This window comes from Phaeobacter sp. CAU 1743 (assembly GCF_039839315.1).
In the GTDB taxonomy this organism is placed as follows: Bacteria; Pseudomonadota; Alphaproteobacteria; order Rhodobacterales; family Rhodobacteraceae; genus Phycobacter; species Phycobacter gallaeciensis_A.
The window spans coordinates 1-56,899 of sequence record NZ_JBDOQR010000014.1 but is presented as its reverse complement, the minus strand read 5'-3'; the positions used below and the strand labels follow the sequence as shown (position 1 = coordinate 56,899).

The following is a 56,899-nucleotide window of genomic DNA, read 5'->3' as shown; positions in this document are numbered from 1 at the left end:
CGGTTTTCAAAGGCGCGCACCTCGGCCACGACGCTTTTGCGCAAAGCGTCCGGGTCCATGTGCTGCGCGCGGTTGCGGATACGGCTGATCAGGGCAAACAGGGTCGCGGCACAGGCCGTCAACTGATTCATCCCGGTCAACGCCAGTTGCGAGGCTTTACCGGGGGATGCTTTTGGCGCAGCGGCGGCGGCCTGCGGAACGCCGTAGGACTCAGGTGCTGGTGGGGCATCCGGGTCTGCCGTCGGCTCGGCCGGTGGCACCGAGGGCTCCGGGCTTGGCATGGGCGCGGTCGCGCGCCGCCCGCCCGGATTGGGCTTGATCACCGTCTTGTCGGTATCACCCGGCTCGGCAAAGGGATCGTCATAATCACCCATATCTTTTTACCCTGTCACCCTTGTACAATTCTGCAGCCCCCCTGAGGGCACCGCATAACGATCCGGTACCGGACCGCCCTACCCGTTTCTGATCGCCCACAGCTCCATCTTGAGCCCGGGATACTGCCCCGACACATGCACGGCGATGCCACCGGATGTGGTCATCTTGCGCCAATAGGGGCTGTCGGCATCCATTTCGAAGTATACCACACCCGCATGGTAGGGGATCTGCCGCGGCGCCACCGGCAAAGGGCGCAGCGTGATCCCCGGCAACGCGGAGTTCACCAGCTGACGGATTTCCTCGACCGGGCCGATCTTGGCCTGACCGGCAAAGTGGCGACGCACATCCTCGGCCGGGATCTCCGCACTGACCGCCAGGACAAACCCGGCATTGCCCAGCAGTTTGCGGTCCGCGATGACCCCGACGGAAATACCGTATTTGCGCGGCTCCAGCTTGATTGAAATCGCGGTCTGTTCCAGCACCGAGCTGAGGTACTGCCGCAGGGTGCGGATCACCGGTGCGAAACAGCCCATCAGATTATCATGGGTATAGGCGGGGAATTCGGGCGCCTGTTTTTCCGTAGACATGAAAACCGACAACTCACCGGCCAGTCCGGTCAGCAGTGTGAACAGCCGTTCGGGGTGCAGGTTTTCGATCTGCCGCAGATGGCGCACCATCGGCAGCGTGCGGTTCACCACCGTCAGCAGCAAGAAGTCGGACACATCCGCCACGCCGCGGGCGCCGCCGGCTTCGGCCAGACGTCCGGCCAGGGCCTCCATGCGATGCGCGAGAAGCCCTTCGAGTTCCCGCAAAAAACCCGAAAGCGCCGGAGCCGCACGCACATCCAGACAGGAGGGAATGAAGGCCTGATCCAGCACGATTTCCTGATCAGGGCGCACTTCGATGATCCGGGCCACCGGGATGGCGAGCAGGTCAGCCAGATCATCGACCTCAAGCGCGAATTGCAGCCGCATCTTGCCCACATCCAAAGGCACGGGTTTACGCTCGGCGCTAGTGACATCGGTCACCTCCTGCGTGTCGGGACGCAACCGGCTGGCTGACCGTTCGGCGCCGGACAGATCCACCTCGGCAGCGCCCTGACGGCGTTGCGGCACGGTCAGGTAGACGACGCAGTCCTTGACCGTCGACGGCACCTCCATCGCGGGCGGATGCGGATCGGCCATAGGCACCCGGAACACCGTGCCATCATGGGTCAGCCCCTCGCAGGACTTCAGTGCAAACTGGCCGATTTTCAACGCTTCGTGGTCGATCTCAAGCCCGTTCACCCCCCAGGTATAGGGGCCAAGACGCCGCGCCAGCCCGCCGACAAGCGCCTCGGTATAGCGGTCGGCCTGCTGGAAATGATGAGGCTGCAGAAACAGCCCCTCGGTCCAAAGCACTTTACTGTCCCAGGACACTGGGTTCTCCTTTTAATTGGACCACGCGCGGGGCGCGGGTCAGTCTTTCAACCGGTCCAGCTGAGCCTTGTAGGCCCGCGCAAATTCGCGGCTGAACAGGTCGTGAAAATCGTTTTCCGCCTGATCTGAAATCTCGGCGTATAGTTGTTCGTAAACATCCCAATAGCGTGCCTTCTTGCCGCGCAAGATCCCGCCAAGGCCGCCCTTGTCCTCGATCTGCGCCTCCAGCGCCTTGGGATCCAGACGGCCCAGCACCCCTTTGAGCGCGGCCTCCATGCCGGTGACCATGGCGACCTCATGCGCCTTGATATCCTGCAACGCTTCTTCGGCAGCGGTTTCCGGCGACAGGTAGCCCTTGGTCGCGGGGCGGAGCATGGTCTCAATCGCCTGTTCCGGCGTAATCGAGAATTTCAACGGGTTGTTGCCGCCTGCGGAAATCATCGTCTGTTCGATCCGGAACTCGGATTTGATCGAGGTCCGTGTCATCAGGATTTCACGCAGGCCCGCGATGAGGGTGTGCATGACCCGGCCCACCCGGCGCATGGCCGTCGCCGGATCTTCGCCTTTTAAGGCGGCCTCTTCGGCGCCGAGCCCTTCAAGGAAGGCCGCCGTGATCTGATCGCCAAATGCATCCGATGCCGCGGCCGCCGCTGTCTGATCAGTCGGTGGCGCGGCAACCGGTTGCGGGGCCGGGGCTATTGGTTCCGGCGCGGTGTGTTGCGGCGGTGGCGCTGGTGCAGGATCTGGCTGCTGGTCCTCTGCAGGGGGGGCGGCTGGCGACATATCCTCGGCGGGTGGAGGCGGCGCAGCCACTGCTGGTTCCGCGGGCGGGGTCGGCGCCTCGGAAGGCCCCTCGATCCCCGAAAGGAAATCATCATCCCAATCATCCGGGATGAGCGCCGAAGATGACGTGCTGGGCGATGCAAAACTGTCCTGCGCCGAGGGGGCATGGCTGGGCAGGCTGGCGCCCTCCCCTTCGCGGCCATCGCTGGCCTTCTGGAAAAACGGATCTTCGTCTTCGCCCATCGGCGGCAGCAATTCGTCGATGGGATCTACCGGGTTCAGCTGCGAGGGGCCGGTCGGCTCCGACCCGCCCAGAAGATCATCCAGAAAATCACGCCCCGGACCGGCATCGTCCAGCAGCGCAAGCGGGTCCGGCGCGTTCTCGGCCACCCCGGGTGACATCGGTGCCGCCTCCAGTGGTGCTGCAATGCCCGCATCCGGTTCGGCCAGATCATCCCGGATTTCGATGACCAACTCGTAGTTCCCGATACAGATCACATCACCGTTGTTGAGCGGTGTCGGTGTGCGGCCAAGCGGGATTTTCGAGTAGTTGAGAAAGGTGCCGTTGGAGCTGAGATCGACGATCACGACCGAGCCGTTGTGATCCTCGATCACGCAGTGATGGCGCGACAGCATCTGATCGGGGTCCGGCAGAACCATATCATTGCTGGCGCCGCGCCCGACGGTCAGGCTGGCCCCCCGCATCGGCACCGGCGCCGCATCGCCAGGCATCGTTCCCGAGCTCTGAAATTTGAGCGTCACCGCCATAGTCGCGATTATCCTCCTACAATCACTGTCACCTGCCCCATGGTGATCATGCCACCACAGGCCGCGTTATCCAGAATGCGGGCGGCGGGCAGATTGTTGATCAGTACCGTCGCCGATCCCTTGATGATCGGATGCGGTGGGGCGGCCGTGCACATGTCGCTCATCCGGGCAGCAGGCAGGCCGCCGACCAGAACGGTCACGGCGCAGGGCGGCAGAATCGGTGTCGGCACCGGCAGCACCGGTGGCGGCGGCGTCGATGGCAGCATGCAAGCATGCAAATCGGTCACGCGGGCCTGGGGCATTCCCATGTCAAACCACCTCCTCGTTACACTTCTTCAGAGGCCGCCGACGTGGCAGCCCCCTGACCATTGCCGCCGCGCGCAATATCCAGCGCTCGGGCGACCAACACACGGCCATGTTCTTCAAACCTATCAGACAATTGGCCCAACGCTACCATATTCATGGCAAAAGCGGCCGCCTCGGAGGCCCCGGCCGGCGCGGGATACTGGCGAAGATCGCCCGGCCCCAAGGTGCCATCGGCATAAAGCACCGCCAGAGCACAATTGACCGTGTCATCATCCACATAGGCATGGTCCAGCGTGATGCGCGCCGCATCGCGGTTTTCCTCGCTCGGGTCCAGAACCCAGGCTTCGGAGGTGGTCAGTGACGGCGGATCCTTGGGCGAGCGCGGCCCGATATAATCACGCGCGGCAAGGCAGGCCCACCAGACCCGCTCCCGCGGCGGCAAAAGCACGGCAAGAAGACGCAACAGGTCCACCAGAGCGCCCTTGTCCGCCAGTTCTTTCAGCACCGCCGAGGCCGTTGCGGTCGGCGGAGACTGTAACGGGGTCTTCAGCAGAACATTCGCCCGCGCCAGCAGCTTGGCGACCGGATCGGCGGGAAGCTTTTTCAGATCATCATAGTTTTCCGACATCGTTCCCACCTAGTTGATCAGCGTCAGGCCGCCCTTAAGGGTCAGCATTGCGTCGCCTTTGACCGTGGTCATCGGCGCCTTCGCCTCGACCATGCCGGAGCCTTCGATCTTGATCATCGGGCCCTTGATGGTGACTCCCGAATTGTCGATCTTGACCGAAGATCCTCCCACCTTGAGCAGGATTTCCTGTCCCGCCGACATCTCGATCTTCCCGGCCGTCACATCCACGGTCAGATTGCCAAGCGAGACCGTTTCGGAGTGATTGCCCTTGGCAATCGTTTCGGTCAGGTTGCCGGTGTCCACATCAAGGGTCATGTTGCCCTTCTGGATGGTTTCAGACTTGTCACCCGTCTCCACCAGTTCCGTGCGATCCCCGGATTTCACGGTTTCTGTCATGTTCTGCTTGATGGTCATCGCAAAACTTTTCTCGTCCGTGCCCGGCGCATCCGGATCAGGCGCATCCAGCCCCACCGTCACTGCTGAGCGATCCTTGACCAGCATCTGGTGATCCTTCTGCGCCTGAACACGCATCAGCTCCTCGCCGGCCTTGTCCTCGAACATCAGCTCGTTATAGCCGCCGCCGCCCTTGGACGAGTTGGTCTTGATCCCCAGCTGTGTCTGATCGTCGGGATATTTGTAGGGTGGCATTGTGTCGGAATTATAGAGCATGCCGGTGCAGATCGGGCGGTCCGGATTGCCGTCCTCAAACTGGATCACCACCTCCTGACCGATACGCGGCACTGCCACCATGCCCCAGTTCTTACCAGACCAAGGCGTGACGACGCGCACGAAACAACAGGCGGTTTCGTTCTTCTTCCCCTCCCTGTCCCAGTGAAACTGAACCTTGATGCGGCCATATTCATCGGTCCAGATTTCCTCGCCGCTTTGCCCGACAACCGTCGCGGTCTGAAGGCCGGGCACCTCGGGCCAGGGCGTCACCAGCGGGGCCCGGAACTGTTCCTGCTTTTCGATCGCGGAAAAGGTCGAAGCATAGGCGTCGCCTGCGACCTCTTCGGGGAAATCCATGTTGCGGGGTTTCACGTCCCGCCGCATCTCGCCCTCTTTGGCTGCGTCGCTCTTGCGGTCTTCCCTTTCGTTGTAATCCCCTGCCACCTGCAGATAGTGGATCGTATCCACCACCAGATATTCGCCATTGGCGTCACTGTCCGGGTGGTTTTTCAGAGTAAAGGTTCCACCGGTGCCAAGGGTGCGCACGCTGGAGGCACCGCGCCAGCGTTTATGAGCTATCGCTTCGGCTTCCATCCGCACCCGGGCCAGTTTTCCGCCCAGGCCGGTGTCTTTGCGGTGGTGGCCCTGATAGTCGTAGACCTCGTAATCCTTGTGGCTGTGATTGCCGCGGGTGATCGAGTTATTGACCTTGAGATCCGCCATGGGTGAGGTGAAATCGAAATCATTCAGCGTCACCTTGCCTCGGGTCAGCGTTTCCTCGCGCGTCCATTCGGCAATGTGATCCTCGCGGCGGCGATCGCGATCATCGCGGGCATGGAATTCGATGGTCGATGAGCCGTTGATCGGGGAATGCCCGCTGATCCCGTCACACAACACAAGGCTTTCTGCAGAATTCTTGTCCTTATTGCTGTCAAAGTAGAAATAAATGCCTTCCTCTTCCATCAGGCGGCACAGAAAGGCGTAGTCCGTTTCCCGGTATTGCAGGCAATATTCCCGCTTTTCGTATGAATCGCTGAGCCGGTCGCGAAAATCGCTGAAACCATATTCGCTGAAGATCTGCTTGATGATGTCGACCGCCGACAGGTTCTGGAACACCCGGCTGTCAGAGGTGCGCGTCAACAACCAGAACCAGGGCCGGACCTCGGCCACATAGTGACCATAGCCATCCCGGAACCCCATGTTTTCAACCGAGATGCACAGGCCGGAAAACTTCTGGTCGCTTCCATCTGCCGTTGTCACATGCAGGTTCAGGGTCTGGCCGACGATCTCTTCCAGTTTGACCGCCTTGTTCTTGGACTGAAACGCGACCGTGGTTTCGGTCAGCTTGCTCAACCCTTCGCGCACGATGGCCCGTTTCAGGTGCAGGTCCCGGGCGCTGTAGCTGCCCGACATCCAGACCATATCGCTTTCATGGGCTTTGCTCTCAACCATGGCGGCTCCTTTCACGAATGAAGGCCAGAGCGGACCCAGCCCGCCTTATGTCCATCCGAAACATCATAAATCATCCAATAGCGCGGCAAGATCGGCATCCATGCCATCGTCGTCGCCGCTGTCCTCATCAATATCTTCAAAAGACGCCAGCAAATCATCGAGATCGCCGCCGTCGTCGCCACCCGTATCAAGATCAAGGTCGTCGAGCCCCAGATCATCAAGGTTCAGATCGTCATCATCGCCACCATCTGAACCGGGAACGGTGTCCTCGCCGCCTGCGGCAGATGCAGCCTTGCGCGGATCGGGCGGCGAGGGTTCTGGCGCGGGCACGCCAGTCCAGGGGCCCAGGATTTCCCCGCCTTTCACCGACTGGAAGGAGGTCAGACGCAACTCGTCCCGTCCCTTGACCGCTGCAATCGCCATAAAGCCACGCTCATTGGCCATGGCGATCTTGTCCAGATCGATGTTGCGTTCGGTACAGGGCAGCGCCACCTGATCGCCAAAACGGTCATTCACATAATGATAGGGCATGCCGCCAAGGCTCATGATGCTGCCCAGCTGCATCGCCGCACCATTGGCCTTGAAGGAGCGCGCCAGCAGGATGACCACCAGAACAACTGGATTGGCCCAGAGCATCCCGCGCAGCCCCTCGGCCTCGGTAAACTCCTCAAAATCGAACTCGTAGATCGGATCGCTTTTGGCACCATAGGGGCGGCGCAGCAGGAACCGGGGACTGACCAATCCCAAATGCCCTGCTTCGGACATGCCCTGCAGGGTGTCCCAGGCCTCTGCCACAAGTTTCGGGCGTTCCTTTTTCGGCACCGCCAGAAAGGCGGGCGACATACCGGCAAAGAAGGGCGCATCCACATGCGCAGAGACCCGCGCGATCCGGCCCAAAAGCTCCGCATGCGGCGGGGTTTCCTCGAAACCATAGAGGCCAATCAGCGCCGAATAGCCGCCACGCCCGTTTTCCTCGTCCAGTGGTTCCTCGGTCAGCAGGCGGGCAAAACCACTTTGGGTCAGATCATCCGCGGCGGCCAGATCCGCCGCCAGTTCCTCGGCCGAAACGTCATACAGCATGACCTCAAGGCTGTCGTCGACCTCGACCGAGCGCGCGATCAGATCCAGCGCGCGCCACTGCGCTTCAACTGATTGGAATTCCGGATGATGCAGCACCAGCCGCATCGCATCAGACAGCGCTTCGTCCACCGCCACCTGCATCGCCGCCACGCCCGGATCTGGCAGCGCGCGAATATGCGGACCAACGATACGGGCCAGCATTTCCTCGACCGGAGAGGCTTGCCGCAGCGCATTGCCGGTATCGCCGATCAGCTGCTGGAAGGCGCTGAGCCGCCGGTCCGCGGGTACCGAACTGCCTGCCGAGCGGGTTTTCGGCGCATGGGCACGGGTGCCGTGTTTCTCCGCCCAGGCGCGCAACGTCGCCGCCGCATGATCCGCCGTGGCGCCGCTTTGCAACTGTTTGCGCAGCCCCGCGAGTTCAGAAAACAGCGCAACATTTTCAAACAGCTCATCCGGGTGCAGATCGTCCAGCGTGCCCAGCTTGACCGCGATGCCTGCGCCATCCTTGCCGATGGGCAGCACCAGTTCGGTGGCAAAGCTTTCGATCACATCCTCGACCGTATCGGGATCCAAGAGAACCGCTTTACGCGCAGCCAGGGCATCGCCGGTTTCGACAATACCGCGCGCCGCCCGGCCCGAAAAATCCCCGAACAGCGCCATGCGGAAGCGTTTTCTCACCAATTTCTGCGGCTCAGGACGGTCTGCGGAGAGGGTTCCAAATGCGAATTCCGGGTCCTTGTCAGCCTCGGCTTCCGCGGCTGCCGGAGGGGCCACCTCTTCTTTGGCTGTCTCATCTGCCGTGAGATCCCCCAGAAGATCATCCAGATCGTCGCCGCCTGCGTCCTCATCCTCGCTGGCAAGCCCAGCCAACAGATCGTCAAGATCATCATCGTCGGCCGTATCCGCAGTTTCCTCACCAGCCAACAGGGCATCCAGATCATCACCCGGATCATCCAGATCCGTCAGAAGAGCGTCGAGGTCATCGCTATCCTCAGCTTCATCTGTGATTTCATCAGGCTCTTTTTCCTCGGAAGCTTCGTCACCCAAGCCTGCGAGCAGGCTGTCCAGATCATCCTCATCTGCATCGTCGCTGGCGTCTTCTTCGAACCCGGACAACAAATCATCCAGCTCATCGCCCGCCGCTTCCTCTGCCGCCTCTTCGGCTTCATCAGAGTCGTCCGAAGTCTCATCCGCGAGCAGAGCATCCAGATCGAAATCCGCATCACTCGGCTCTGCCTCGGACACCTCCTCATCATCGTCCGCCAGCAAAGCGGCAAGGTCATCGTCCGGAGCGTCATCCGGCTCTTGGACCTCGGTCGCATCCTGCAAGAGGGCTGCGAGATCGTCCTCCTCCTGCATCTGATCTGCCTGCCCTTCAGGCTCTTCATCTGCAGTCAAATCACCCAGAAGATCGTCCAGATCACTATCCTCGGCCGCTGTCTCCTCTGCCTCGTCGCTCAGACCCAGATCGGACAGGATGTCATCCGCATCCCCTTCGTCCGCGTCGTCGCGGCCGACCCGATCCTCTTCAGAGATACCACTCAGAATGTCATCAAGGTCGGGATCAGCTTGCTCGCTATCCCCTGTCTCGACTTCCGCCAGAGTATTCAGCGCGTCCTCCGCTGTATCGGTTTCCTCTGCCGCGTCGGTTTCCGGCTCGGCTAGCCCTTCTAACAGCGCCGCAACATCACCTTCCGGCGCTTCGGTTTCTGAAACTTCAACCGACGTAAGGCTGCTAAGGGCTGCCACTTGCGCAGTGTCTTCGCCTTCTGCCTCTTCGTCATCGTGGCTATCACTCAGGCCGAGATCCGACAGGATATCATCCGCTCCCCCTTCGTCCGTGTCGTCGCCGCCGGTCGGCTCTTCTTCGGAAATGCCGCCTAAAATGTCATCGAGATCGGAGTCGTCTTCCTCGCCCTGCCCTGTCTCGATTTCCGCCAGAGACTGCAGCGCGTCTTCCGTTGTATCGGCTTCCTCTACCGCGTCGGTTTCCGGCTCCGCTAACCCTTCCAGCAGCGCCGCGACATCGTCCTCAGGCGCTCCACTGTCTGAAACCTCGATTGAGGCAAGACTGCTGAGAGCTTCTGCCTGCGCCGTCTCCTTCTCCGCGTCGCTGGTATCCTCCGGCACGCTCCCGAGGATATCTGCCAGCGTATCTTCTGTTTCCTCCTGCTCCGGCGGTGGCGCGGCGGTGGTCAGGGTATCGAGGGCTTTCAGTGCATCCTCTTCGTCGCTGTCAGGATCCGTCTCTTCCGCCGAAGCCAGGCCGCCAAGGATATCGCCGACATCGTCCTCAGCAGTGTCCTCTGGCCCGATGGCCGTCAGGCTGTCCAGCGCGGCCAGAGCCTCATCCGGCGTGTCGCTGTCTTCGGTTTCGGGCAAACTGTCGAGCGCGGCGGACAGATCGTCCTGCGTCTCTTCCTCTTCTACCGGGGACTGCGAAAGGCCCTGCAACACCTGCGCCGCGTCGTCTTTTTCAGGTGGCGTTGCCGTGTCCGTCGCCTCAATACCTCCAAGAACATCATCGATGTCAGGCCCGTTGTCCTCTGTGGCAGGTGCATTGCTTGCGATCCCGGCCAGGACATCGGTCACCCTGTCAGACCCCGGGTCCTGAGATGGTTCTGACCCCGCCAGATCCTTCAGGACATCCGCCGTCTCGTCCTCTGCTTGTTCTGCCGCCGGTTCACCCGTCGCAAGACCTTCTAGGATACCGGAGGTCGCATCCGCCTCGTCCTTTTCCTCAGGCGCCTGCCCGCGCAGACTGTCCAGAACACCCTCGGACCCGTCCTCAGTTTTTGCCTCTACCGGGGCCTGGCCCGCCAGATCCGACAGGATATTGCTGCTCTCATCCGCGGCTTCCTCGGGCAAATCTATGCCACGCAAGGACTCAAGGGCCGTCTCTGTGTCGGCGGAGGGTTCGGAGGCCGACACTGCCGCCAGCAAGCTGGGCGTATGCAGGATCTTTTCGATCAGCGCCTCGGCCCCGGATTTGCCATCCATATAGGCCATCAGGTTTTGCAGCTGGCTGCGCGCCTCCAGCAGCGGGCGCAGCGCGTCCACCTTGGCGGCAATCGCGCCGGGTGAAAAATCCTTCATGCTTTCGAAAGTCAGATCGACCGACAGATTGCCCTCGCCGGTCAGCGTGTTGGGCACCGAAAAGGCGGCGCGGGGCGCCAGCGCCTTCATCCGCGCGTCGAAATTGTCGACATCGATCTCAAGGAATGTCCGGTCCGCCACCGACGGCTGCGGCACCTTCGATTTGCCCGTCAGATCCGCCATCGCCCCCATGACAAAGGGCAGCTGAACCTTCTTCTCCGCGCCGTAAAGCTCCACATCATATTCGATCTGAACCCGGGGCGCGCGATTGCGGGCAATGAACTTTTGTGAGCTGTCAGCCATCCCCGCCCCCTTTCAGCGCCGCCAGTTCATTGCGCAGCACTTTGATCTCCTGATGCATCTCCAGAACATGTTCGTCGATCACATCAGTCTCCCGGCGCACCAGATCGCGCAGCTGTTCGAATTCGGCTTCCGCCTCAGCCTCCACTGCGGACTGCATGGTATTGACCAGAAGACCGATGAACAGGTTCAGCACCGAAAAGGCGGTGATGACGATAAAGGGCACGAAGAACGACCAGGCAAAGGGGAAAACCTCCATCACCGGACGCACGATCCCCATCGACCAGCTTTCCAATGTCATGATCTGGAAGAGGGAATAGAGCGACCGCCCCAGCGTGCCGAACCATTCCGGGAAAGCCGCGCCATACATCAGCGTTGCCATCACCCCAAAGACGTAGAAGACGATCGAGATCATGACGATCACCGCGCCCATGCCGGGCAAGGCATCCAGAAGCGCCTGCACCACAGCCCGCATCTGCGGAATGACTGAAAGCAGACGCAGCGCCCGGATCACCCGCAACCCGCGCAGAGCCGACAGCCCCTGTTTGTCCGGCAACAGGCCGACGCTGACGACCAGCAGGTCAAAGATATTCCAGGCCGAGGCGAAGAACCGGAACCCATAGGCGAAGAGTTTCAGCGCCAGTTCAGCAACAAAGATCCCCAGCACAAGCCGGTCGATCCCATCCAGCAAACCGCCAATCTGGGCATCGACCGATTGTGAGGTGCTGAGTCCCAGCGTCACCGCGTTGAAGATGATGACACCCAGGATACCGTTGGTCACCGCAGGGCGTTCCACAAAAATGCGGGCGCGGGCGCGCAGCGTCAAACTCTCTTCGTGGTCTGCGGTACTCAACGTCTCTTCTCCTCTCGCTCTTTGGCAGGCGTCAGGCCGCCGCTTCCACCACGTTATCGACCAGGCCTTTGATGTCCTTGATCGCATCAAGGACGCCCTTGCCCTCTTCCAGGATGGTCAGCTTCTCCAGCTCCTTGATCTTCTGAATGGTGGTACGGTCGTCGATCTCCAGACCGTTGCCCTTCATCACCTCCTGAATTTCGACGAGAAACGCTTCGCGCTCGGCCAGCTTCTTGTTCATGGCAGAACCAGCTCGTTTCAGGTCCATACATTTCGCGCCGATCTTGACCCCTTCCTTCAGGGTCCTGTTGGACTTCATCGCCTTCATCAGCTTGTCGGCGCTGGCGCCCAGTTTGTCAGCGCGGTGGCGGGTCTTGGTGGTGTGTTCACGGTAGGCCACGCGGGCCTTTTCCACATCGGCAAGGTTGCTTTTGATCTTCTTCACCGAGAAATCCATGATCTTTGCGGCGATGGATTTCAGATCACGCCCCTGGGTGACTTCCTCTCCGGCATCTTTTGCGGATTTCAGCGCTCCCTTGATCGCGGCCATCGGTTTGGAATAATCGAGATTGCCCGCGATATCGCCAAGTCCCTGCCGGTCGATTGCCTGCTGTACCGAGGTTTCCCGCAGTTTCAGAAAGGCAGCGAGCCCCTTTTGCAGGTCCTTGCGCAGCTTGGCTTCGTTCTTCAGCTGCTGATTGATCTCAAGACCCAGTTTGGCCACCTCGACCACGATGGTCTTGTAGGAGGTGATCTCGGCCCCCGACGTGGCAATCAGTTTCGCCACCGAGGCGCCGATCTTGATCACACCAAGGCTGCATTTGACCGTAGTCTTGACCCGCGCCTCTTTCAGCAGCTTGTCTTTCTGCGCCTCGGCTTTCAGCGTCTTTTCAACCGCCTTCTGGGCTGCCGGTTCGGCCGAGGCCAAGGCGTTCTTGATGCTCATGTTGGAGTCAGCGATCATCTGCTGCGCCGCTGCCACGTTCTTCTTGGTCGGCTCCTGCATCAGCTCGCCGATCTTCTTGTCGAGCCGGACCGCCTCTTCCTTGATGATCTTCTCGTATTCCAGCATCACCGCCTCGGCGGCCGCTTTCAGACGGTTCATCGCCGTGCTGGGCACCTCTTTGGGCTTTGACAGCTTGCCGGTGGTTGTGACCTCGATCACCACGTCCGCGCGGTATTTGGGGATTTCCAGATAGATCAGCTTTGGTTTGCTGCGCACGATATCGATGATTGGCAGCGTTGCCTTTGTTACTGTCGTCTTTGCCATCTCAAGATCCTCACTGATAAAATTGCAGCCCCGTCGACCGCTGTTTCCTACTGACTACTTGTGCCGGTTCACCCGGCGCGCTTTGCGCCCCTATTCGAATGCGTATGAGAAGGCGTCATCCGCGATGTCGATCTCAACCTTGCTCACCTCCCGGCCCTCCATCAGGCGGCGCAGGAATTCGTTCGAGATGTCCGGCAGCATGCTGTTGGTGACGATGGCGTCGATCATCCGGCCACCGCTTTCCAGCTCCTGACAACGGTCGACGATCTTGTCGACGACCGCATCCGAATAAGAGAACGGCACGCTATGCGCTTCCTCGACACGTTTCTTGATCCGACCCAGCTGCAGCCGGGTAATCTCTGCGATCATGTCGGGGCTGAGCGGATAATAGGGGATCGTCACCAGACGCCCCAGAAGCGCCGCCGGAAAGATCTTCAGGAGCGGATCACGCAGCGCCTTGGCGATGCCTTCGGGTTCCGGCATCAGATCCGGGTCCGCGCACATATCCATGATCAGATCGCTGCCCGCGTTCGAGGTCAACAGGATCAGCGTGTTCTTGAAATCGATCACGCGGCCTTCGCCGTCCTCCATCACGCCCTTGTCAAAGACCTGAAAGAAGATCTCGTGCACGTCCGGGTGGGCCTTTTCGACCTCATCCAGCAGCACCACCGAATAGGGCTTGCGACGCACCGCCTCGGTCAGAACGCCGCCCTCACCATAGCCGACATAGCCCGGAGGCGCGCCTTTCAGCGAGCTGACCGAATGGGCCTCCTGATATTCGGACATGTTGATGGTGATGACATTCTGCTCACCACCATAAAGGACCTCGGCCAAGGCCAGCGCCGTTTCCGTCTTACCCACACCGCTGGTGCCGGCCAGCAGGAAGACACCGATGGGTTTGTTCGGGTTGTCGAGGCCGGCGCGGCTGGTCTGGATACGCTTGGCAATCATCTGCATCGCGTGATCCTGTCCGATCACCCGCTTGGCCAGATGCTCTTCGAGCGACAGGATGGTGGCGATTTCATCCTTGACCATGCGCCCCACCGGGATGCCGGTCCAGTCCCCCACGACCGAGGCCACCGCCTGATGATCGACGATGGGCAGGATCAGGGGGCGGTCGCCCTGCAACTCTTCGAGTTCCGCGTTCTTCTCCTTCAGCTCCTGCATCAGGGTGGCGCGGGTTTCCTCATCCAGCGGGCTGTCACCGGCGTCTTCAACTTCTTCGGCAGGCGCATCCACCGGCGCGGCGCCCTCGCGCAGCTTGGCGCGCAGCTCCAGGATCGCCTCAACCACGGCTTTTTCCCGGTCCCACTGGCCTTTGAGTTCCGCCAGGCGCTCTTCCTCGGCGGTCTTTGCGGCGGCCACAGCCTCGCGCCGCGCGGCAACGTCATAGCCGGCGGTTTCGTCGCGACCGATGATCTCCAGCTCGGTGGTCAGCGCCTCGATCCGGCGCTGGCTGTCGTCCACCTCGGCGGGGACGGCATGCTGACTGACCGCCACACGGGCGCAGGCCGTATCCAGCAGGCTGACGGATTTGTCCGGCAATTGCCGCGCCGGGATATAGCGCGCCGACAGGGTGACCGCCGCTTCGATCCCCTCATCCAGAACCTGCACACGGTGGTGTTTCTCCAGCATTGAGGCGATGCCGCGCATCATCAGGATCGCCTTGGGAATGTCCGGCTCATCCACCTTCACCACCTGGAAACGGCGGGTCAGCGCGGGGTCCTTTTCGATGTATTTCTTGTATTCGGCCCATGTGGTTGCGCCAATGGTGCGCAGGGTGCCACGCGCCAGGGCCGGTTTCAGCAGGTTGGCCGCATCGCCGGTGCCCGCCGCGCCCCCTGCCCCGACCAACGTGTGGGTTTCATCCACGAACATCACGATGGGGGTGGGGCTGGCCTGCACCTCGTCAATCACCTGCCGCAGACGGTTTTCAAATTCGCCCTTCATGCTGGCGCCGGCCTGCAACAAACCCACGTCCAGCACCAGCAGCCGCACATCCTGCAAGGCGGGCGGAACATCACCGCGGGCGATGCGCAGCGCGAAGCCTTCGACCACCGCGGTTTTCCCGACGCCTGCCTCCCCGGTCAGGATCGGGTTGTTCTGGCGCCGTCGCATCAGGATATCGACGATCTGGCGGATTTCCTCGTCCCGGCCGACGATCGGATCGATTTCCCCATTGCGGGCCTGTTCGGTCAGGTCGGTGCAGAATTGCTCCAGCGCCTCGCCCTTGCCCATGGCGCCGGGGGCCATCGCGTTCGAGGCTTCGCCCGGCTCGGCACCGCCGCCCACGTCGCTGCCATCCTGCGCGCCAAGGCGATCCTCGGGCGAGCCTTCCGTGGCTTCGGCAAAATTGTCGGCCAGATCATCGGCGCCGATCTTGGCCAGCTCGGGCGACATCGACGCCAGGATATTGCGCAAGGCGGGTGTTTTCAGCATTCCCAGCAGCAGATAACCGCTGCGCACCTTGGAGTCGGAATAGAGCAGCGAGCCCCAGACCCAGCCGCGTTCCATCGCATCCATCAAATGATCGCTCAGATCCGAAATCGCCGAGGCCCCGCGCGGCAGCATATCCAGCGCCCGCGTCAGTTCCGTCGCGATCTTGCCGGTGTCCAGGTCATAGTGCTGGATGATCCGGTGCAGATCGCTGTCCTGTAGCGCCAGAAGCTGATGCATCCAGTGGACCAGCTCCACATAGGGATTGCCCCGCATCTTGCAGAATACGGTTGCGCCTTCGACGGCCTGATATCCCAGTTTGTTGAGCTTGCCGAACAAGGCCACACGGCTGATCTCGGTCATTTCACATCACTCCCTCTACTCGTTCTTGGGACCCGGCGGCGACACCGGGATACAGATACAGATCACCCGCATCGGGCTGGTCCTTGTCCGGATCGGGCCGCGAGCGGATCCAGCTGGTATGGCCCAGCCGGGTGCTGCCGCCGAGACTGGCGCGCGGCACCTCGTCTCCGGCCAGCACAAGATTCACATCCCAGTCCAGCACATCCCCGACGTAGGACCGCACGATGGACCGCAGGCGCGAAAGGGCCCTCCCCCCCGGCAGCAGCCGATTATAATCCGCAAGGCTGAGCGGGCCGATCCGCAGGCGGAACTTGGCAGTTCTGCTCCAGACCTTATCACCAAGGCTGGTGCTGCGCCCCAAAGCCCCGGATCCCAGTTGCCAGCGGTCATCCGGTTCCAGCTGCAGCCAGCTGCCGACGTATTCTTCCAGATGGACAGGCACCTCCAGGAAGGCGGACAGGATCGAGACCAGCCCTTCGGGGTGCTTTGTGCCTTGCGAGAGGTGCCCCGAAAAATGCAGCTTCGCCAGATCCGGCATGGCATCGCGATCCGGTAGGCCCTTGCCGCTGTAGCCGGTAAAGGCAGCGATGCGTTTGGCCATCGGATCATCGGCGCGGTCAAAGCTGACGGCCGGCTGCCCCTGTGTCCAGGCCCGGTACAGCAGGCTCAGCATCCGGTGGGTCAGCATATCGGCAAAGGCCACCATGGTCGGATCACGGTGGTTCCGTTTGCGATCCCGGGCATATTCCGTCAGGTGCAGCGGCAGCGGACCCTGCGGGCCGAACAGACCAAAGAACCGGTTGGTCAGGCGCGCAGGCCGGTCGCCCTCTGGTGGGGTGAAGCCCGCAATGGTGGAGGGTGGAAAGGCCAGCTCGGCCTCCTGCCCCAGCCGCAGACGGTCCTCGCGCGGGCGACGGCTTTCGCCGAGGCGCGGGGCCTCGGCAAAATGAGCCTCCAGCAGCCGCAGGGCCTGAAAAACGTGATGCTCTTCAGGCGACGCGGCCAGCCGACCATATAGACTCAGATCATCCGGCCGAGGCCCTTTTCCGGTCGCCATCTGGCAATGTCTCCGCGTTTCTCGGTTCGAAGAACCGTTTCCGTGAACGAATTGATGGTGGCATATCCGCGAAAGAACCGCTCCAGCACGGCCCCCAGCGCATAGATGTTGCTGCCTTCAAAAAAGCTTTCGTCAAATCCGATTGTGATCTCGAGCCCGCGCACGGCGGTCGACAGGATCTCGTCACTCATCCGCCGCACGATGGGGCGGCTCGACACCGATACGATCCCTTCCAATTGCTTTTCGGTGACCCGGTTTCCCAATGGGGCATAAAGGCCCACCAACTCGCGCAGGGCCTCTGCCGCCTGCCCCTTGCCGCTGTCGGCAATCGACACGTAGTTGAGGCTGAGATGGGAAATCAGCCGCCAAGCGGTATCCCCCTGTGCCAGCGTCGGATGCGGCCGCGTTGGAGCGACCGGCAAGGAGATCTTCCGCACCGGCCCGCCCTCCGGCAGGTGAAACACGTCATCGTTCCCGGTTGCCAGTAGCAAGGGAAGATCCCGGTTGGTGCAAAGCGCATTGACCGCCAGCTGTTCCAGATGCGGCCCGAAGGGCGCCTGCGTCCGGTCCACCAGCGTCAGGTAGACTTCTGACCCCAGATAGGACGAGCGCACCCCGCGCAGGCGCTCCTTTTCCGACCTTTGCCGCATCCGGCGTTTGATCGTGTAATAGGCGGGATGGGTTTCCCCCGCAGCGGTGAAATCGGTAGCCGAATAAAACGGGCGGAAGATCACGTCATCTTCGCCTTCGCCGCTGATCCCGGTAACGCTCCGCAAGGCGTAGATTTCAAAATCCAGCCCCGCAGTCCGGTTCGGGATCACCTGATGTTCGGTGTCGTTCGGGGTGATCCGGACCCGGTCGCAACGTTTTTCAAACAAGTTTACCGCCGGAACCGCATTCAGCTGAAAAACCTCGGGCACGACGATGGGCTCGATACCGCGCATGCCTTCGCGCAGCAGGATGTAGATATCGACCTCATCTCCCTCGGCACGCTGCAATGCGGGCGCCAGCCCCTGAAGTTCCACAAAGCGGAACCGTTCGGGCATGGCAAAGTATTCCTGGAGCAGGCGATAGCCGTCGTAGGATTGCCGGGGCACCGGCAGCAAAGCCTCTTCGCGGGAAAACCCCTTTTGCACCACGGCGCCATCAGCCAAAGGCGCCTGCCAGTCGGCCCTGCGGTTGGTTGACCGCGCGACGACCCCCTGCACCTGGGTGCACAGAAGTTCCAGCAAGGGCCAGCTGTTGCCCGCTGCGCTGGACAGGTAGATCTGCAACCGGTCCATGCCAAGATCGCGCAGCGCCTCACCATCGTTGCGTTTCAGCCGCAGGCGAATACCGGCGCGGACATCAAAGCCGGTTGCAACCCCGGCGGCCACCAGATCCCCGCGACCGTCGATATACTGGGCCTCAGTGATCTCGATCGGCCACATGGTGATTTCCGCCGCGGTGCGAAATTCGCAAGGGGTCTGCTCCCCTTCGGTCAGGCGCGACCGCAGCACCGAGCCGCGCGGCATGACATAGCCGCTTTTGACGGCAGAGTTGCTGGTATCCGGTTCAAAGGCTGCGATCATCATCGACGGCGTCGGCGCAAGGTAATGCGGATAAATGATTTCCAGCAGGTTCGAAGTGAAATTGGGATACTGCAGCTCCAGCTCCAGCTGCACCCGGGCCGACAGGAACGCGACCCCTTCCAGCAGCCGTTCCACATAGGGGTCGAGAACCTCAACCCCCTCCATACCCAGCCGCGCCGCAATTTTCGGATAGGCCGCAGCAAATTCGCTGCCCATGTCGCGCAGGTAATTCAGCTCGTTTTCATAGTGGTCCAGCAGCCGTGTATCCATTGCTACAGCCCTCGTTCCACGTTCACTTCACCGGTGGTCAGATCAACCTTGCTGCGCAGGTACAGCTCCAACGGCATCGGTTGCGCCCACATATCCGCGCGGATCTCCAGAGCCACCGTCATGCCTGCGGCCTCTGTTTCGCCGGTCAGGCGGACATCGACAGATCCTTCGATGATCCGCGGCTCATAGCGGGACACCGCCCGCTCGATCCCGCGCCGGATCATTTCCGTTTTCTCGCTGGTCGAATACTCACCCGAAACTTCACCCAGCCCATAGTTCAGAACCGAAGCCGCCACCGCCGGATATCTGTCGACCGGAATATGGCTTTCTCCGTTCAGCGTGTTCAGCAGCCAGGACAGATCCCGCTGGATGATATCACGGAGCCGGTTCAGGTCGATCACCCGCGATTCCCGGCTTTCCTTGCGGTTGCCGGGATCATTGTCCGTCAGCCGATCCAGCAAAGAGGGCTGAAGGCGTTCGGCAAGGGTCTGATCAGCCATCCGTCAGGCCGCCCTGCGGCTCATCCGTGTCCTCGGCGCCATGCAAGCGCAGACTGCGCAGATCCATAATCGCGATGTCCTGATCGCCAATGGTGAGCAACCGCTGACCGATGCCGATATAGGTATTCGCGCCGATATCCTGCCAATCCGTTGCCCGGGCCATCATGGCCTCCGGGTCTGCCTCGGTGCTCTCGGGATATCGGGTTGGCACCAGCGCAACCAGTTCGCCCCCATTCACCAGCGTGATGGTGCCTGCCATCCAGACCCGATCGCGCAGATCAGCCGGTTCATCCAGTTCAAGCGACCGGATCTGGGAAAAGGGCATCCAGAAATACCGGCCGTTGATGATCACCTCCAGCACCGGGCCAAGCCGCATATCGGCATCGGCGATCCAGTCAAAGGCCTTGCCATCCGCTTCGCCCGGGGTCGCCGGGGCCGCATCAAAAGCCTTGGCCCGGAGCGCTGCGGATTCATCGTGTTTGCCCTGCGCCAGAAGTTTCTGCGCCTCGATCAGATGCGCCAGCCAGTCCTGAGGCTCGCCAAAGATCATCGGGGCCTTTTCACCCTGAAAGACCTTTTCTCGGTACACCTCGCAGATGATCGCTTCACGGTAGGTCTGCGCCATAAGCGTGGCGCCCGGATCCAGTTCCGCGCTCAACTTCAGCTGGGCGATGGCCCGTTTCCAGTCCCCTAGAATACAGAGCAGTTGAAACAGGAAAATTCGCAGTTTCGCATTCGACGGGTCCGCCCGCACCTTATCCTGCAGGGCCGTCAGCGCCTTACCAGGATCGCCCGACTTCAGATATTCCTCGGGGGTCATGCGCCAACTCCGACAGTTACTTGATCACAAACAAATACCCCGGACGCCCAAAACGTCCGGGGCGAGGGCATATCAGTATTCGAATTTGCCCGACTGAACGTTCCACTGGAAGACAACCGGTTTTTCCAGTTTGCCGGTCTTCTGGTTCGTCGACTTGTAGGTGTGCTCGATCGCGGCATAGGCCAGCGACCAGGTTTCCTCGGGGATGCCATCCTCGCTCGCGGAGATCGAATAACTGTCGACCACCACATCCTTGAGCTTCCATTCGGAATAGGCCAGCAGACCTTCGGACTGGCTATCACCAGAACGACACCAGTGCATGATGATTTCCGGACGCACCGTGCCGTTTGCCACGGATTTTGCAAGCTCGTTGGATGCCTTGCCCATCTGGGAGGTCAGCTCGATCTTACCAAAGTTCGAATTCGCATGCATCCGCTGGGTCGAGCCGAGATCGGTCATTTCGACAGCGCGTTCCACGTTCCAGCTGGCGGACTGGATCACGATCCAGTTCTTGTGGTTCTCTTCGGTTGCATCGCCTTCGATGTCCGAAATCTCGACGAACATATTCGCAGCCATTTTCTATCCTTTCAAATTCAGTACTCGTTAAGGCCAAATGTTTTGTCAGACCCTGTTGTGTGCGGCTGATGAGTGGAAATCAGCCTCCTTTTTCTGAGGGCAGTTTCGACACCAGCCGGAGCGAGACAGAAAGTCCTTCAAGCTGGTAATGCGGGCGCAGGAAAAATTTGGAGCTGTAATAGCCCGGGTTGCCCTCGACCTCTTCGACCACCACTTCCGCAGCGGCGAGAGGTTTGCGCGCCTTCTCGTTTTCCGATGAAATATCGGCGTTGAAATCGACGTAATTGTTGATCCAGTTCTGCAGCCAGCTTTCCATATCCTGGCGGCTTTTGAACGACCCGACTTTGTCGCGCACCATGCATTTGAGGTAATGCGCGAACCGGCAGGTGGCGAAAAGGTACGGCAGGCGGGCCCCAAGGTTGGCATTCGCTGTCGCATCCGGATCGTCATATTCGGTGGGCTTGTGCAGGGATTGCGCGCCCATGAATGTCGCCACATCCGTGTTCTTGCGGTGGATCAGCGGCATCATGCCGTTCTTGGCCAGTTCCGCCTCGCGCCGGTCATCAATGGCAATCTCGGTCGGGCATTTCTGATCCACACCGCCATCCGTGGTCGGGAAGGTATGCGATGGCAGCTCTTCCAGCGTGCCGCCGCTTTCGACGCCCCGGATCCGCGAACACCAGCCGTAGGTCTTGAACGAGCGGGTGATATTGGTGGCCATGCCATAGGCGGCGTTGACCCAGCCGTATTTCTCGCTGCCTGCACCGCTGGTGTCTTCTTCGAATGCGAATTCATCCACCGGATCGGTTTTCGACCCATAGGGCAAACGGCCAAGGAAGCGTGGCATCGCCAGACCAACGTATTTGGAGTCTTCGCTTTCGCGCAGGGACCGCCAGGCGGCATATTCCGGCGTCTGGAAGATCTTGGTCAGATCGCGCGGATTGGACAGTTCGGACCAGCTATCCATCTGGAACAGGGTCGGCTTGGCGCCCGTGATCAGCGGCGCATGGGTTGCGGCGGCGATCTTGGACATCTCGCCCAGCAGTTCGATATCCGGCGGGGAATGGTCGAAGTGATAATCCGCCACCAGCGAGCCATAGGGTTCACCACCCAGCTGGCTGAATTCTTCGGTATAAAGCTTCTTGAAGATCGGAGACTGGTCCCAGGCAGTGCCTTTGAATTTCTTCAGGGTCTTGCCCAGTTCCTTTTTGCTGATCGGCATCACCCGAATTTTCAGCATCTCGTCGGTTTCGGTGTTGTTGACGAGATAATGCAGTCCGCGCCAGGCGCTTTCCAGTTGCTGGAACTCTTCATTGTGCAGGATCAGGTTGACCTGCTCGGTCAGCTTCTTGTCGATCTCTGCCACGATGCTCTCGATCGAGCGCAGGGCATCATCTGAAATCAGCCCGGTATTGGCCAGGGCCTGTTCGGCCAGCGTCTTGACCGCGCTTTCGACAGCGGTCTTGGCCTGATCGGACTTGGGGCGGAATTCCTTTTGCAGGAGGTTTTCAAATTCGGCGGAGCCAAAGGCGCTTTCGGCAACTGCGGCTTCGGTCTGGAGTTCTTCGTCAGCCATTGTGATCCTCCTTATTCCGCGTCAGACCCGGCATCGCCGCCGGGTTTCGGTTGGGCCGCCAGGGTTTTCAGCAGGCTCGGATCCTGCATGATTTTTGCAATCAGATCCTCGGCGCCAGTCTTGCCATCCATGTAGGTCATCAGGTTGCTCAGCTGCGTGCGCGCATCCAGCAGTTCGCGCAGCGGCTCGACCTTGGCAGCGATAGCGGCCGGTTTGAAATCATCCATGCTTTCAAAAGTGATATCGACGGCCAGGTTACCCTCGCCGGTCAGCGTGTTGGGCACGGTGAAAGAGGCACGCGGCGCCATGGACTTCATCCGGTCATCGAAGTTGTCCACGTCGATTTCCAGAAACTTGCGATCGGCGACTGCGGGTTGTTCCACCTCGGATTTCCCGGTCAGATCCGCCATCACACCCATAACAAAGGGCAGCTGGACCTTCTTTTCCGCGCCGTACAGCTCCACATCATATTCGATTTGCACCCGGGGCGCCCGGTTCCGGGCGATGAACTTTTGTGAACTTCCGGCCATCTAGGTCTCCTTACTCGTCAATTCCGTGGCACGATGCGGTGATCTTTTCGACCCGTCGTCACACGCCACTGTCCCTGTTGTTTCAATCGTCGTCCTCAATGCCGCCGATCAACTGCACATTCTCCAGACCGCGTGGCGCCATGTCGTTCATGATGGTGAGGAAGTCGGCCCCCACCAGACGCTTTGCCCGTTCCAGCAGTAATGGCACCGGACTCGATGGTTCCTCGCGTGCGTAATAGCCAATGATGCGGTCCAGCATGTTGGACACATCCGCCGGTGAGTTGATCGCCCCCGGCGCAATCCCGGCAGCTGCAGCGGGCGCTGCCACGGCAGCTCCGGCCTCGGCCTCTTCTGCCGCATCGGCCTCTGGCGCCTCGGCGCCCTCTTCGACATTGCCATAGTCGCGCAACCGTTTGGCAATCTGCTGCAGCAGCTTGATCAGCGGATCCAGTTCTGGCCCCTGCCCCGGTGTCTGTTCGTCAAACACCGCAGAGATTGCCTTAACGTTCTCGACCGCCGTTTCAGCCGCCGCCAGCCGGGTCGCGACCCCTTCGGGATCGCTGTCCTGAAAGGCAGCACTTATGGTCGCCTGATCCGGCACCCGCTCCATGTCCGATGGCGCCGTCGCAATCCCTTCGGCCACTTCCATCTCCCGCAGGGAGAAGCGGCCAAATCCGCGGCTGTCACTCAGCGGGGTGCGGCGCAGAGACCGGTAGACCGGTGAAGGCCCTGCCATGCCACCGGGTTGACCGCAAAGGTCCTGAACCGCGTTGATCCGCATGATCGGATCGCCGTCGTCTTCATCAAGCTCGGGGTGGCAGGTGTCCCAGTATTGCTCAAGACAGCCGCGCATGAATGTGGTCACATCCGCAAAACCGGACAGACCTTCGGATTGCAGCAAGGCATCGGCCAAAAACACGGCAGCCCGCAGATCGTGGCTGCGCTCCAGAACCTCTGTCGCCTTGACCGCGACTTCGCGGTAATCGGGATCCGTCGCCTCGGTGCGCTCATCGCCGATAACGGTTTCTTCCCCCGGCTGAGCAGCAAGCTCCATGTCCGTGAAGGCCGGGTCATACTCGAGATTTGCACCGCTTGGTGCATCCTCTTCCTTTGGCTGCAGCAGTACCGCCGGATCCATCTGACCTCCCAAAACCCGGTCAAACGCAGTCCGCCCCGCTACAACAAGTATTCAATCGATACCCATGCAGCGGTGTGAACCGCGCCACTCTAAAACAATAACTTGACGTCAAGTGAGCCTTATCGAATTCTTAAAGTCAATTGTTTTCACGTCCTTTTGCGAGTGGTGGTCATGTGTGCAGACCGGGTTAACGGTGACGATGTCAGGACGATGGTGCGGGAAGGCGCCAAGAAGCGGATGAGCTTTGCCTTCTGCCTGGATGGCTCCAAGGATCCGCTGCTGATGATCCAGCCCGGCAAAAAACCCGAAACCTTGCGCAACCCGGTAAAGCAGGCCGGAGGAACAAACCCCATGGTCTGGGGCACCTATGTGGTGCGGGACGGCGAGATGGAAATGATCTGCGAACAGGCCCCGGGCAAGATGATCACGGCGCTGAAAAAGTTCCTGCAAAGGAACCGGCCCAAGGTGAACGTGCTGTTCTATGATGACGGCGGCAACCTTCTGGACAGTCTCAAACCCGAAGGCGAAAGCAAGGGGCAGGCGGATGTCGAAGATGTCTCGGCCACCGGCATCGATGTCAGCGCGGTGGCGCCTCTGACACGGCGCCTGAAGCGCATCCAGCCAAGGATTGCACTGGCTCCGGGGCCACTGGAGCTGAAACTGAAGCGCGCCCTGTCCAAATCGGTCAAGCTGATCAATGCAGGCCGTCTGCAAGAGGCCGAAACCCTGATCGTGGTGATCGAACGGGCCATCGCCCGAATCGGAAAGGACCGCGAAAGCGCCGACAAAAGCATGCGCCGCGGCCAGCGGGAAATGGACCAGCGCTCGCTTGGCGCGCAGGTCAAACGCGCGCAGGCACTCAGGGCCAATGTTGCCCGCGCCCCAGGCCCGGCCCGCGACCGTCTGGACCGGGCCGTACATGTTGCCGCGCGCCTGTTGAAGAAACGCGATCTCAGCGGCGCGCAATCGGTCATGGACCGCATCGAAAAAGCCCTGACCACGCTTGTCTGACCCCCCACCCGGGCGCAGTCGAGTTTTTAATTACATTTTGAAGAACTGGAGACTTTCATGCCCCTCAAATTCCTGCACGTCGCGGCCGTGATGGTCGCGGTTACGCTCATTGCCCTGCCCCGCAATGCCATGGCCGAGACAGGCCCGCTGCTGGTGGAGCTGAACAAGACCGAAGAGATCGACGGCGGTGGGTGCCGCGCCTTCTTCCTGTTCCGCAATCAAACCGGGAAAAGCTTTGCCGGGTTTGAAATGTCTCTGGCGATCCTTGATGCTGGCGGTGTTATCGACCGGCTTCTGTCGGTGGATGCCGCCCCCCTGCCCGTTCAGCGCACAACCCTGAAACTCTTTGAAATTCCCGACATCGCCTGCAGCAACATTTCCGAGATCCTGCTGCATGACATCACCTCCTGCCAGCCGCAGAACGAAGAGCAGATGGATTGCTTTCCGATCCTCAACCTTGAATCGCGCGCAGCTGCGCAGCTGGTGAAATAAGATGGCCGCCACCTGGGAAATGCTGGGCACTGGCGGGCCAGTCATCGCCTTGTTGGCGCTGATGTCGCTGCTGTCCCTCACCGTGATCGCGGTCAAGCTGATCCAGCTCTGGTCCGTCTGCAGCGGAGAGGCGGCGCGGGCAAAAGCGATCGACCTCTGGAGCGGCGGCGACCGGAAAAGCGCCAAAGACGCAATCACAGCGGGCCGCGCCCCGGCTGACCGTGTCATGACCTATGCGATGGACGCCCTGGGCAGCGGCCTCAAAGGCCCTCTGCTGACGTCCGAACTGGAGCGGCGCGGCAACGAAGAGGTCGCGGGCATGAACAGCCTGATCCGGTTGCTGGAACTCATCGCCATGGTGTCGCCCTTGCTGGGGCTTCTGGGCACCGTTCTGGGCATGATCCAGTCTTTTCAGGAGCTTGAACTGGCTCAGGGCGCTGCAAACGCCTCGGTTCTGGCCGGCGGGATCTGGCAGGCGCTGCTGACCACCGCGGCAGGGCTGCTGGTGGCCATTCCTGCGGCCATCGCGGCAGGGCTTTTCGCATCCCGGATCGAACGCGCAGCCCAGACCATCGAAAGCGCCGTGGGCAGGCTGATGCTGGCCGACGCCAGCCGCTGATCGGATGGTAGCCCCATGATCCTGAAACGAGCCTCAAGACCCCGCGCGCTGATCTCGTTGGTGCCGATGATCGACGTGATGCTGATCCTGCTCGTGTTTTTCATGGTCACCTCGACCTATCTGAACCTTGATATGATCCCGGCCCTACGGGCCTCCGACGGGGCAACAGGCCCTGCCGCGACGCCAACCGATACGGTGATGATTCGCCTCGGCGCAGATGGCGTTCCGGTGATCCGGGGTCGGCCCCTGTCCGGCTCCGAGTTGGACAGCCTCCTGCGCAGCACCATTGCCGCCGACCCTCTGACACAGGTTCTGATCCTGCCCTCTGGAGCCGCATCGACGCAGGCTCTGATCAGCGTGATGGACAAGGCCGCACAAGCCGATGTGCAGCAGCTACGGGTCCTGAGGCTGGAGGTGCAGCCATGAAGCTGACCCGCCCTGCCCGCGCAGCCCAATCCGAAACGATCATTGCCCTGATCGATGTGGTGTTCTTCCTGCTCATTTTCTTCATGCTGATCGGACGGATGGACGCCACCGCTCCATTTGAAGTCAACCCGCCCCATGCCGAAACCGGACGCGATATGCCCGCTGGCGGCATCACGCTGGCCGTATCGGCGAAGGGCGCCCTGGCGCTGGATGGCGATGACATGCGCCCCGAAGATCTGCCCGACGTGCTGAGCGAGCATTTGCAGGATAACCCGGATCTGCGCCTACGGATCAACGCCCACCGCGCGGCAGAGCTGCGCAATGTCCTGCCTCTGGTCAGCCGCGCGCAACAGCTCGGCTTCCGCGATGTGGTTCTGGTCGTCACCCCCGAGACCGGCGGATGACATCGCGGGCCTCCATATGGGGTGCGGGTCTTGTCGCATCTGGCCTGGCCCATGCGGCCATGGCAGGCGCGCTGGTGTTCAGCCTGCGCCCCGATGATCTGGTCAAACAGCCCACGCCCCAAAGCAGCCTGACAATGGCGGCGCAACGGCTGAACCGCAGCCAGGCAATCCCGCAGCAGCCCGAAGGCGAGGCCGCCGCAGAGGCTGATCCGCAACAAGAGGGGCTGGCGGCCAATCCGCTGCCGCAATCAGAGGCGCGCCCGGCCGAGCCGCAACCGCAGGCCCTTGCGAGCTCGCCCCCCTCCCCTGCCCCGGTTCCGGCAGCCGCGCCCGCACAAAGTGCAGCTATCGCGCAAGCCCCACCTGCGGCGCAGCCCATTGCGTCAGCGCAGGTCAAACCGGCTGCGGTTGCCAGCCTATCGCCCGAGATCACACCATCCATATCGACCACACCGTCTGCCGATGTGGCGCTTGCCGCAACCGATCTACCGCCTGCCCGCCTTGCCCCAGCCGCAGAGCCCTCACTCGACGTGAAAACAGCGGCCCCGGCTGCGCAGCCCATTGCTCAGTTCGCCCCTGACACGGCGCCGGTGCCGCAGGCATCGCCATCAGTGGATGCGGCGCAAACGCTCCCGCCCAAAGCTCCGGTTTTGCCCACCGCCGTTCCGCAAAGCGATCAGGTCACCGCCGCTCTTGCCTTTCAGGGCGGCGCACCAGACGGGATCGACCCTGTCTCACTGGCGGCCTTCCAAAGCTTCATGGCGCCCACCGCCGCTGCGTCAGACGGAAACAGCCTGCGGGATGGGCTGCTGGGCAGTCTGGCCGCCGTGCCCTGCTCCCGGCTTCAGGTTGCCTTTGACCCGGATACCGCCACGCTGTCCCTGCGGGGTCATATTCCGGAAGACGGGATGCGGGCACCGGTTCTTGCCGCGTTGCAGGCGCAGATGGGGCAGGACATCACCGTATCCGACCAGATGCGCCTGCTACCGCGCCCGCAATGCGGCGCCCTTGCCGGGATCGGAGAGGTCGGCCTGCCGCAAAGCACGGATCAGATCACCAATCCCCTGCTGGTCGGGGACGACACCCACGCCCGGGTCCTCTCCTATGCAGGCGGCGACCGGCTGTTCTTCGATCTGACCGCGCCGGATTACCCCGCCTATGTCTATGTCGATTATTTCGATGCAGGCGGGCAGGTGCTGCATCTGGTCCCGAATGAAACCATCGCGCTGCAGCAGACCCCTGCCAAAGATCCGCTGCGCGTTGGTGCCAGGGAAGACGGAGATCCCGGCCTGCAGATCGCCGTTGGCCCGCCCTACGGGCAGGAAATCGCAGTCGCCTTTGCCGCCTCTCATCCGCTTTATTCCGGACTGCGTCCTATCAGCGAACCCGCCGAACCCTATCTGGCTTGGCTGCGCGAGCGTGTGACAGAAGAGAGAGAGCAACATACTGATTTTAAAGGGGAATGGGTCTATTTCCTTGTCACCACGCACGCACCCTGATCCCGTCCAGCATCATGCGGAACAGGCAGGCACCCAATCTGCCACCCGTGATAGGTGATCCCCTATTGGCAGCCCCCGGCGGCCCAGGATTTCAGCGTGCGTTTCAAGGCGCCGCCGAACGGATGCTGCTTGGACAGGGAACGCTGCATATTGAGGCTAAGATAAGTATTGCCCTGATCGCATAGACGCTCCCGGTTCCATTGATGGCAGGCGCTGCAGGTCTGTTCTTTCCAATAGCTTTCCGGCAGCCCCTCGATTGGGGGGAACATCGGCGACAGATCGACCACTTCGGCCAGGCTTTTGCCCGCAAGCGCTGCTACCTCTGCATCCAGAGGGCTGGCATAGGTGACCGGCCCTGAATCCGCGGGTCTTGGCCCCGGATCTTCGGCAGGCGCCGCGACGACCTCCGGCTCTCCCCCGGCCTCTGGATCCGTGCCGGAACCGGCCGTCAGCACCGCGATTTCGGTGCGGGCGATCTCGGCATAGGTGCCAGCCGGGTAATTTTGCAGATAGGCCTCATAAGCGCTGAGGCTGCCATCCTGCTGCGCCGCATTGAACATGGCTGTTTCGGCCTCGTCGGGACCTTGTGACGTGGGCGCAGGCGCCGCGGTGCCACCACCGGCCAGTTCCTCTGCCATGACGTCCTTCAGCATGTCCCGCGCCTCCTGGGTATAGGCCCCGTCGGGATAGCCGCGCAGGAACAGCATCAGCTGCACCGGATCCCGCGTCGCCTCGACCGAGCGCCACAGCTGCAGCTCCTCAGTCTCTGCCGGTGTGAGCGCCCGTTCCTCAGGAGCCTTGGCAAAGACGAAGTCGCTGACCAGCGATGAGGTATCCCAGGGGGTCTGCTGTCCCCGGCTCTGCTCCAGTACCGCGCGGCGCACGTCCTTGAACACCTGCTCGACCGGCTGACCCGGCACCTGAATTTGCGTCGCCAATGCTTGGGTAAACGGGCTGTTGTCCCCGTCCCCATCCAGAGCCACCCCACCCGGGGACGTCGCATAAGCCAGGAAGGTGCCGGTCGGAGCCTTCATTTCGGCCAGACCGCTTTCGTCCAGATCCGGCACATTTTCGAACGGGTTGTTGCGGCAGGCGTCCAGAATCACAAGGTTGGTTCGATTGCGCGCCGAAGCCATCTGCCGCAGCACTGATTGCGCTTCGACCGCCATCAGGTCCAGATCCGCGGCATCGGCCAGCGCAACATCGACCGGCAGCAGGTAGTTGTTGCCAAAGCTTTGCACCCCGTGCCCGGCGTAATAGAACAGCCCGGTGGCATCTTCCCCCGCCGCCCGCAGGCTGCGCCCGAAATGGGCAATCGCTCGCTTCATCCCGACCTGTGTCAGATCCGTCTCAACAGTGACCGTAAATCCAAGCTGTTCCAACGTCTGCGCGATCAGCTGTGCGTCCCGGTCGGGGTTGTCCAACGCGGTGACGGATGCATAGGCAGAGTTGCCAATGACCAGGGCTAGACGTTCTTCCGCCCTCGCATGACTGGCTCCCCAGAACACAATCAAAAGAAGAGCGAGACCAATTCGGATCGCCGCAAACATCGCGCGCATTTACTTTACTCCAACACCTTTTCACGCCGTCACAGCATCCACAAAGGATCGCAAGGCCGGGAAATTCCTGCCGAAAGTATCGCCATCCTTGCGCCACACCACAAGTTTCCTGTTATGCTAGCAGCAGTTCCCTACTATTTCGTGCTATGCGGGGAACAGTGTCCTAGTTCCGCCAGGAGTGGCTTGTCCCATGTTCCGATTGCTCATTCTTCCGATTTTCCTCGTCCTTTTCACCCTGCCCCGCACGGTTTTTGCGGCCGATCCGTTCGAACACGGCTGGCAACTGGATCCGGAGATTTCCACCATCACGTTCCTGTCGGTCAAGAAAGGCACCATCGCCGAGACCAGCGAATTCGCGGCCTTCAGCGGGCAGATCACCGAAAAAGGCATCGCCCAGATCAAGATCGCGTTGGATTCGGTCGACACCAAGATCGACCTGCGCAATGTGCGGATGCGGTTCCTGTTCTTTGAAACCTTCGCCCATCCCGAGGCCACCGTCACCGCGGTTCTGGATCCGGCGCAGCTGGCGGACCTGCCCACAGTGCGCCGCAAGCTGATGCAGGTGCCCGTAACCCTGTCGCTGCACGGCGCCGATGTCGACCTGTCCCCGCGGGTTGCGGTAACCCTTCTGGACAATGACCGGGTCAATATTTCCTCGGTCGATCCCGTCATCCTGCAGCTGAAGGATTTCAACCTGATGGCCGGGCGCGAGAAGCTGGAGGAAGCCGCCAATGTCACCATCACACCGCTGGGGATCGTCAATCTCAACCTGACCTTCCAACGCACCTCCCCCGGAACGGCGCCAGCCATCGCCGCGCCTGTGTCCGGAGCCTCGGCCGCGCTGGAAACCGCCGGAGATTTCAGCCGCGAGGCCTGCCTTGGCCGGTTCGATATTCTGTCCCGCAGCCGCAGCGTGAACTTTGCCCCGTCCACCGCGCGGCTGGACCGAACCTCGATCATCTTTCTGGACAGCCTGTACGATATCGTCAGCCGCTGCCCCTCGATCATTCTTGAGGTTGGCGGTCACACCGACAGCCAGGGCCAGGCGGCCTGGAACATGCGACTGAGCCAGCAACGCGCCGATGCGGTGGTGAGCTATCTGACCCGCAAAGGCATTGGGGCGGATCGACTGAAACCGGTCGGCTATGGTGAAACCACCCCGCTGGTGTCCAACGACACCGCGCAGAACCGGGCCAAGAACCGGCGGATTGATTTCAAGGTTCTGAACTGACCCACGGCAAACCGGCAAAAAAGAAAGGGCTGTCCCCGCGGGGACAGCCCTTTTGCTTTCTCCAAGACACTTCGCCCTGTGGCTAGGATCTATTCCGCGCCCCGGTCCAGCGTGGTGAAGAAGGCCGAGATTGCCTCTTCCAACCGCCGCCGGTCGATGGCGGAAAAATCCCGTTCCATCGCCATCTCGATCTTCCCATCCCGGGCCTGACACCGCACCGTCCCCGCGGGGACAGCGCAGCGCAGGGTCGTCTTTGCACTGGCCGATTTCGGCGCGGTCCCACCAGCGGGACTGCTCGAAGCTTCGGATGTCGGCGATGTCAGGACACCCCGCAACAGCACCAGTTCTGCCTCTGCCGTATCAGGCCGCAGAGACCGCAGCTGCGCTTCCAACTGCGCTTGCGCCTTTGGATCATCCGCCAGCCGCTTCTTCAGATCGAGCCCCAACGCGCGCGGGATCACCTCAGGGAAGGTAAGCTCGGTCCCGATCATGAGCAGCAAGTCGGCAAAATGGCGAATGTAGCTGCGTTTCTGACGCCCGGCAGAGGCATAGAGAAGCCGCACCGCCTCATCAATGCTGTCCGCCTCCGTCTCGGGATCCTGGGCATAGGACACGGCCAGCTGCGCCATCTCGGCAAAGGAGATATCCCGGCGCACCAGGTTTTCATCCACCATCCGGCGATAGAGGCCCTGCAGGGTTTCCCCCTTGGCCACCAGCCCCGCCGGAATGGCCGCGAAGCTGTCATCGCCCGTTTCCTCAAGCAGAGCGCGATAAGCCGACAGACGCCGAAAGCCCTGAACCAGCTGATAGACACCCCCGTCTTCCTCGACCCGGATCGGGTTCGACAGCCCGATCGAGCGGATCGAATCCTTCAGCTCATCCAATTCGGGATCCCGGCTGACAGAGCGGTCCCGGACCAGTTTGTCAGTGCGGATCTTCCCCAGCGGGATCCGGTCCACGACCAGCCCCAGTTTCTTGAGCCGCACGAACTCATGCGCCAGCCGGTCATTTTCCGCTCGGATCGTTTTCTCTGCCTCGGCGCGCTGACGCAGGGCATCTGCGTTCTCGGTGATAGCCGTCGCCATCGGACCGCGCCGCGCTGCGCCGGAGCCTGATCCCTCAGCCGTGTTCTGCCGAGGCGGTTCGACCGGAGCCGGGGCAGGGGAGTCTTCTGGAAAATCGATGTCGAAAACTCTGCGCTTGCTCATGCTTCATCCTCCAGCTTTTCCCAGGCGGCGACCGCGTTTGTCTTGAATTCATCATAGGCCTGATCGAAAGACGCCCGTGCGCGCCGCCAGGTTTCGCGCGTCATGTCCCGATAATCGATCTCGTAGATCGAGCTCAGGAACCGTCCCGACTGTTCGACCGCGCGGGTCATTTCGATCGGGTGCTCGGTCATCCTGCCATCGAAAACCTTCATGAAGGCACTACGCATCGCGCGGTGCAGATCGTTGCCGGACTCATAGCGCGTCAACAGGAAGCGGACGTCCTGAAACACCTTCGGCAAAGAGAACGTCCCCGCGGGGACAACCCCGTTGAAGGCCGACAGATCCTCAAGCGCTTCGGACAGCTGTCCGATAAAGGAGGTGGTGGAATCGTATTCCCAGTAGCCCGGCCCCGACGGGATGTAGAGCATGTCGGCCGCAAAGACCGCATTCATCGACTGATAGCCAATCGCCGGCGGGCAATCGAAAATGATCAGGTCATATTCATCCGCCGGTAGCTGATCGAGGTAGCGGGACACCGCCGCAAAGAAGGACCATTCAGGATTGAGGTAGCGGTACTGCGCGCTGGCAAATTCGACAAAGGCCGCATTGGCGCAGCTGGGCACCAGATCAATCGTCGGCCAACTGGTCGGCTTGATGAAATCCCCGATGCGCAGATCCTGCAGACCCATGCCGGTGATCGATCCCGGCAGGCGACGTTCGGGCAGGGCGGCCCCGGTTTCGGCGCCCCGCGCGGATGCATTCATGCGTTCGGTTTCGCGCACCAGATCCCGCGCCATGATACCCCAGACCGTATAGTCCTCGGTCACGTCGCTCAGCCCCATGGAGTGAGAGAGGGTCGCCTGCGGGTCGAAATCGAGGCAGAGCACCCGGTATCCGTCCAGCGCCGCCGCATGGGCGAAATGCAGTGCCACGGTGGATTTGCCGGCGCCACCCTTGAAGTTGGAAATCGCCACCCGCAGAGCGCGCTTGCCCGCCGGGCGCTGCGGCAGCAGGGACTTGCGGTTGATCTTGATCCGGCGCCGCAGCTCGTTGATCTCTTCCAGGGAATACCAGCGCTGGCGGCCGTCTTCTTCGACCTGTCCCTGCGGCAGGGAAGGGTCGGCCGCCAGCCGCCCGCGCAGGGTGGATTGATTGACCTTGAAAATCAGCTCTGCAACTTCCCAGCTGGAAAATCTGCGCAGGGTCTTTTCCATCTCGGGGGAAAAGGTCTGCTGCCGGATCCAGCTTTGCATCTTGAGTGACTGCGCCTGCAATCGGGCCAGGTCTTCGTGTGTAAACATGACTGCTCCTACATCAAAGTGGCATAGGTCCCGTTTACCCAGGACGCTAATTCTGCCTCAAAACCCATTTACGTCGGATTTGCAAAAAACGCAAAACCTATTATTGTTTGAATTAGCGTCCTGTCCCTGCGGGGACACCTTGTTCAGAGGGCTGAAAACAAACACCGGTGTCACCGCTCCGCCGATTCGGAGGCACATGGCAATACGCCCCGTTTTTGGGCCTTCAATGGCGCAGATATAAGGGGACATAAAGAAACCCTCCCCAACCTATTGGGGGACATTTTCGATTGATTGGGGGACATTCTGCGCGTCCCCCAATACCATTGATACCAATTTTCTTATCAGAAAAAGGTTTGGGTATGCCCGACCAATCCGATGGGTTCTTGACAGAATCGGAACTCCGGACGCAAATTAGGCCAAGATACAGAAAAACGTTGAGTTCGGATCGAAACCGACCAACACGACGGCTGTGTTCTCTCAGACACGAAAACACAGCGCATGAGGCAACCGGCTGCTATTTGAAACAAATAGCAGCCATGGCGGGAACGGGGATGGCAATGCTTGCCAAAAGACCAGCGGGTCGTCATGCGGCGGCGATCAAGTACGATGTTCTCACTGCCATGGCAGCATATGCGCTGGCACAGGGACCGACCACCCAACGGCTTGTTCTTCGTTTACTCACGCTTCTGACAGCTCGCTACAACTGGCAACGGGATGAACTCGCTGTAGGCCAGCGCGAGATTGCCCGGCTCTGGAATGTGGACGAGCGCACCGTGAAGCGAGAGATGGCCAAGCTGCGCTCCATGGGATGGCTGGTCATCAAACGGCAGGGCGCGCGGGGCAGGGTCTCTCAGTACGGTCTGGGGCTGGATCGGATACTGGATGACACCCGGGACCGCTGGGCCGCCGTAGGCCCTGATTTTGACTGCAGGATGAGCGGTAGCGACGAACAACCAACCAATGTGGTGCCCTTGCGCAGCGAGGCCAGCGCACCGGCGCCGGATCTGTCTGATGGCACCGAATGGAGCCTCGCCACGGGCCTGCTGCATACTGAGGACATGGCGACCTATACGGCGTGGATACAGGCTCTGACACGGGAGAGCAGGGCAGGGGGCCGCCTGGTGCTGCGCGCGCCGAGCCGGTTCCATGCGACCTATGTCATGTCGCACCTGAAGCGCAGACTGCTGGCCGCTTGCCGTGATGTGGACAGCGACATTACAGACATTACCGTCGTGTCGTGAAGAAAGGCGCCCCCGCATCGGAGGGCGCCAAGAACGGTAGGTGAACCTATCGGCGATGCCCGCCGGGCACCTGACGTTCGAAATAGCCGAATATAAGGCTGATGATCCCTGCAATCACCATATAGACCAGCGCCAGCAGCAAGAGCGGCTCATAGACGATGAAGGTGTCGGAGCGAACGCGGGAGGACACCGCGTAGATGTCCATCACCGTGATGGTGGCGATCAGCGGCGTTGCCTTCAATTGCAGGATGGTTTCCCCGCCAAGCGTCGGCAGCACATTGCGCACGGCCTGAGGCAGCCAGATGCGGCGGAACATGGTCATCCGGGGCATGCCAAAGGATTTGGCCGCCTCCAGCTGTCCACGGGCAACGCCAGAGAATGCGCCCCGCATCACCTCGCCCTCGTACCCGGCATATGACAGCGTCAGCGCCAGCACCGCATAGGGCCAGGCCTGCCGCAGGTACGGCCATAGTTCAGAGGAACGGATCCAGGGAAACTGCGGAAACAAGGAGCCAAGCCCATAATAAAGCAGCCAGATCTGCAGCAGCAACGGGGTGCCGCGTATCACCGTGCAGAACATCCGGGCCGGGGCGGACAGATACCAAGGCCCCACCGCCTGGGCGAGCCCCAGCGGCACCGCCAGAAGAAAGCCGAGGATGGTTGTCACCACGAGGATCCAAAGCGTGGTCCACATGCCCTCGATCGCCAGCGGCATGTATTTCGGCAGCCAGTCCCAGCGCAGGCTGACGGCGCACCAGACAACAAAGGCCGCAAAAAGCGCCAGCATCACGATCCGATGCGGTTGGAAAAATGCGCGCAGGCTGGTCATTGGCGGCCCTCCTTTAGCGACGGCTGACCACGGCGGGCCCATTTCTCAACCCGGCCAAAGATGACCCCGGAGCAGAGCGTAACCAGCAGGTAGAGCGCCCCGGCAGCAAGGAAGAAGGTGAAATAGGCGCGGGTGCTGCTGGCGGCCTGTTTGGTCTCCAGCGTCAGCTCGTTGAAACCGACAACGGCCAACAATGCGGTGTCCTTGGTCGCGATCAGCCACAGATTGGCCAGACCCGGCGTGGCAAAGGCCATCATCGCCGGGATGGTGACCCGGCGCATGGTCATCAATGCAGGCATCCCATAGGCGCGGGCCGCTTCGATCTGGCCGGGCGGGACGGCTTGAATGGCGCCGCGCAGCACTTCGGTCGCATAGGCGCCCTGCACGATCCCCAGAACCCAGATGCCGGCGGCGACCCCGTTGATCTCGATCCGCCCACCGCCAAGCAGCGCGGACGCCTTGTTGATAAGATCGGTGCCCACGTAATAGAGGATCAGGATCAGCACCAGTTCGGGAACGGCGCGGATCACGGTGGTGTATACGGCCAGAAGGTCACGCGTGACCTTCCCGCCGTAAAGTTTTCCATAGGCCCCGAACAGCCCGATCAGAAGCCCCAGTCCAAAAGCACCAAAGGCGATTTGCAGAGAATTTGCCAACCCGCGCAGCAGGTTGCTTCCCCAGCCTGGAGCCGACAGCGATAGCAGTGCTGCGCTGTCAGCCAGACCAAGCGCGTTCAGGAAGTCAGTCACGATAGCGCCTTAGTAGATGCTGGTCGTGAAGTATTTGGAGGTGATTTCGGCGTGGGTGCCGTCGGCAAGGATCTTGGCGATCCCTTTGTTCAGCGCCGCCTTCAGATCCTCTTCACCCTTGCGCACACCGGCGCCAACACCTTTGCCCAGAATGGCAGGGTCGTCTTTCACCGGACCTTTGATCTCGCAGCAGGCGCCTGCGTCAGAACCGACGAAATCCGCCATGGCGATGCTGTCGGCCTGGGTCGCGTCGATGCGGCCGGCGAACAGATCCTGGTTGGCTTCGTCCTGGGTCTGATAGACGCGGATTTCGGCGTCCTTGAAGTATTCCTGCGCATAGGCCTGGTGGATGGTCGAGGCCTGCACGCCCAGGATCTTGCCTGCCAGCGATTCAGGGGTCGGCTCAACGTCCATGGACTTGTCCGCAACGATCACCGTGGGGGTGTTGTAGTAAGCGTCGGAGAAATCGATGGTTTTCATGCGCTCTTCGGTGATCGACATGGAGGCCATGATGGCGTCGATCTGCTTGCCGGTCAGCGACGGGATAATGCCGTCCCATGCAACCGGAGTAATCACGCAGTCCAGTTCGGCAGCGGCGCAAACCGCGTTGATGACGTCGATTTCCCAACCAACCCAGTTGCCGGAGCTGTCAGCCGAAGCAAAGGGCGGATAGGGTTCGGCCGCGATACCGATCTTTACTTCTTCGGCTGTGGCCATGGTCGCGGCCAGCGCCAGCGCGGCGGTCGTCGCGGAAAGCAATGATTTGAATGTCATAGGTATTCTCCCTGAGTTGAGATGATTGGCCTTTGTGGCCTTGCCGCCCCTAGTGGACGGATTTCAGAAACTGTTGAAGACGGGGGGATTGCGGGTTGCCAAAGACCTGTTCTGGCGGGCCCTGTTCCTCGATCCGTCCCTGGTAGAGGTAGACAACGTGATCCGCGACCTCGCGGGCGAATTTCATTTCGTGGGTCACCAGCAGCATGGTGCGCCCTTCGGCGGCAAGGTCGCGGATGACCGTCAGCACTTCGCCCACCAGTTCCGGATCCAGCGCCGATGTGGGTTCGTCGAACAGCATGACCGACGGATCGACCGCCAGCGCGCGCGCAATCGCCGCCCGCTGCTGCTGTCCGCCGGACAGAAAGGCCGGAAAGGTATCTGCCTTTTCGGCAAGCCCGACCCGTTCCAGCAACTGGCGGGCCTTAGTGATCGCTTCGGCGCGCGGTTGTTTCAGCACATGCACCGGCACTTCGATCACGTTTTCCAGAAGGGTGCGGTGGGTCCAGAGGTTGAACTGCTGGAACACCATGGCCAGACGGGTGCGGATCCGTTCGATCTGACGGCGATTCGCCGGGCTGCCATCGCTGCGCATGGCGACCTCCTCGCCGCCGATGATGATCTTGCCGGACGTGGGTTGTTCCAGAAAATTGATGCAGCGCAGCATAGTTGATTTGCCAGAGCCGGAGCCGCCGATGATGGCGACCACGTCGCCTTTCTGCGCGGTCAGTGAAACCCCCTTCAGAACCTCCAGATGCCCGAATGATTTGTGCAGATCCGTGACCCGGATCGCCTCGTTGGCGGCGTCGGGGGCAGGGGGTGTCTGAGCAGCTGTGCTGGCAGCGGCGCTTTGCGGCATTTTTCGCGGTCCTTACTTTTCGGCTTGTAGTAAGGACGAACAATAGTAATTATGCAAGTGTATAATTTGAAATCGTCAGGCCGGAGAGACCGTGACCGAAGAACGCCGGAAATTTAAGCGGGAGACTGCAGAGGCCCGAAAGGCCGCCCTGATCGCGGCTACGCTTGAGCTGGTCGCCGAAAAGGGCGTGCGTGGGGCGACGGTCCGGGCCATCGCCGAGCGTGCCGATGTGACGCAAGGTCTGATACGGCACTACTTCTCCTCCAAGGAAGAGTTGATCAGCGCCGCCTACGAACATCACATGACCTATATGACGGATCTGACCGAGGCCCCGGCCACGCAGGTCACCGGCTGTGCGGTGAGCAGGTTGTCGGCCTTTGTTGTGGCCTCGCTTACGCCGCCGGTTGTCGATCCGCGTTCGATTGGTCTTTGGGCCAGCTTTCTGAACAAGGTGCAGCAGGATCCGGTCATGCGCCAGATTCACGCGCAGACCTATGCCGATTTCCGGGACCGGCTTGAGGCGCTGATCGATGCTGCGCTGCGTGAGACCGGACGCTCCGTCGCGCCGCCTGGTCTGCGCCATCTCGCCATTGCCTGCAACGCGGTGATCGACGGTCTGTGGCTCGAAGGTGGCGCTTTGCCGGACGCTTTTGAGCCGGGAGAGCTGCCCGAAATCGGGGTGCGCTCCGTCGGCGCCATTACCGGATTAGAATTGAAAATGACACCTCAGGAAAAGGCTGATCGGCCATGAAAACAACGGATGTGACCACGCGTTTGGCAGGGCTGGGCGGTGCAAAATGGGAAATACACCTGAAAGCACGCGCCATGGCCGAAGCAGGCGCCGATCTGGTCGAAATGACCATCGGTGAGCCGGACGTGCCGGTGCCTCAGGCGCTGCTGGATACTGCGGCCCGCGCTATGCAGTCTGGCCGTACTGGATACTCCGATGGGCGAGGCGAAATGAACCTGCGCCGAGCGCTGGCCGCGCAATACAGCAGGAGGATCGGCCGGGCGTTTGAGCCGGACAACTTCCTTTGTTTCCCGGGCACCCAGACCGCGCTGTTCGCAGTGATGACCGGTGTCGCGCAGCACGGCGATGAGGTGCTGGTCGGGGATCCTATGTATGCCACCTACGAAGGGGTCATTCGCGCAACCGGCGCCAATATGGTGCCCGTGCCCCTGCGCCCCGAACACGGGTTTCGCATGCAGGCAGAAGATATTGCAGCCCGTATCACACCGCGGACCCGTGCGGTGCTGCTGACCTCTCCGCACAATCCCACAGGGTCGATTTTGACGCCAGAGGATATCGCGGCCATCGGCAAACTCGCCGTGGAACATGGGTTCTGGATCATCTCGGATGAGGTTTACGCCGAACTGGTGTTCGATGGTGCTGAGTTTACATCGCCGCTGGCGCAGGCCGATATCGCGGACCGGGTGATCGCCGTATCCTCGGTTTCCAAATCCCACGCCGCGCCGGGATTCCGCAGCGGCTGGTGCGTCGCCTCCAAGGAGTTCTGCGATGCCTTGCTGCCGTTTTCCGAAACCATGCTGTTCGGCAACCAGCCTTTCATCGCCGACATGACCGAACAGGCGGTGCGCGAGGGATCTTCTGTGGCGGCAGGCATGGTGAGCCGGTTCTCTGCCCGCGCCGAACGTCTGGCGGATCGGCTGCATGCGGAAACAGGACTGACCGTGCACCGGCCGGAGGCAGGCATGTTTGCGATGATCGATGTCTCTGCCACCGGTATGGATGGCGATGCCTATGCGATGGATCTGTTGGAAAACGGTGGGGTTGCGGTGATGCCGGGCTCTTCTTTCGGGGAAAGCCTGAAAACCTGGGTGCGCGTGGCACTGACCATCGAAGATGCTGGTTTCGACAAAGCGCTTGACCGGATCGTGGCCCATGCCGCCCAAAAGGCGCAGGAGGTCGCATGACCAGCGTCGGAGAACAGCTTGTCGCAGATCTGAAGGCGCGCGGCGTGACCTGTGTATTCGGTATTCCCGGAGTGCACACGGTGGAACTTTACCGGGGGCTTGCCGCGTCGGGGCTCCGTCATGTGACGCCGCGCCACGAACAGGGCGCCGGGTTCATGGCAGATGGCTACGCCCGCGTGTCGGGACAGCCGGGCGTAGCCTTTGTCATCACCGGACCGGGATTGACCAACACGCTGACGCCCATGGCACAGGCGCGGGCGGATTCCGTGCCGATGCTGGTCGTCTCCGGAGTCAATGCGGCCCCGTCGCTGGGGAAGGGTATGGGGCATCTGCACGAATTGCCCGACCAGCACGCGCTGGCGGCGACGGTGGCACTGGTGTCCGAACATGTCGACAGTCCAGAAGCGCTGACCCCGGCGCTGAACCGGGTGTTCGATCAGGTACAGAGCCCGCGACCCGGTCCTGTGCATGTGCAGATCCCGTTGGATATCGCCGGCACTGCCGCGCCCGCAGGCGCGGCGTCTCCCCAGTCAAACGCGAACTATCCAGAAGCGGATGCCGATCAGATTGCCGAAGCCGCGCGACGGCTGAACGCCGCGCGGCGCCCGGTGATCCTTGCAGGCGGCGGGGCCAAATCGGAAGCGGCGCAATTGCGGCGCCTGGCTGAACGGCTGGATGCTCCAGTGGTACAGACGGTCAACGCCCGTGGGGTGCTTTTCGATCATGCCCTGAGCGTTCCGGCGAGCCCCAGCCTGCAGGCAACACGGGCACTGATCGAAGAGGCCGACGTGGTTCTGGCCATCGGAACCGAGATGGGGCCGACGGATTATGACATGTACGCAACCGGCACCATGCCTGCGATGGCTGGGCTGATCCGGGTCGATCTATGTGACCAACAATTGCAGCGTCACCCTGCTGAGCTCAGCATTCAAAGCGAGGCAGGGGGCTTTCTGACTGCGCTTCTGGCAGCGATGCCGGACGGGCAGGCGGGTAATGACGGCGCCGCGCGGGCGGCCCGCACCCGCGATGCCGCGCTGGCAGAGCTTGGACCGGAGTATCGCGATCAGGTTGCCGTGCTTGAGGCCATGCGCGATGCGCTGCCGGGGGCGATCATGGTCGGGGATTCAACGCAGCCGATCTATGCAGGGAACCTTTACTACGATCACGACCGCCCGGGCGGCTGGTTCAATGCGGCAACGGGATATGGCGCGCTCGGCTATGGCATTCCCGCAGCCATCGGGGCCGCGATAGCTGCGCCTGACGCGCGGGTGATCTGTATCGTCGGCGATGGCGGCGCGCAGTTTTCGCTGCCCGAAGTCATGGTCGCGGTCGAGGAAGATCTGCCGGTCACATTCGTGGTCTGGAACAACCACGGCTACCGCGAAATCGCGACCTCGATGCAGGACGTTGGCGTGACAGTGGTCGGCTGTGATCCCACGCCGCCCGATTTTGCCGCAACCGCCCGATCCTTTGGCATTCCGCATCAGGCGGTGGCTCAAACCCCGGCCGAGGTCGCCGCTGCTTTGCGCGCTGCGCCGAAAACCGGCCCTTCCATGATTGAAATCGCGGCACCTGTTTTTGTGCCGACACAGGACTAGAATATGACCAACCCTTCGTTTGAGTTCACCCGCGCCATCACCCGCCGTCCGGCTGCCAGCATCGTCAACGGGCTGCGCGCCGAGGATATCGGCACCCCGGATCTGGAGACCATGCTGAAGGCCCATGCGTCTTATGTGGCGGCCCTCAAAAGCACCGGCGCCGAAGTGATCGAGTTGGACCCGCTGGAGGCCTATCCCGATGCGGTCTTTGTCGAGGACACCGCGCTGTGCCTGCCGCAGGGCGCCGTGTTGATGCGCCCCGGCGCGCCGTCCCGCATGGGGGAGGTGGCCGAAATGGCTCCGGCCCTGCGGGGGTGTTACGAAGATCTGCGCGAAATCAAGGGACCCGGCCATATTGAAGGCGGGGACATTCTGGTGACCGGTCGCGAGATCTTGGTGGGCCGCTCGGATCGCACGGATGCGGCGGGCGTTGCCGAGCTGGCAGAGATCGCGGCGGAATGGGGCCACTCCCTGCGCGAGGTTTTCACGCCCGAGGGGGTTTTGCACTTCAAGACCGATTGTTCCCTGATGGATGCGGAAACGATCTTGTCCACCCGTCGGCTGGATGCCTCGGGCTGTTTCGAAGGCTACCGGGTTCTGCACGTGGCCGATGGCGAAGAGGCAGCGGCCAACGCGATCCGGTTCAACAATCTGGTGCTGATGGCGGCGGGGTTCCCGCGCACTGCCGAAATGCTGGACCGCGAAGGGTTCGAGGTCGTGGAGATCGACAACCGCGACTGCACGAAACTGGACGGCGGCATGTCCTGCTTGTCGCTGCGGTTCTGATACCCCGGCCTGAGCCAGACAACAGCGGTCAGCGGCCAGTGCGGGGCAGTTTGGGGCCACTCCAGTAGGCGCCGCTGTCCTGACGCAGGTCCTCATAGGCCGCGATCCGGCGGCGGGCGGTGTCTCCGCCTGCCGTGATCAGGTGTGTCAGCAGGCATTCGAGCACCGCCATGGCGCCACCATAGGCGCCAAAGGCATGCAGCGAATTCGACGCGACGGCCAGCACATGATCGGCATGGATGCCGGGGGCGATCACCTCGCTGTCTGAAATCAGCACGACCTTGGCGCCTCTCTTTGCCGCCATGCGCAGGGCCTGAATGGTCCCCGAGGAATAGGGGGCAAAGGTGATGGCGATCAGGCAGTCCTCCGCTGAGAGGTCGATCAGATCGTCCATCGCCGAGCCCATATGGCGCGGCACCAGATCCAGATCCGGCAGTGCCATCCGCCCCACGTAGTGAAAGTAATGCGCCAGTGCATATGAGGCGCGGGTGGCGGTAACGTAACATCGCCGTGCCGAGGTCAGCGTCTCAACAATGGCAGCGGTGCGTTCGGGGGTCATCAGCCGCAAAGAACGCGCCACGATGTTGATCTCGTTGCGGGCCGCGCGCGCCTGAAGGGCAGCCGAGGGCGCATCCGACGCCTGCATTTGCGCCAGCCAATCCTCTCCCAGCCCCGCCTCTTGCCCGGTGACAAGAGCGGCGCGGAAGGGCGTGCGCAGGGCTTCGAAACTGTCAAACCCCAGATGTTCAGCAAGACGCACCAGGGTATTGGCGCTGATCCCGGCCTTGGTGGCGGTTATGCGCACCGGGTCGAGCGCGAAATCACCCGGGTTATCGATGATATATTTCGCCGCCGCCGCCAGTTTGGGCGGCATGTGGGAAATGCCCTCTTTTAGCGTGGCAAGCAGGCGGGCGGTCTGTTTCGGATCAAGTTGGGGGTTCATGGTATAAACAGAACATATGTGCTGGACCATGCAACAGGAAATCACACGGTCTGCGCAGGCCCACGGATCAATTGGGACCGATGATATGCTGGCGCAGGGCGTGACCCAGACTGGAAAGCGCGAACAGGATCGCGGCGAGGCAGACAATGGTCGGCCCGGTCGGCGTGTCAAAGGTAAAGGCCAGTTGCAGCCCCCCGAGGGCGGACAAGGCGCCGATCGTTGCCGCAATCAGCGCCATTCGTTCCGGGGTCGAGGCAAAGGGACGTGCGGCGGCGGCCGGGATCAGCAAGAGCGCGGCGATCAGCAAGACGCCGACCACCTTGATCGCCACCGCGACGACAAGCGCGAGGGCAATGGTTAGCACCATCTGCTCTCGTTTCGGGTCGATCCCGGCGGCATAGGCTAGATCCGGGTTCAGGGTCGCCGTCAGAAGCGCCGACCACCGCGCCCAGAGCAACAGCAGAACCAGCGCCGCGCCGCCCCAGATAATCGCCAGATCAACGCGGCTGACGGCCAGAATATCGCCAAACAGATAGGCCATCAGATCAATCCGGACCCCATGCAGGAAGGAGACCGCGACTAGGCCAAAGGCCAGCGAAGAATGTGCCAGAACCCCGAGCAGCGTATCCATGGCATAGCCCCGGTTGCTGAGGCTCGAAACCGCTGTCGCCATCATCAGCGAGGTAACGAGCACGCCAGCAAAGACCGAGGTATCAAAGGCCAGTGCCAAAGCTACGCCCAGGATGGAAGCATGCGCCGTGGCATCGCCGAAATAGGCCATCCGGCGCCAGACCACGAAACAGCCCAGCGGCGCCGCCGCCAGCGCAACGCCGATCCCGGCAAGTGCGGCGCGGATCAGGAAACTGTCGAGAAAGCTCATGATACCTTGTCCATATCTGCAACGCCCCTGTTTGCGTCGGAGGGGCCGTGATCGTGGTCGCAGCCAGGACCATGATCGTGGGAATGGTCGTGCGAGTGGTTGTGTTCGTGCCGGTAAAGCGCCAGCGCCCCTTGGGTTCCGGTGCCAAACAGCGCCCGGTATTCTGGCGCAGAGGCGACGTGTTCCGGCTCCCCCTCGCAGCAAATATGGCCGTTGAGGCAAATCACCCGGTCAGAGGCGGCCATGACCACGTGCAATTCATGGCTGACCATCAACACCGCGCAGCCGAGTTCAGCCCGTACGGTTGCGATCTGTTGGTAAAAGGCGGCAGAGCCGGGTTGATCAAGGCCTTGGGTGGCTTCATCCAGAATCAGAAGTTGCGGGTTTGTCAGCAGCGCCCGGGCCAAAAGGACGCGCTGGAACTGCCCGCCCGACAGGCCTGACATCTGCCGCGTGGCCAGCCGGTCGGCGCCGGCCTGTGCCAATGCGGCTTCGGCCTGAGCGTCACTGACGCGGGTTGGCAGGCTCAGAAACCGGCGGACGGTCAGTGGCAGGGTCGGATCGATATGCAGTTTTTGCGGCACATAGCCGATGCGCAGGCCGGGCGCGCGGGTGATGCTGCCCCGGCTGGGCTTCAGGGCGCCGATGATGCTGCGCAAGAGCGTGGATTTTCCCGATCCGTTCGGCCCGACAATGGTGAGGATCTCACCCGCTTCGATATTCAGGTTCACATCGGACAGCACCGTGTTGCCGCCATACTGAACGGACAGGCCTTTCAGGGATACAAGGCTCATGCAGCCTGTGCCTTCTGGCATTTTGGGCAGATCCCTTCGGCTTCGACGACGGTGCGCTCGATCAGGAACCCGGCTTCCTCTGCTGCAGCGCCGAGCTCTCCCTTGGTAGGATCGGTATGCACTTCGGCCACGGCATCGCAGATTCGGCAGATCATGAAAATCGGCGCGTGCCTGTCGCCGGGATGGGTGCAGGCCACAAAGGAATTCAGCCGTTCGATCTTGTGGGCAAAGCCATTCTTGACCAGGAAATCCAGCGCCCGATAGGCGACCGGGGGCTGCGAGCCGAGTCCCTCTTCGCGCAGCCGGTCCAGAATGTCATAGGCGCCGAGCGCCCGGTGCTCTTGCAGCAGGATTTCCAGCACCCGCCGCCGTACGGGGGTGAATTGCAGACCCTTTGCCTTGCACCGGGCATCCACTGCGGCAATGCAGTCGTGGATACAGCTGCTGTGATCGTGGGTTTCGAAGCCGATCGAATCCATCAGGGGTCTCCGCACAGGGCAATTGAAGGGGCAGTAACAGGCGCCGATTTGGGTCTTGATATGTTATGTTATGACGTTTATCAAGCCGCGTAATGTTATACAATTACATCGACTCGGGACGAGAGGACTGTCGGAATGAAAGGCTTATCTTACGCAGCGGCGCTGCCTGCTGTTTTTGGGGCAGGGATGGCGCTGGCCGAGGTGCCGCGGGTAGCGGTTGATATCGCGCCGGTGCATGGGCTGGTCGCCCGTGTGATGCAGGGAGTGGGAGAGCCGGATCTGGTGGTGCCGCCCGGTGCGTCACCCCATGGCTACGCGATGCGCCCCTCCGAAGCGCTGGCGCTGGACCGCGCTGATGCGGTGTTCTGGATTGGCGAAGCACTGACACCCTGGCTGGAAGGCCCGCTTGAGACCCTGGCGGGGCGGGCGCGGGTGACCGAACTGCTGGATGTCGATGGCACGCTGGAGCTGGAGTTCCGGTCGGGCACGACCTTTGATCACGATGATCACGATCATGAAGCCGAGCATGATCACGACGGTCACGCTGGCGAAGATCACGATGGACATGAGGATCACGCCGAAGAGGGCGAGCATGGTGACGATCATGATCACATGGCGCATGATGAACACGGCGACGCGCATCACGAGGATCACGCTGGCCACGCACATGAAGGCATTGACCCCCATGCCTGGCTGGCGCCGGAAAACGCAGAGCTGTGGCTATCGGTCATTGCCGCAGAGCTGGCCGCGCTGGACCCCGAAAACGCAGAGATCTACATGGCCAACGCCAAGGCCGGTCAGGCGGAAATCAAGGAAACCGTGGGGCGCCTTGATGCGGTTCTGGAGCCACTGCGCGCCAGCGCCTTCATCGTTTTCCACGACGCTTACCAGTATTTCGAGCACAGTTTTGCGCTGACCTCATCCGGGGCGATTTCGCTGGGCGATGCTTCGGACCCAAGCCCCGCGCGCATCGCCGAGATCCGCGATGCGGTCGCGTCCCATGGCGTCGCCTGTGTCTTTTCCGAGCCGCAGTTCAATCCGGGACTGGTCGATACGGTGCTGGATGGGACCGGGGCAAAAACGGTAGTGATCGACCCCATGGGCAGCCACATCCCGTCGGGGCCGGATTTCTACACGGATCTGTTGTCCGAACTGGGCAGTGCGATGGCGAGCTGCCACTAGGTATTCCGGAAAGGGGCAGGGCGGGGGACCCTGGTCTGCCCCTTTCAGAACCGGTTCTTGACCAGATGCGTCAGGGTCGCGCCGGTCTCGTAATAGGCTTGTTTGAGCCCGGCAAAGGGCAGGCTGTGGCTGGCCACCGGGTCTACCGGAAGGCAGGATGTCTCGCCAGTCAGCAGTGCCTCCGCCATGCGGGTGCCAAACAGTGTGCCGGGGCAGATGCCGCGCCCGGAATAGCCGAAACAGGCATAGCCGCCGTCCAGATGCTGGATCTTCGGCAGGTGTTCCGTGGTCATTGCGATCCGCCCGAACCAGGTTTGTCGCAGGGGCGTGTCGGCCAGCGCCGGGAATAGATCGGCCAGTTTGCGCCGCAGCCAGCCGAGGTGAATGCCGCTGCCGGGATGGTTCAGCGCCCCCATGCCGCCGATGATCAGGCGACCTTCCTGATCCAGCCGCCAGGAGGACATGACCAGCGCCGAATCCCAGCATCCTTCCAGCTCGGGCAGGATGGCCCTGCGAACACTGTCCGGCAGCGGATCGGTTGCGGCCTGGAAATAATGCACCGGGATCATGGCTGGGGTTTGCAGCCCTTCGATGGGCAGGGCGTAGCCGTTGGTGGCGACGATCATATGCTTGGCGCGAATGCGGCCATTGGGGGTGGTGATGTCCCAGATATCCTGCTGCCGTGTGGCCGATAGGGCAGGGGTCTCTGCGTGGACCTTTGCACCTGCGCCCGCAGCGGCCCGGGCGAGGCCACGGGCATAGGCCAGCGGCTGGATCGTGCCGGCGCGTGGATCAAACAGCGCGCCGAACACCTGTTCGGACCCGACCCTTGCCTGCGCTTCGCTTGCGTCCAGCAGTTTCACCGGAGCGCCGATCCGCGACAGCTGGTCGAAGCGCCGTTGCAGGTCTTTCATGCCGCTGGGGGCATGGGCGCAGTGCAGCGTGCCCTTGCGGACCGGTTCGCAGGCGATCTGATGGGTTTCGATCAGGTCATAGACCATATCCGGCGCCCCGGCGAGCAGGTCGGACAGGCGGCGCCCGGCCGCCTCGCCGATTTCGGCGTTGATATCCTCGGGGGGTAGCCAGAGGCCTGCATTGGCCAGACCGACATTGCGCCCCGACCCACCGCTGCCGAAACTGCCCGCCTCGATCAGGCGGACATCGGCACCTAGTCCCGCAGCCTTCAGCGCGGCGGCACACCCTGTGTAGCCGCCGCCGATCACCACCAGATCCGCAGTGACCTCTTCGGTCAGCTGCGGCGCCAGGATCTGCTCCCGGCAGGTGTCATGCCAAAGACTGGACGCCAGATCAGATGTCAAATTTGATCCCCTGTGCAAGTGGCAGATCGCGTGAATAGTTCACAGTATTCGTCTGCCTGCGCATATACCCTTTCCAGGCGTCAGATCCGCTTTCGCGGCCGCCGCCGGTTTCCTTTTCTCCGCCAAAGGCCCCGCCGATTTCGGCACCGGAGGGTCCGATGTTCACATTGGCGATACCGCAATCCGAACCCGCTGCCGAGAGGAAATATTCGGTCTCGCGCACATCGGTGGAGAAGATGCAGGAGCTGAGCCCCTGAGGCACGTCGTTCTGCAGGGCGATGGCCTCATCCAGATCGTCGTATTTCACCACATAAAGGATCGGCGCGAAGGTTTCGGTATGCATGATTGCCGATTGTTCCGGCATTTCCACGATGGCCGGATGGGCATAGGCCGCATCGCCATGGCTGCCCTTTTGCGCCTGCCCGCCGCCGTGCACCTTTCCACCTTCGGCCTTGGCCTGCGCCAACGCAGCGTCCATGGCGTCCAGCGCGGGACGGTCGATCAGCGGGCCGACCAGGGTGCCGTCGGCCAGAGGATCACCAATCGGCAGACCCTCATAGGCCTTGATCAGGCGCGGGATCAGCTGGTCATAGATGTCCTTGTGCACGATCAGGCGGCGCAGGGTGGTGCAGCGCTGCCCGGCTGTGCCAACGGCGGAGAAAACGATGGCGCGCAGGGCCATTTCCAGATCCGCCGAAGGGGCCACGATCATCGCGTTGTTGCCGCCCAGCTCCAGAATCGTGCGTCCCAGGCGTTTGGACATATCGGCGGCAACCGCCTTGCCCATCGGCACCGAACCGGTGGCCGAGATGATCGCGACATCCTTGCAGGCTGTCAGCGCTTCGCCCAGATCGCGTTCGCCAACCAGAGTCTGAATCAGGCCTTTTGGGGCTTCCTCGCCAAAAGTCTCCATCACCCGGTCGCAGATCTTCTGAACTGCCAGCGCCGTCAGGGGGGTCTTCTCGGAAGGTTTCCAGATCACCGGATCGCCGCAAACAAGCGCCAGCGCCGTGTTCCAGCACCAGGGCGCCACCGGGAAGTTGAACGCGGTGATGATGCCGCAGGTGCCCATCGGGTGCCAGGTCTCGCGCATGGCGTGGCCGGGGCGTTCTGATGCGATGGTGAGGCCATAAAGCTGGCGGGACAGGCCAACCGCGAAATCGCAGATGTCGATCATCTCCTGCACTTCGCCAAGGCCTTCCTGATAGATCTTGCCGCATTCCAGCGTCACCAGCCGACCAAGGTTTTCCTTCTCGCGGCGCAGCTCTTCGCCCAGCAGGCGGACCAGTTCACCGCGGCGCGGGGCGGGCACTTGCCGCCAGGCCGTGAATGCCTGTTTCGCATCCGCGATCTGGGTGTTTGCCTCGCTCACACTGTGCATCTTCAACTTGGCGATTTCGCTGCCATCGACCGGCGTGGTCACGCTGAGCGTTCCACCCCAGAGTTCGTCTTTGGTCAGGCCAGCGGCGGTCAGGATATCTGCGTAATCCATGGAGGGAGTCCTTGTCAGAGAATGCTGATCATGAGGGAAAGAACTATCTTTGATGATCAGGTGTTGGCATTTTCCCTTGTTTGTCATTGAAAGGAGTGGTTTGCACATGAAACTAATTCCTGCCGGTATGAGGTAAAGTCATATGATCGCGCCGCGTCGCTTTTTACCCTCCATTCCATCCCTGCTTGCCCTCGAAGCGGTGGACCGTCTGGGTAGTGCCTCGGCGGCGGCCGAGGATCTGTCGCTGACCCAAAGCGCGGTCAGCCGTCAGCTGAAACAGCTGGAAGAGCAGATGGGGGTTGATCTGATTGCGCGTGATCAGATGCGGATGCAGCTGACACCGGCGGGGGCAGGGTTCGCACAGGAGGCACGCGGTATCCTGACCCGGCTGGCGCAGGCGTCGGTGAAGCTCAGGGCAAACCCGGATGGTGGCAGTCTGAACCTGTCGATCCTGCCTTCCTTCGGGCTGCACTGGCTGGCGCCGCGGCTGAAGGATTTCGTGGCCGCGCATCCGGGGATTACGGTCAACCTTCAGACCCACAACCTGCCCTTCAGTTTCGAGGGCAGCACCACACAGGCGGCGATTCATTATGGGGTGCGTGACTGGCCGGGCGTCGAATACCTGCCTCTGATGCCCAAACACGTGCTGCCGGTCTGTGCGCCGGGGTTGATGCAGGCCCCGGCCGCCGCGCCAGAGGAGCTGCTCAATTTCCCGCTGTTGCATCTTGAGACCCACCCGGACAGCTGGGAGCAATGGTTTGCCCTGCATGATGTTCCGGCGGAAAAACTGCGCGGTATGCTGTTCGATCAATCCTCGGCGATGACGCAGGCGGCGGTGCATGGGCTTGGCGTTGCCTTGCTGCCGACCTTCCTTGCCGAGGCAGAGATTGAACAGGGACGACTGCAACTGGCGGTGCCCGGCGCGCCGGTGAGCCTGGGGTCCTATTTCCTGGTCTGGCCGCAGAACCGGGCGGCGGATTATCCCCTGCTGAAGTTCCGTGACTGGCTGGTCGGGCAGATCGGCCCGCAGGAGGTGTCGTGATGCGGCTGCCGAGCCTGACCCACTTGCGCTGTTTCGAAAGCGCAGCCCGGCATCAGAACTTCACCGCCGCCGGCGAGGAACTGGGACTGACCCAAAGTGCGGTCAGCAAGAAGGTGAAGGAGCTGGAATCCGTTCTGGGGTTCGAGTTGTTCCAGCGGGTCGGGCGCGGTGTGGTGTTGACCCCGGCCGGGCAGGGGCTCGCCACCGATCTGGCGCAGGATCTGGGCTCGCTGAAGGCCAGCCTGCAAAAAGCGGTTGCCGCCGGGGCCGGGCGTTCGGCGCTGCGGATCGCCGTCCTGCCGACATTCGCCAATCGCTGGCTGATCCCAAGGTTGCCGGATTTCTTTGCCCGCCACCCCGAGATCGAGCTGAATTTCACCACCCGGCTGGAGCCGTTTGATTTCAGCCGCACCTCTTTTGATCTGGCCATTCATTACGGGCTCGACAATTGGCCCGGTACCTTGATGACCGAATTGTTCGGCGAGCAGATGATCCCGGTCTGCGCGCCGGATTTCTTTGCCGGGCAGGATCTTGCGGGCAATCCGAATTGGCCTGGGGTGCCGCTGCTGCATCTGGAAAGCCGCGAAGAAGCTTGGCGGGACTGGTTCGCACGAGCTGGGATCATCGGTGCGCCACGTCAGGACGGGCGCTATTTCGACCAGCATTCGATGGTTATCGCTGCAGCGGTGGCCGGGCTGGGCGCAGCGATCGTGCCATATGATATGGTAGATCAGGAAATCGCCTCGGGTGAGTTGATGCGCATTCCCGGTCCGCATCTGACCTCCCGCAAACGCTATTATTTCGTGCGCCCCTACGGGGCGGCGCCAAAACCGGTGCAACGGTTCGAGGCCTGGCTTAGAAAACAGCTGCGCAGGGAAGAGCCTTAACCGCCATATCCGCCCGGCGGCTCAGACCGTCCGGGATTGGTGGCGCTACAGAAAAGAATTAGATGTGCAGAGGCTGTGCTCTGACCTGCCTGCTGGGAAACCAATGTCCAAGATCCTGACAATCACGCTGAACCCTGCCGTTGATCTGGCCACCTCGATCGACCACGTGGTGGCAGGCCCCAAGCTTTATTGTGATACTCCGCGCACCGATCCGGGCGGTGGCGGCGTCAATGTGGCCCGGGCCATTCACAGGCTGGGCGGCGATGTTCTGGCGCTCGTTGCCGTAGGCGGCGCCATGGGGGAGCGGCTGTTGCAGCTTTTGGCAGCGGAGGGCGTCCCGGTGGATCCCGTGCAGGCCGGTGGTGAAACGCGGCAGAGTTTTGCGGTGACGGATACATCGACCGGGGAACAGTTCCGCTTCAGTGTTCCGGGTGAGGAGATGAGTGAGGCTGATGGCGCGCGCCTGCTCGATGCGATTGTCTCTGCCGCGCCAAGGGATGGTTATGTGGTCCTTAGCGGTGGCGTCACGCCCGGTCTGGGTGACGATTTCCCGCAAAAGGTTCTGGCGGCCCTGACCCCGAGCCGGAGCAAGCTGGTAGTCGATACTTCAAAGACTGCGCTGGAACATCTGCTCTCCTCACCTTCCGATCCAGTGCATTTGTTGCGGCTGGATCAGCGTGAGGCGGAGCAGTCAGCAGGGCACAGGATGGAGAGCCTGAATGACAGCTACACCTTTGCCGAGGCGCTGATTGCGCGCGGCGTGGCGGAGCTCGTGGTTGGCGGCCGCGGCGGTGAAGGCTCCATTCTGGTGACGGGGCAGCAGCGGTTTTTCTGTCGCGCACCCGAGGTTCCGATGGTCAGTAAAATCGGGGCAGGGGATGCCTTTACCGGGGCGCTGACGCTGGCCCTGTCGCAGGGCCAGCCTCTGGGGCAGGCGTTGCGCTGGGGCGTTGCCGCCGCCAGCGCAACGGTCCAGACCGAAGGCACCGCATTGTTCAAGGCCGAGGATGTAACGGCACTGCTGGACCGTTGCGTGCTTCGCGAAGATACATCCCTTTGATGTGCGCCCCTCAGGCCATCTTCTTCCCGGCTGTCAAACCATTCACCTTTTCGACGATGGCGCGGGCGTCGATGCCGTGGTGGCGGTAAAGATCCCCTATAGTGCCGGTCTGGCCAAAATGCTCCACCCCAAGCGGGATTGTCTGGTGCCCGGCGACAGAGCCAAGCCATGACAATGTGGCCGGATGCCCGTCGATCAGAGTGATGATCCGGCAATGGGGCGGCAGCCGCCCCATCAGGGCCTCGATATGCGATTGCGCCGCCGCATTGCCGCGGGCGCGAGCGCGTTGCGCCGCTGTCCAGCCTGCATTCAGCCGGTCCGCCGAGGTCACCGCCAGCACGCCAATGTCGCGGCGACCTTCGCCGACCATTCCGGCGGCCTTGATCGCCTCTGGGCCAACTGCGCCCTGATAGGCGATCACCACGTCGCAATTCGGCCCCGGCTTGCGCAGCCAGTAGGCGCCATCGATGGCACCCTGACGGAATTCTTCGTCGACGCGTTTGCCGGGCTGTTCAACAGGGTTGGTGGTGAGGCGCAGATAGACCGACCCGCCGGTCTCATCCCGCAGCCAGGTGCGTTCATCCGGATCGCCCTCGCCATCGCGCTGCACGTAGTCAAAGGCCCACTCCATGATCACTGCCAGTTCGTCCGCAAAGGCAGGTTCAAAGGAGGCCAACCCGTCCTGGCTCATCCCGATGAGAGGGGTTCCGACGGATTGGTGCGCACCGCCTTCGGGCGCCAGTGTCACCCCGGAGGGGGTGCCGACCAGAATGAAACGCGCGTCCTGATAACAGGCATAGTTCAGCGCATCGAGGCCGCGGGCGACAAAGGGATCATAGACCGTGCCGATGGGGATAAGCCGCTTGCCAAAGAGCGAATGCGACAGGCCCGCCGCGCCCAAGAGCAGCATCAGATTCATCTCGGCAATGCCCAGTTCGATATGTTGGCCCTGCGGTGTGAACTCCCATTTCGCGGTCGAGGGAATGCGGTTTTCGATAAATGCATCGGCCTGTTCGGTGCGAGCAAAGAGCTTGCGCCGGTTCACCCATGGGCCAAGGTTGGTGGTGCCGGTCACATCAGGTGAGGTGGTGACGATGCGGTGGGCCAGTGCGCTATCGCCCTTCGAGAGATCATCAAGGATCTTGCCAAAGGCCATCTGGGTCGACACCTCGCGCGAGGTGTCGACGGCAATCGCGGGCACCGCCAGTTTGTCATCCTGATAGCGGCGGGTGCCCTTGGCAAAGAAGGGCACCTCAGACAGGAAGGCACGCAGGGCATCCGGGTCTTTGACCGCTGCCAGAGGCTCCCATTCTTCGCCTTCAGCCACGCCCATGTGCTTTTGCCATTCGGCGAACTGGGACTTGTTCATCAGCCCGCCGTGATTGTCCTTGTGTCCCGCAATGGGCGTGCCCCAGCCCTTGATCGTATAGGCGAGGAAACAGGTGGGCCGGTCGTGGTCGATGGCGTCAAAGGTCTGAGCCATGGTCTCTACGCAGTTCCCGCCCAGGTTCTCCATCAGCGCGGCCAGTTCGGCGTCGCTGCGCCGGTCGATCAGGGCCGTCACATCGCCCTGATCGCCGAGATCATCCATCAGCCGCTTGCGCCAGACTGCACCGCCCATGAAGGTCAGCGCGGAATATTCCTGATTGGGGCAGGCATCGATCCAGTCTCGCAAATGATCGCCACCGGGTTCCTCGAACGCGGCCCGCTGCAAGACGCCATGTTTGACCCGCACCACATCCCAGCCGAAGGCGTCGAAAATCTTCTCGATCCGCCCGAACAACCCTTCGCGTACGATTCCGTCCAGTGACTGGCGGTTGTAATCGATGATCCACCAGGTGTTGCGCAGATCGTTTTTCCAACCTTCCTGCAGGGCTTCGTAGATATTGCCCTCGTCCAGTTCTGCATCGCCGACCAACGCCACCATGCGGCCCATCGGGGCATCGCGCCCCCAATCCTTGGCCTTGATGTAATCCTGGATAATCGCAGCAAATGAGGTGATCGCCACGCCAAGGCCCACCGAACCGGTGGAAAAATCCACATCGTCGATATCCTTGGTCCGGCTGGGATAGCTCTGCACGCCACCAAAGCCGCGGAAATTCTCCATCTTCTCGCGGGTCTGGTTGCCCATCAGGTATTGCATCGCGTGAAAGACCGGCGAGGCATGGGGTTTCACGGCCACCCTGTCCTCGGGCCGCAGTGCCGAGAAATAAAGCGCGGTCATGATCGACACCATCGAGGCCGAGGAGGCCTGATGCCCGCCGATCTTGATCCCGTCTACCTTGGGGCGCACGTGATTGGCGTGATGGATCATCCAGTGCGACAGCCACAGCAGCCGCTGTTCGACGGTCTTCAGGTGGGTGAGATCGGCGGGCATGGCGCTCTCCTTATTCGGCAGCGTGTTTGGCGGGCGTGGGCAGGGCCTGATCCAGATCCTGCAGGATGTCGGCCACGTCTTCCAGCCCCACCGACAGGCGGATCAGGCCATCGCTGATGTCATGCTCAAGCCGTTCCTCGGCGGTATAGGTCGAATGGGTCATCGAGGCCGGGTGCTGGATCAGCGTTTCCGCATCGCCCAGCGACACGGCGCGCTGGATCATCTCGAGCGCGTTCATGAACTGGATCCCGCCAGCCATACCGCCGTCGATTTCAAAGGCGATCATTGCACCCGGCTGCGCCATCTGGCGTTCGGCCAGTTGGTGCTGGGGGAAGCTTTGAAGCCCCGGAAAATGCACGCTGTTGACGGCCGGATGCGCCTCCAGATACTCCGCCACCACCCGGGCAGAGGCGCAGTGACGATCCATGCGCAGGGCAAGAGTCTTGAGCCCGCGCAGGATCAGCATGGCATTGAACGGCGCCATTACTGCCCCCGTCATGTCCTTCATCCCCACCAACCGGATTTCGGTGATCTGCTCGGCAGTGCCTGCGATCAGCCCGGCCACCACATCACCATGGCCGCCAAGGTATTTTGTGGCGGAATGCACCACGATATCGGCGCCAAGCTCAATCGGGCGGGTCAGATAGGGGGTTGCATAGGTGTTGTCGACCACGACCTGCGCACCTGCCGCGTGGGCGATGTCTGATGCTGCCGCGATATCAACAAGACGCATGTTCGGATTGGCCGGGGTTTCGAAATAGACGACGCGGGTCTTGTCACTGATCGCCGCACGCAGGTTATCCACGTCAGTCATGTCCACATGGGTAATGGTGACACCCCATTTTGCCAGCCCGTGCCGCATGAAGGCAAAGGTGCAGCCATACAGCGTCTTGTCGACGATCACCTCGTCGCCCGGCGACAGAAGGGTCCACAGAACCGCAGTGATCGCGCCCATGCCGCTGGCCATGGCAAGGCCTGCCTCTGCCCCTTCGAGCGTCGCGATGCGCTGCTCAAGCAAATCGCAGGTCGGGTTGGAAATGCGGGAATAGATATGGCCTTCGCGCTCTCCGGCGAAGGTATCTCCGCCCGCTTCGGCGGTTTCAAAGGAGAAGGTCGAGGTCAGATGCAGGGGCGGGGTCAGCGCGCCGTCATTGTCCAGCGGGTTATAGGCGTGGTGGATGGCACGGGTGGCAAATCCTGCGGCGCGGCTCATTGGGATATCTCCTGAAACTTGGTGGCGCCACTTTGTGCTGACCTGTACGGCATTTGATTGCCAATTCTGCCTTGGTTGAGGTAATTATTGGCAGTATCTGCCAATATGAGGGCTTCATGGACAGTAAAGACCGACAGATCATCCGTGCGTTGCAGCGGGACGGTCGCATGACCAACCAGGATCTTGCCGATGCGGTGAATCTGTCACCCTCTCCTTGTCTGCGGCGGATCCGGAACCTTGAAGCCAAGGGGATCGTGCAGGGCTACAGCGCCGATGTGGACGCGGCGGCCTATGGTCTGTCGATCATGGTGTTCGTGCGCGTCCGGCTGGAGCGGCACAACGAGGCGGATGTAAAGAATTTCGAAAGCCGTATCCGGATGATCGATGAGGTGCTGGAATGTCACGTGATGACCGGGGCAATGGATTACCAGCTGAGGGTGCTTGTGCCCGATCTCGAAGCCTATGAGGATTTCATACGGAACCGCATTCATCCCATCGGCGGCATCGCCTCGATCGACACCAGTTTTGTCTACGGCACGGTGAAAAAGACGGCGGTGTTTCCTTCGGTTGCGTGAGCGCGGTGCATGTCGCCAAAGAGCGGTCGGTGCAGATACGTCGTCCCAATTGTAAATCCCATTCAGAAATGTCACGGAGTTTGCAAAGCAGAAAGGTCACCACAGGGAGCGACGGGAGCAAGGCTTTGCAGCCCGCAGCCCCCAAATATCGGAGGGCTGAAAAGCCTTGCGGGTGTTAGGGTCTGTGGACATTCATCGTGAGGCGATGATGGCAGCCGCGAGATGCCAATTGGCGGCGTAGCTGGACGTTGTCTTTTCGTAGCGGGTCGCTATGGCTCTGAATTCCTTGATCTTTGCGAA

The 56,899-nt window shown here is 61.6% G+C and carries 50 protein-coding genes and 2 pseudogenes (1 of these 52 cut by a window edge); 17 read left to right on the top strand and 35 right to left on the bottom strand.

Annotation, left to right across the window (positions count from 1 at the left end):
- The 19 genes and pseudogenes from icmH to tssA all read right to left on the bottom strand — a co-directional run.
- On the bottom strand, positions 1 to 374 hold the 5' portion of the coding sequence (icmH, locus tag AAFO90_RS07950) for a type IVB secretion system protein IcmH/DotU (RefSeq protein WP_274834713.1). Its footprint begins 1,051 nt before the window's first position; 374 of the gene's 1,425 nt are visible here — the first part of the coding sequence; the start codon lies at positions 372 to 374; its stop codon lies beyond the left edge, outside the window.
- Positions 375 to 452: 78 nt separating this feature from the next.
- Positions 453 to 1,793 (bottom strand): type VI secretion system baseplate subunit TssK, encoded by a 1,341-nt coding sequence (gene tssK / locus AAFO90_RS07945; RefSeq protein ID WP_274834714.1) that lies wholly within the window; start codon positions 1,791 to 1,793, stop codon positions 453 to 455.
- 39 nt (positions 1,794 to 1,832) lie between these two features.
- Entirely contained in the window at positions 1,833 to 3,344 is a 1,512-nt protein-coding gene (gene tagH / locus AAFO90_RS07940) for a type VI secretion system-associated FHA domain protein TagH (protein ID WP_347509034.1), read from the bottom strand.
- An 8-nt stretch (positions 3,345 to 3,352) separates the two neighbouring features.
- On the bottom strand, positions 3,353 to 3,652 hold the full coding sequence (locus tag AAFO90_RS07935; protein WP_274830717.1) for a PAAR domain-containing protein: 300 nt from the start codon (positions 3,650 to 3,652) through the stop codon (positions 3,353 to 3,355).
- A 17-nt stretch (positions 3,653 to 3,669) separates the two neighbouring features.
- Positions 3,670 to 4,278: a hypothetical protein gene (locus AAFO90_RS07930; RefSeq protein ID WP_347509033.1), complete on the bottom strand. Its 609-nt coding sequence runs from the start codon at positions 4,276 to 4,278 to the stop codon at positions 3,670 to 3,672.
- A gap of 9 nt (positions 4,279 to 4,287) precedes the next feature.
- Positions 4,288 to 6,399, bottom strand: coding sequence for a type VI secretion system tip protein TssI/VgrG (gene tssI, locus AAFO90_RS07925; RefSeq protein ID WP_274834013.1), 2,112 nt, complete (start codon positions 6,397 to 6,399; stop codon positions 4,288 to 4,290).
- 63 nt (positions 6,400 to 6,462) lie between these two features.
- Positions 6,463 to 9,609, bottom strand: coding sequence for a type VI secretion system contractile sheath large subunit (locus AAFO90_RS07920; protein ID WP_347509045.1), 3,147 nt, complete (start codon positions 9,607 to 9,609; stop codon positions 6,463 to 6,465).
- Positions 9,610 to 10,392: 783 nt separating this feature from the next.
- Positions 10,393 to 10,878 (bottom strand): annotated as a pseudogene (gene tssB / locus AAFO90_RS07915) (type VI secretion system contractile sheath small subunit); the annotation flags it as partial.
- Entirely contained in the window at positions 10,871 to 11,728 is an 858-nt protein-coding gene (locus AAFO90_RS07910) for an ion transporter (protein WP_274830720.1), read from the bottom strand. The pseudogene tssB (AAFO90_RS07915) and the gene AAFO90_RS07910, both read right to left, overlap by 8 nt.
- A gap of 31 nt (positions 11,729 to 11,759) precedes the next feature.
- Complete coding sequence (locus AAFO90_RS07905; RefSeq protein ID WP_347509032.1) at positions 11,760 to 12,998, bottom strand: hypothetical protein; 1,239 nt, start codon at positions 12,996 to 12,998, stop codon at positions 11,760 to 11,762.
- 90 nt (positions 12,999 to 13,088) lie between these two features.
- Positions 13,089 to 15,797: a type VI secretion system ATPase TssH gene (gene tssH / locus AAFO90_RS07900; protein ID WP_347509031.1), complete on the bottom strand. Its 2,709-nt coding sequence runs from the start codon at positions 15,795 to 15,797 to the stop codon at positions 13,089 to 13,091.
- Between the two features lies 1 nt (position 15,798).
- On the bottom strand, positions 15,799 to 16,854 hold the full coding sequence (tssG, locus tag AAFO90_RS07895) for a type VI secretion system baseplate subunit TssG (protein WP_347509030.1): 1,056 nt from the start codon (positions 16,852 to 16,854) through the stop codon (positions 15,799 to 15,801).
- Complete coding sequence (tssF, locus tag AAFO90_RS07890) at positions 16,818 to 18,695, bottom strand: type VI secretion system baseplate subunit TssF (RefSeq protein WP_347509029.1); 1,878 nt, start codon at positions 18,693 to 18,695, stop codon at positions 16,818 to 16,820. Before tssF ends, tssG begins: the two co-directional genes overlap by 37 nt.
- Before the next feature lie 2 nt (positions 18,696 to 18,697).
- A complete protein-coding gene (gene tssE, locus AAFO90_RS07885) occupies positions 18,698 to 19,195 on the bottom strand; it encodes a type VI secretion system baseplate subunit TssE (RefSeq protein WP_274830725.1) in 498 nt (165 codons plus the stop codon).
- The gene (locus AAFO90_RS07880) at positions 19,188 to 20,015 is read right to left on the bottom strand and encodes a type VI secretion system accessory protein TagJ (RefSeq protein WP_347509028.1); all 828 of its coding nucleotides are present in this window, start codon (positions 20,013 to 20,015) and stop codon (positions 19,188 to 19,190) included. Before AAFO90_RS07880 ends, tssE begins: the two co-directional genes overlap by 8 nt.
- Before the next feature lie 72 nt (positions 20,016 to 20,087).
- Complete coding sequence (locus AAFO90_RS07875) at positions 20,088 to 20,591, bottom strand: type VI secretion system tube protein Hcp (protein WP_274830727.1); 504 nt, start codon at positions 20,589 to 20,591, stop codon at positions 20,088 to 20,090.
- Positions 20,592 to 20,670: 79 nt separating this feature from the next.
- Positions 20,671 to 22,167, bottom strand: coding sequence for a type VI secretion system contractile sheath large subunit (gene tssC / locus AAFO90_RS07870; RefSeq protein WP_274830728.1), 1,497 nt, complete (start codon positions 22,165 to 22,167; stop codon positions 20,671 to 20,673).
- An 11-nt stretch (positions 22,168 to 22,178) separates the two neighbouring features.
- On the bottom strand, positions 22,179 to 22,697 hold the full coding sequence (tssB, locus tag AAFO90_RS07865; protein ID WP_274830729.1) for a type VI secretion system contractile sheath small subunit: 519 nt from the start codon (positions 22,695 to 22,697) through the stop codon (positions 22,179 to 22,181).
- Between the two features lie 82 nt (positions 22,698 to 22,779).
- The gene (tssA, locus tag AAFO90_RS07860; protein ID WP_274830730.1) at positions 22,780 to 23,835 is read right to left on the bottom strand and encodes a type VI secretion system protein TssA; all 1,056 of its coding nucleotides are present in this window, start codon (positions 23,833 to 23,835) and stop codon (positions 22,780 to 22,782) included.
- Between the two features lie 171 nt (positions 23,836 to 24,006).
- Here tssA and AAFO90_RS07855 point away from each other — a divergent pair, with 171 nt between their 5' ends.
- The 6 genes from AAFO90_RS07855 to AAFO90_RS07830 are packed head-to-tail and all read left to right on the top strand — an operon-like array spanning position 24,007 to position 28,286.
- The gene (locus tag AAFO90_RS07855; RefSeq protein WP_347509027.1) at positions 24,007 to 24,846 is read left to right on the top strand and encodes a hypothetical protein; all 840 of its coding nucleotides are present in this window, start codon (positions 24,007 to 24,009) and stop codon (positions 24,844 to 24,846) included.
- A 57-nt stretch (positions 24,847 to 24,903) separates the two neighbouring features.
- A complete protein-coding gene (locus AAFO90_RS07850) occupies positions 24,904 to 25,338 on the top strand; it encodes a hypothetical protein (RefSeq protein WP_274833996.1) in 435 nt (144 codons plus the stop codon).
- A gap of 1 nt (position 25,339) precedes the next feature.
- Positions 25,340 to 25,957: a MotA/TolQ/ExbB proton channel family protein gene (locus tag AAFO90_RS07845; RefSeq protein WP_347509026.1), complete on the top strand. Its 618-nt coding sequence runs from the start codon at positions 25,340 to 25,342 to the stop codon at positions 25,955 to 25,957.
- A 15-nt stretch (positions 25,958 to 25,972) separates the two neighbouring features.
- The gene (locus AAFO90_RS07840) at positions 25,973 to 26,383 is read left to right on the top strand and encodes a biopolymer transporter ExbD (RefSeq protein ID WP_274830734.1); all 411 of its coding nucleotides are present in this window, start codon (positions 25,973 to 25,975) and stop codon (positions 26,381 to 26,383) included.
- A complete protein-coding gene (locus AAFO90_RS07835) occupies positions 26,380 to 26,787 on the top strand; it encodes a biopolymer transporter ExbD (RefSeq protein ID WP_274830735.1) in 408 nt (135 codons plus the stop codon). Before AAFO90_RS07840 ends, AAFO90_RS07835 begins: the two co-directional genes overlap by 4 nt.
- Positions 26,784 to 28,286: a DUF4384 domain-containing protein gene (locus tag AAFO90_RS07830; protein ID WP_347509025.1), complete on the top strand. Its 1,503-nt coding sequence runs from the start codon at positions 26,784 to 26,786 to the stop codon at positions 28,284 to 28,286. Before AAFO90_RS07835 ends, AAFO90_RS07830 begins: the two co-directional genes overlap by 4 nt.
- 62 nt (positions 28,287 to 28,348) lie before the next feature.
- Here AAFO90_RS07830 and AAFO90_RS07825 read toward each other — a convergent pair whose 3' ends face one another.
- Positions 28,349 to 29,845 (bottom strand): caspase family protein, encoded by a 1,497-nt coding sequence (locus AAFO90_RS07825; RefSeq protein WP_347509024.1) that lies wholly within the window; start codon positions 29,843 to 29,845, stop codon positions 28,349 to 28,351.
- 190 nt (positions 29,846 to 30,035) lie between these two features.
- Between AAFO90_RS07825 and AAFO90_RS07820 the strand changes: the two genes are divergently transcribed.
- Positions 30,036 to 31,076, top strand: a complete 1,041-nt coding sequence (locus tag AAFO90_RS07820; protein WP_274830738.1) for an OmpA family protein — start codon at positions 30,036 to 30,038, stop codon at positions 31,074 to 31,076.
- An 89-nt stretch (positions 31,077 to 31,165) separates the two neighbouring features.
- On the opposite strand, the gene AAFO90_RS07815 is transcribed toward AAFO90_RS07820, so the two are convergent.
- Positions 31,166 to 32,284, bottom strand: a complete 1,119-nt coding sequence (locus tag AAFO90_RS07815; RefSeq protein WP_347509023.1) for a ParB N-terminal domain-containing protein — start codon at positions 32,282 to 32,284, stop codon at positions 31,166 to 31,168.
- Positions 32,281 to 33,585: an AAA family ATPase gene (locus tag AAFO90_RS07810; protein WP_274830740.1), complete on the bottom strand. Its 1,305-nt coding sequence runs from the start codon at positions 33,583 to 33,585 to the stop codon at positions 32,281 to 32,283. The genes AAFO90_RS07815 and AAFO90_RS07810 overlap by 4 nt, the downstream gene beginning before the upstream one ends.
- A 557-nt stretch (positions 33,586 to 34,142) precedes the next feature.
- On the opposite strand from AAFO90_RS07810, the gene AAFO90_RS07805 reads away from it, so the two are divergent.
- Positions 34,143 to 34,826 (top strand): hypothetical protein, encoded by a 684-nt coding sequence (locus tag AAFO90_RS07805; RefSeq protein ID WP_347509022.1) that lies wholly within the window; start codon positions 34,143 to 34,145, stop codon positions 34,824 to 34,826.
- 46 nt (positions 34,827 to 34,872) lie between these two features.
- Here the strand turns inward: AAFO90_RS07805 and AAFO90_RS07800 are convergent, their stop codons facing one another.
- The 4 genes from AAFO90_RS07800 to AAFO90_RS07785 are packed head-to-tail and all read right to left on the bottom strand — an operon-like array spanning position 34,873 to position 38,037.
- A complete protein-coding gene (locus AAFO90_RS07800; RefSeq protein ID WP_347509021.1) occupies positions 34,873 to 35,655 on the bottom strand; it encodes an ABC transporter permease in 783 nt (260 codons plus the stop codon).
- Positions 35,652 to 36,404 carry an ABC transporter permease subunit gene (locus tag AAFO90_RS07795; protein WP_274830743.1) on the bottom strand — a complete coding sequence of 251 codons (753 nt, stop codon included), beginning with the start codon at positions 36,402 to 36,404 and terminating at the stop codon, positions 35,652 to 35,654. The genes AAFO90_RS07800 and AAFO90_RS07795 overlap by 4 nt, the downstream gene beginning before the upstream one ends.
- Positions 36,405 to 36,413: 9 nt before the next feature.
- Positions 36,414 to 37,178: a transporter substrate-binding domain-containing protein gene (locus tag AAFO90_RS07790; RefSeq protein WP_347509020.1), complete on the bottom strand. Its 765-nt coding sequence runs from the start codon at positions 37,176 to 37,178 to the stop codon at positions 36,414 to 36,416.
- A 49-nt stretch (positions 37,179 to 37,227) separates the two neighbouring features.
- Positions 37,228 to 38,037 (bottom strand): ATP-binding cassette domain-containing protein, encoded by an 810-nt coding sequence (locus AAFO90_RS07785; RefSeq protein WP_347509019.1) that lies wholly within the window; start codon positions 38,035 to 38,037, stop codon positions 37,228 to 37,230.
- A gap of 91 nt (positions 38,038 to 38,128) precedes the next feature.
- On the opposite strand from AAFO90_RS07785, the gene AAFO90_RS07780 reads away from it, so the two are divergent.
- From AAFO90_RS07780 to AAFO90_RS07765, 4 genes are read left to right on the top strand one after another with little or no spacing between them, the layout of a single operon-like run.
- The gene (locus AAFO90_RS07780; RefSeq protein ID WP_347509018.1) at positions 38,129 to 38,788 is read left to right on the top strand and encodes a TetR family transcriptional regulator C-terminal domain-containing protein; all 660 of its coding nucleotides are present in this window, start codon (positions 38,129 to 38,131) and stop codon (positions 38,786 to 38,788) included.
- Positions 38,785 to 39,972, top strand: coding sequence for a pyridoxal phosphate-dependent aminotransferase (locus AAFO90_RS07775; protein ID WP_347509017.1), 1,188 nt, complete (start codon positions 38,785 to 38,787; stop codon positions 39,970 to 39,972). Before AAFO90_RS07780 ends, AAFO90_RS07775 begins: the two co-directional genes overlap by 4 nt.
- On the top strand, positions 39,969 to 41,570 hold the full coding sequence (locus AAFO90_RS07770; RefSeq protein ID WP_347509016.1) for a 5-guanidino-2-oxopentanoate decarboxylase: 1,602 nt from the start codon (positions 39,969 to 39,971) through the stop codon (positions 41,568 to 41,570). Before AAFO90_RS07775 ends, AAFO90_RS07770 begins: the two co-directional genes overlap by 4 nt.
- A gap of 3 nt (positions 41,571 to 41,573) precedes the next feature.
- On the top strand, positions 41,574 to 42,356 hold the full coding sequence (locus AAFO90_RS07765; RefSeq protein ID WP_347509015.1) for an arginine deiminase family protein: 783 nt from the start codon (positions 41,574 to 41,576) through the stop codon (positions 42,354 to 42,356).
- Positions 42,357 to 42,384: 28 nt separating this feature from the next.
- Here the strand turns inward: AAFO90_RS07765 and AAFO90_RS07760 are convergent, their stop codons facing one another.
- The 4 genes from AAFO90_RS07760 to AAFO90_RS07745 form a co-directional block, all read right to left on the bottom strand.
- Complete coding sequence (locus AAFO90_RS07760; protein ID WP_347509014.1) at positions 42,385 to 43,299, bottom strand: MurR/RpiR family transcriptional regulator; 915 nt, start codon at positions 43,297 to 43,299, stop codon at positions 42,385 to 42,387.
- Between the two features lie 67 nt (positions 43,300 to 43,366).
- Positions 43,367 to 44,179, bottom strand: coding sequence for a metal ABC transporter permease (locus tag AAFO90_RS07755; protein WP_347509013.1), 813 nt, complete (start codon positions 44,177 to 44,179; stop codon positions 43,367 to 43,369).
- Complete coding sequence (locus AAFO90_RS07750) at positions 44,176 to 44,973, bottom strand: metal ABC transporter ATP-binding protein (protein WP_274834733.1); 798 nt, start codon at positions 44,971 to 44,973, stop codon at positions 44,176 to 44,178. Before AAFO90_RS07750 ends, AAFO90_RS07755 begins: the two co-directional genes overlap by 4 nt.
- Positions 44,970 to 45,452, bottom strand: a complete 483-nt coding sequence (locus tag AAFO90_RS07745; RefSeq protein WP_347509011.1) for a Fur family transcriptional regulator — start codon at positions 45,450 to 45,452, stop codon at positions 44,970 to 44,972. Before AAFO90_RS07745 ends, AAFO90_RS07750 begins: the two co-directional genes overlap by 4 nt.
- 135 nt (positions 45,453 to 45,587) lie before the next feature.
- Here AAFO90_RS07745 and AAFO90_RS07740 point away from each other — a divergent pair, with 135 nt between their 5' ends.
- On the top strand, positions 45,588 to 46,634 hold the full coding sequence (locus tag AAFO90_RS07740; RefSeq protein ID WP_347509010.1) for a zinc ABC transporter substrate-binding protein: 1,047 nt from the start codon (positions 45,588 to 45,590) through the stop codon (positions 46,632 to 46,634).
- Between the two features lie 44 nt (positions 46,635 to 46,678).
- On the opposite strand, the gene AAFO90_RS07735 is transcribed toward AAFO90_RS07740, so the two are convergent.
- Together AAFO90_RS07735 and AAFO90_RS07730 are read right to left on the bottom strand one after the other, a co-directional pair.
- A complete protein-coding gene (locus tag AAFO90_RS07735; protein ID WP_347509009.1) occupies positions 46,679 to 47,953 on the bottom strand; it encodes an FAD-binding oxidoreductase in 1,275 nt (424 codons plus the stop codon).
- The gene (locus AAFO90_RS07730; RefSeq protein ID WP_347509008.1) at positions 47,943 to 49,445 is read right to left on the bottom strand and encodes an aldehyde dehydrogenase family protein; all 1,503 of its coding nucleotides are present in this window, start codon (positions 49,443 to 49,445) and stop codon (positions 47,943 to 47,945) included. Before AAFO90_RS07730 ends, AAFO90_RS07735 begins: the two co-directional genes overlap by 11 nt.
- A gap of 142 nt (positions 49,446 to 49,587) precedes the next feature.
- Here AAFO90_RS07730 and AAFO90_RS07725 point away from each other — a divergent pair, with 142 nt between their 5' ends.
- The 3 genes from AAFO90_RS07725 to AAFO90_RS07715 all read left to right on the top strand — a co-directional run bounded on the left by AAFO90_RS07725 (position 49,588) and on the right by AAFO90_RS07715 (position 52,434).
- Positions 49,588 to 50,487, top strand: a complete 900-nt coding sequence (locus AAFO90_RS07725) for a LysR substrate-binding domain-containing protein (protein WP_347509007.1) — start codon at positions 49,588 to 49,590, stop codon at positions 50,485 to 50,487.
- Positions 50,487 to 51,374 carry a LysR substrate-binding domain-containing protein gene (locus AAFO90_RS07720; RefSeq protein ID WP_347509006.1) on the top strand — a complete coding sequence of 296 codons (888 nt, stop codon included), beginning with the start codon at positions 50,487 to 50,489 and terminating at the stop codon, positions 51,372 to 51,374. Before AAFO90_RS07725 ends, AAFO90_RS07720 begins: the two co-directional genes overlap by 1 nt.
- 103 nt (positions 51,375 to 51,477) lie before the next feature.
- The gene (locus AAFO90_RS07715; protein WP_347509005.1) at positions 51,478 to 52,434 is read left to right on the top strand and encodes a 1-phosphofructokinase family hexose kinase; all 957 of its coding nucleotides are present in this window, start codon (positions 51,478 to 51,480) and stop codon (positions 52,432 to 52,434) included.
- A 10-nt stretch (positions 52,435 to 52,444) separates the two neighbouring features.
- Here the strand turns inward: AAFO90_RS07715 and AAFO90_RS07710 are convergent, their stop codons facing one another.
- Both AAFO90_RS07710 and AAFO90_RS07705 read right to left on the bottom strand, forming a co-directional pair.
- Positions 52,445 to 54,811 carry a 1-deoxy-D-xylulose-5-phosphate synthase N-terminal domain-containing protein gene (locus AAFO90_RS07710; protein WP_347509004.1) on the bottom strand — a complete coding sequence of 789 codons (2,367 nt, stop codon included), beginning with the start codon at positions 54,809 to 54,811 and terminating at the stop codon, positions 52,445 to 52,447.
- Positions 54,812 to 54,821: 10 nt separating this feature from the next.
- A complete protein-coding gene (locus AAFO90_RS07705; protein ID WP_347509003.1) occupies positions 54,822 to 56,024 on the bottom strand; it encodes a methionine gamma-lyase in 1,203 nt (400 codons plus the stop codon).
- A gap of 116 nt (positions 56,025 to 56,140) precedes the next feature.
- On the opposite strand from AAFO90_RS07705, the gene AAFO90_RS07700 reads away from it, so the two are divergent.
- Positions 56,141 to 56,599 carry an Lrp/AsnC family transcriptional regulator gene (locus tag AAFO90_RS07700; RefSeq protein WP_274830762.1) on the top strand — a complete coding sequence of 153 codons (459 nt, stop codon included), beginning with the start codon at positions 56,141 to 56,143 and terminating at the stop codon, positions 56,597 to 56,599.
- Between the two features lie 192 nt (positions 56,600 to 56,791).
- On the opposite strand, the pseudogene AAFO90_RS07695 reads toward AAFO90_RS07700, so the two are convergent.
- Positions 56,792 to 56,899: pseudogene (locus AAFO90_RS07695) on the bottom strand (IS5/IS1182 family transposase); the annotation flags it as partial.

Coding starts and splice junctions, on each gene's coding strand:
- tagH (WP_347509034.1), bottom strand. CDS start 3,344: ATGGCGGTGACGCTCAAATTTCAGAGCTCGGGAACGATGCCTGGCGAT.
- AAFO90_RS07935 (WP_274830717.1), bottom strand. CDS start 3,652: ATGGGAATGCCCCAGGCCCGCGTGACCGATTTGCATGCTTGCATGCTG.
- AAFO90_RS07930 (WP_347509033.1), bottom strand. CDS start 4,278: ATGTCGGAAAACTATGATGATCTGAAAAAGCTTCCCGCCGATCCGGTC.
- tssI (WP_274834013.1), bottom strand. CDS start 6,399: ATGGTTGAGAGCAAAGCCCATGAAAGCGATATGGTCTGGATGTCGGGC.
- AAFO90_RS07905 (WP_347509032.1), bottom strand. CDS start 12,998: ATGGCAAAGACGACAGTAACAAAGGCAACGCTGCCAATCATCGATATC.
- tssH (WP_347509031.1), bottom strand. CDS start 15,797: ATGACCGAGATCAGCCGTGTGGCCTTGTTCGGCAAGCTCAACAAACTG.
- tssG (WP_347509030.1), bottom strand. CDS start 16,854: ATGGCGACCGGAAAAGGGCCTCGGCCGGATGATCTGAGTCTATATGGT.
- tssF (WP_347509029.1), bottom strand. CDS start 18,695: ATGGATACACGGCTGCTGGACCACTATGAAAACGAGCTGAATTACCTG.
- tssE (WP_274830725.1), bottom strand. CDS start 19,195: ATGGCTGATCAGACCCTTGCCGAACGCCTTCAGCCCTCTTTGCTGGAT.
- AAFO90_RS07880 (WP_347509028.1), bottom strand. CDS start 20,015: ATGACCCCCGAGGAATATCTGAAGTCGGGCGATCCTGGTAAGGCGCTG.
- AAFO90_RS07875 (WP_274830727.1), bottom strand. CDS start 20,591: ATGGCTGCGAATATGTTCGTCGAGATTTCGGACATCGAAGGCGATGCA.
- tssC (WP_274830728.1), bottom strand. CDS start 22,167: ATGGCTGACGAAGAACTCCAGACCGAAGCCGCAGTTGCCGAAAGCGCC.
- tssB (WP_274830729.1), bottom strand. CDS start 22,697: ATGGCCGGAAGTTCACAAAAGTTCATCGCCCGGAACCGGGCGCCCCGG.
- tssA (WP_274830730.1), bottom strand. CDS start 23,835: ATGGATCCGGCGGTACTGCTGCAGCCAAAGGAAGAGGATGCACCAAGC.
- AAFO90_RS07855 (WP_347509027.1), top strand. CDS start 24,007: ATGTGTGCAGACCGGGTTAACGGTGACGATGTCAGGACGATGGTGCGG.
- AAFO90_RS07850 (WP_274833996.1), top strand. CDS start 24,904: ATGCCCCTCAAATTCCTGCACGTCGCGGCCGTGATGGTCGCGGTTACG.
- AAFO90_RS07845 (WP_347509026.1), top strand. CDS start 25,340: ATGGCCGCCACCTGGGAAATGCTGGGCACTGGCGGGCCAGTCATCGCC.
- AAFO90_RS07840 (WP_274830734.1), top strand. CDS start 25,973: ATGATCCTGAAACGAGCCTCAAGACCCCGCGCGCTGATCTCGTTGGTG.
- AAFO90_RS07835 (WP_274830735.1), top strand. CDS start 26,380: ATGAAGCTGACCCGCCCTGCCCGCGCAGCCCAATCCGAAACGATCATT.
- AAFO90_RS07830 (WP_347509025.1), top strand. CDS start 26,784: ATGACATCGCGGGCCTCCATATGGGGTGCGGGTCTTGTCGCATCTGGC.
- AAFO90_RS07825 (WP_347509024.1), bottom strand. CDS start 29,845: ATGCGCGCGATGTTTGCGGCGATCCGAATTGGTCTCGCTCTTCTTTTG.
- AAFO90_RS07820 (WP_274830738.1), top strand. CDS start 30,036: ATGTTCCGATTGCTCATTCTTCCGATTTTCCTCGTCCTTTTCACCCTG.
- AAFO90_RS07815 (WP_347509023.1), bottom strand. CDS start 32,284: ATGAGCAAGCGCAGAGTTTTCGACATCGATTTTCCAGAAGACTCCCCT.
- AAFO90_RS07810 (WP_274830740.1), bottom strand. CDS start 33,585: ATGTTTACACACGAAGACCTGGCCCGATTGCAGGCGCAGTCACTCAAG.
- AAFO90_RS07805 (WP_347509022.1), top strand. CDS start 34,143: ATGCTTGCCAAAAGACCAGCGGGTCGTCATGCGGCGGCGATCAAGTAC.
- AAFO90_RS07800 (WP_347509021.1), bottom strand. CDS start 35,655: ATGACCAGCCTGCGCGCATTTTTCCAACCGCATCGGATCGTGATGCTG.
- AAFO90_RS07790 (WP_347509020.1), bottom strand. CDS start 37,178: ATGACATTCAAATCATTGCTTTCCGCGACGACCGCCGCGCTGGCGCTG.
- AAFO90_RS07785 (WP_347509019.1), bottom strand. CDS start 38,037: ATGCCGCAAAGCGCCGCTGCCAGCACAGCTGCTCAGACACCCCCTGCC.
- AAFO90_RS07775 (WP_347509017.1), top strand. CDS start 38,785: ATGAAAACAACGGATGTGACCACGCGTTTGGCAGGGCTGGGCGGTGCA.
- AAFO90_RS07770 (WP_347509016.1), top strand. CDS start 39,969: ATGACCAGCGTCGGAGAACAGCTTGTCGCAGATCTGAAGGCGCGCGGC.
- AAFO90_RS07765 (WP_347509015.1), top strand. CDS start 41,574: ATGACCAACCCTTCGTTTGAGTTCACCCGCGCCATCACCCGCCGTCCG.
- AAFO90_RS07760 (WP_347509014.1), bottom strand. CDS start 43,299: ATGAACCCCCAACTTGATCCGAAACAGACCGCCCGCCTGCTTGCCACG.
- AAFO90_RS07755 (WP_347509013.1), bottom strand. CDS start 44,179: ATGAGCTTTCTCGACAGTTTCCTGATCCGCGCCGCACTTGCCGGGATC.
- AAFO90_RS07750 (WP_274834733.1), bottom strand. CDS start 44,973: ATGAGCCTTGTATCCCTGAAAGGCCTGTCCGTTCAGTATGGCGGCAAC.
- AAFO90_RS07745 (WP_347509011.1), bottom strand. CDS start 45,452: ATGGATTCGATCGGCTTCGAAACCCACGATCACAGCAGCTGTATCCAC.
- AAFO90_RS07740 (WP_347509010.1), top strand. CDS start 45,588: ATGAAAGGCTTATCTTACGCAGCGGCGCTGCCTGCTGTTTTTGGGGCA.
- AAFO90_RS07730 (WP_347509008.1), bottom strand. CDS start 49,445: ATGGATTACGCAGATATCCTGACCGCCGCTGGCCTGACCAAAGACGAA.
- AAFO90_RS07725 (WP_347509007.1), top strand. CDS start 49,588: ATGATCGCGCCGCGTCGCTTTTTACCCTCCATTCCATCCCTGCTTGCC.
- AAFO90_RS07720 (WP_347509006.1), top strand. CDS start 50,487: ATGCGGCTGCCGAGCCTGACCCACTTGCGCTGTTTCGAAAGCGCAGCC.
- AAFO90_RS07715 (WP_347509005.1), top strand. CDS start 51,478: ATGTCCAAGATCCTGACAATCACGCTGAACCCTGCCGTTGATCTGGCC.
- AAFO90_RS07710 (WP_347509004.1), bottom strand. CDS start 54,811: ATGCCCGCCGATCTCACCCACCTGAAGACCGTCGAACAGCGGCTGCTG.
- AAFO90_RS07705 (WP_347509003.1), bottom strand. CDS start 56,024: ATGAGCCGCGCCGCAGGATTTGCCACCCGTGCCATCCACCACGCCTAT.
- AAFO90_RS07700 (WP_274830762.1), top strand. CDS start 56,141: ATGGACAGTAAAGACCGACAGATCATCCGTGCGTTGCAGCGGGACGGT.